Origin of the sequence: Weizmannia sp. FSL W8-0676 (assembly GCF_038593015.1) — a bacterium.
Classification (GTDB): domain Bacteria; phylum Bacillota; class Bacilli; order Bacillales; family Bacillaceae_C; genus Weizmannia; species Weizmannia coagulans.
The window spans coordinates 980,412-1,036,124 of record NZ_CP151954.1; the positions used below are offsets into that span (position 1 = coordinate 980,412).

60 protein-coding genes, 1 tRNA gene, 4 pseudogenes and 1 riboswitch (1 of these 66 cut by a window edge) are annotated in these 55,713 nt (G+C 46.3%); of the genes and pseudogenes, 39 read left to right on the forward strand and 26 right to left on the reverse strand.

The genetic code is table 11. The features are described from left to right. The 4 genes in view from NST20_RS04610 to NST20_RS04625 are tightly spaced (at most 36 nt apart) and all read left to right on the forward strand, a layout consistent with a single transcriptional unit that may run on beyond the window. Window positions 1–161, forward strand: the final stretch of a protein-coding gene (locus tag NST20_RS04610; protein WP_237349093.1) for a hypothetical protein. 223 nt of this gene lie to the left of the window's left edge; 161 of the gene's 384 nt are visible here — the last part of the coding sequence; the start codon falls outside the window, past its left edge; it ends in the stop codon at window positions 159–161. A 22-nt stretch (window positions 162–183) separates the two neighbouring features. Then, window positions 184–819, forward strand: a complete 636-nt coding sequence (locus NST20_RS04615; RefSeq protein ID WP_342400165.1) for a GTP pyrophosphokinase family protein — start codon at window positions 184–186, stop codon at window positions 817–819. A gap of 36 nt (window positions 820–855) precedes the next feature. Further along, entirely contained in the window at window positions 856–1,650 is a 795-nt protein-coding gene (locus NST20_RS04620; RefSeq protein WP_133536515.1) for an NAD kinase, read from the forward strand. 8 nt (window positions 1,651–1,658) lie between these two features. Then, entirely contained in the window at window positions 1,659–2,531 is an 873-nt protein-coding gene (locus NST20_RS04625; RefSeq protein WP_342400166.1) for an RluA family pseudouridine synthase, read from the forward strand. Window positions 2,532–2,569: 38 nt separating this feature from the next. Here the strand turns inward: NST20_RS04625 and prpE are convergent, their stop codons facing one another. Beyond that, window positions 2,570–3,307 (reverse strand): bis(5'-nucleosyl)-tetraphosphatase PrpE, encoded by a 738-nt coding sequence (prpE, locus tag NST20_RS04630; protein WP_061565385.1) that lies wholly within the window; start codon window positions 3,305–3,307, stop codon window positions 2,570–2,572. 387 nt (window positions 3,308–3,694) lie between these two features. Here prpE and fabI point away from each other — a divergent pair, with 387 nt between their 5' ends. After that, window positions 3,695–4,474, forward strand: a complete 780-nt coding sequence (fabI, locus tag NST20_RS04635) for an enoyl-ACP reductase FabI (protein ID WP_342400167.1) — start codon at window positions 3,695–3,697, stop codon at window positions 4,472–4,474. 81 nt (window positions 4,475–4,555) lie between these two features. Here the strand turns inward: fabI and NST20_RS04640 are convergent, their stop codons facing one another. Further along, the gene (locus tag NST20_RS04640) at window positions 4,556–5,254 is read right to left on the reverse strand and encodes a hypothetical protein (RefSeq protein ID WP_342400168.1); all 699 of its coding nucleotides are present in this window, start codon (window positions 5,252–5,254) and stop codon (window positions 4,556–4,558) included. A 267-nt stretch (window positions 5,255–5,521) separates the two neighbouring features. Here NST20_RS04640 and NST20_RS04645 point away from each other — a divergent pair, with 267 nt between their 5' ends. Beyond that, window positions 5,522–6,235, forward strand: a complete 714-nt coding sequence (locus NST20_RS04645; RefSeq protein WP_019721844.1) for a CotO family spore coat protein — start codon at window positions 5,522–5,524, stop codon at window positions 6,233–6,235. A gap of 48 nt (window positions 6,236–6,283) precedes the next feature. On the opposite strand, the gene NST20_RS04650 is transcribed toward NST20_RS04645, so the two are convergent. Further along, the gene (locus NST20_RS04650) at window positions 6,284–6,724 is read right to left on the reverse strand and encodes a CotY/CotZ family spore coat protein (protein ID WP_029141795.1); all 441 of its coding nucleotides are present in this window, start codon (window positions 6,722–6,724) and stop codon (window positions 6,284–6,286) included. 158 nt (window positions 6,725–6,882) lie between these two features. On the opposite strand from NST20_RS04650, the gene NST20_RS04655 reads away from it, so the two are divergent. The 6 genes from NST20_RS04655 (at window position 6,883) to NST20_RS04680 (ending at window position 10,485) form a co-directional block, all read left to right on the forward strand. Further along, window positions 6,883–7,239, forward strand: coding sequence for a DUF1360 domain-containing protein (locus tag NST20_RS04655; RefSeq protein ID WP_013858807.1), 357 nt, complete (start codon window positions 6,883–6,885; stop codon window positions 7,237–7,239). A gap of 326 nt (window positions 7,240–7,565) precedes the next feature. Further along, window positions 7,566–8,030, forward strand: a complete 465-nt coding sequence (locus NST20_RS04660) for a sporulation protein (protein WP_013858809.1) — start codon at window positions 7,566–7,568, stop codon at window positions 8,028–8,030. 16 nt (window positions 8,031–8,046) lie between these two features. Beyond that, window positions 8,047–8,523 (forward strand): stage V sporulation protein AC, encoded by a 477-nt coding sequence (gene spoVAC / locus NST20_RS04665; RefSeq protein ID WP_071451811.1) that lies wholly within the window; start codon window positions 8,047–8,049, stop codon window positions 8,521–8,523. Then, the gene (gene spoVAD, locus NST20_RS04670; RefSeq protein WP_342400169.1) at window positions 8,523–9,533 is read left to right on the forward strand and encodes a stage V sporulation protein AD; all 1,011 of its coding nucleotides are present in this window, start codon (window positions 8,523–8,525) and stop codon (window positions 9,531–9,533) included. The genes spoVAC and spoVAD overlap by 1 nt, the downstream gene beginning before the upstream one ends. A 388-nt stretch (window positions 9,534–9,921) precedes the next feature. Next, entirely contained in the window at window positions 9,922–10,278 is a 357-nt protein-coding gene (spoVAE, locus tag NST20_RS04675; RefSeq protein ID WP_014095703.1) for a stage V sporulation protein AE, read from the forward strand. Window positions 10,279–10,362: 84 nt separating this feature from the next. Next, entirely contained in the window at window positions 10,363–10,485 is a 123-nt protein-coding gene (locus NST20_RS04680; RefSeq protein ID WP_342400170.1) for a YjcZ family sporulation protein, read from the forward strand. A gap of 1,309 nt (window positions 10,486–11,794) precedes the next feature. On the opposite strand, the gene NST20_RS04685 is transcribed toward NST20_RS04680, so the two are convergent. Continuing rightward, a complete protein-coding gene (locus NST20_RS04685; protein WP_342400171.1) occupies window positions 11,795–12,970 on the reverse strand; it encodes an IS256 family transposase in 1,176 nt (391 codons plus the stop codon). Between the two features lie 305 nt (window positions 12,971–13,275). Between NST20_RS04685 and NST20_RS04690 the strand changes: the two genes are divergently transcribed. Then, the gene (locus tag NST20_RS04690) at window positions 13,276–13,533 is read left to right on the forward strand and encodes a stage VI sporulation protein F (protein WP_014095701.1); all 258 of its coding nucleotides are present in this window, start codon (window positions 13,276–13,278) and stop codon (window positions 13,531–13,533) included. Between the two features lie 101 nt (window positions 13,534–13,634). Then, window positions 13,635–13,889: a hypothetical protein gene (locus tag NST20_RS04695; protein WP_061575858.1), complete on the forward strand. Its 255-nt coding sequence runs from the start codon at window positions 13,635–13,637 to the stop codon at window positions 13,887–13,889. 224 nt (window positions 13,890–14,113) lie between these two features. Here the strand turns inward: NST20_RS04695 and NST20_RS04700 are convergent, their stop codons facing one another. From NST20_RS04700 to NST20_RS04710, 3 genes are all read right to left on the reverse strand, one after another. Next, window positions 14,114–14,542: a GNAT family N-acetyltransferase gene (locus tag NST20_RS04700; RefSeq protein WP_342400172.1), complete on the reverse strand. Its 429-nt coding sequence runs from the start codon at window positions 14,540–14,542 to the stop codon at window positions 14,114–14,116. A 5-nt stretch (window positions 14,543–14,547) separates the two neighbouring features. Beyond that, window positions 14,548–15,060 (reverse strand): 2'-5' RNA ligase family protein, encoded by a 513-nt coding sequence (locus NST20_RS04705; protein ID WP_342400173.1) that lies wholly within the window; start codon window positions 15,058–15,060, stop codon window positions 14,548–14,550. Between the two features lie 67 nt (window positions 15,061–15,127). Next, the gene (locus NST20_RS04710; protein WP_342400174.1) at window positions 15,128–15,859 is read right to left on the reverse strand and encodes an alpha/beta hydrolase-fold protein; all 732 of its coding nucleotides are present in this window, start codon (window positions 15,857–15,859) and stop codon (window positions 15,128–15,130) included. A 329-nt stretch (window positions 15,860–16,188) separates the two neighbouring features. Between NST20_RS04710 and NST20_RS04715 the strand changes: the two genes are divergently transcribed. Continuing rightward, a complete protein-coding gene (locus tag NST20_RS04715; RefSeq protein WP_342400175.1) occupies window positions 16,189–16,350 on the forward strand; it encodes a hypothetical protein in 162 nt (53 codons plus the stop codon). A gap of 15 nt (window positions 16,351–16,365) precedes the next feature. After that, window positions 16,366–16,524, forward strand: coding sequence for a hypothetical protein (locus NST20_RS04720; RefSeq protein WP_013858822.1), 159 nt, complete (start codon window positions 16,366–16,368; stop codon window positions 16,522–16,524). Between the two features lie 435 nt (window positions 16,525–16,959). Here the strand turns inward: NST20_RS04720 and NST20_RS04725 are convergent, their stop codons facing one another. Both NST20_RS04725 and NST20_RS04730 read right to left on the reverse strand, forming a co-directional pair. After that, the gene (locus NST20_RS04725; protein ID WP_013858824.1) at window positions 16,960–17,115 is read right to left on the reverse strand and encodes a hypothetical protein; all 156 of its coding nucleotides are present in this window, start codon (window positions 17,113–17,115) and stop codon (window positions 16,960–16,962) included. Next, window positions 17,112–17,255: a hypothetical protein gene (locus NST20_RS04730; RefSeq protein ID WP_342400176.1), complete on the reverse strand. Its 144-nt coding sequence runs from the start codon at window positions 17,253–17,255 to the stop codon at window positions 17,112–17,114. The genes NST20_RS04725 and NST20_RS04730 overlap by 4 nt, the downstream gene beginning before the upstream one ends. Window positions 17,256–17,842: 587 nt before the next feature. Between NST20_RS04730 and NST20_RS04735 the strand changes: the two genes are divergently transcribed. The 5 genes and pseudogenes from NST20_RS04735 to NST20_RS04755 all read left to right on the forward strand — a co-directional run bounded on the left by NST20_RS04735 (window position 17,843) and on the right by NST20_RS04755 (window position 22,842). Further along, window positions 17,843–18,718, forward strand: coding sequence for an ROK family protein (locus NST20_RS04735; protein WP_013858826.1), 876 nt, complete (start codon window positions 17,843–17,845; stop codon window positions 18,716–18,718). A gap of 321 nt (window positions 18,719–19,039) precedes the next feature. After that, a complete protein-coding gene (locus NST20_RS04740) occupies window positions 19,040–19,375 on the forward strand; it encodes a hypothetical protein (RefSeq protein WP_014095689.1) in 336 nt (111 codons plus the stop codon). A gap of 220 nt (window positions 19,376–19,595) precedes the next feature. After that, a pseudogene (locus tag NST20_RS04745) lies at window positions 19,596–20,358 on the forward strand (SDR family oxidoreductase). A 341-nt stretch (window positions 20,359–20,699) separates the two neighbouring features. Continuing rightward, a complete protein-coding gene (locus NST20_RS04750) occupies window positions 20,700–21,599 on the forward strand; it encodes an ABC transporter ATP-binding protein (protein ID WP_342400177.1) in 900 nt (299 codons plus the stop codon). Beyond that, a complete protein-coding gene (locus NST20_RS04755; protein ID WP_118498023.1) occupies window positions 21,592–22,842 on the forward strand; it encodes an ABC transporter permease in 1,251 nt (416 codons plus the stop codon). The genes NST20_RS04750 and NST20_RS04755 overlap by 8 nt, the downstream gene beginning before the upstream one ends. Window positions 22,843–23,269: 427 nt before the next feature. On the opposite strand, the gene NST20_RS04760 is transcribed toward NST20_RS04755, so the two are convergent. Beyond that, window positions 23,270–23,455 (reverse strand): hypothetical protein, encoded by a 186-nt coding sequence (locus NST20_RS04760; RefSeq protein ID WP_013858831.1) that lies wholly within the window; start codon window positions 23,453–23,455, stop codon window positions 23,270–23,272. Window positions 23,456–23,701: 246 nt separating this feature from the next. On the opposite strand from NST20_RS04760, the gene NST20_RS04765 reads away from it, so the two are divergent. From NST20_RS04765 to NST20_RS04775, 3 genes are all read left to right on the forward strand, one after another. Further along, window positions 23,702–25,042, forward strand: a complete 1,341-nt coding sequence (locus NST20_RS04765) for a C1 family peptidase (protein ID WP_342400178.1) — start codon at window positions 23,702–23,704, stop codon at window positions 25,040–25,042. A 181-nt stretch (window positions 25,043–25,223) separates the two neighbouring features. After that, on the forward strand, window positions 25,224–27,035 hold the full coding sequence (locus NST20_RS04770) for a M3 family oligoendopeptidase (RefSeq protein WP_029141784.1): 1,812 nt from the start codon (window positions 25,224–25,226) through the stop codon (window positions 27,033–27,035). Window positions 27,036–27,362: 327 nt separating this feature from the next. Continuing rightward, window positions 27,363–27,605: a YkuS family protein gene (locus NST20_RS04775; protein ID WP_014095682.1), complete on the forward strand. Its 243-nt coding sequence runs from the start codon at window positions 27,363–27,365 to the stop codon at window positions 27,603–27,605. A gap of 259 nt (window positions 27,606–27,864) precedes the next feature. Here the strand turns inward: NST20_RS04775 and NST20_RS04780 are convergent, their stop codons facing one another. Genes NST20_RS04780 through NST20_RS04790 form a run of 3 tightly spaced genes read right to left on the reverse strand, consistent with a single transcriptional unit; the run spans window position 27,865 to window position 29,489 of the window. Continuing rightward, complete coding sequence (locus tag NST20_RS04780; protein WP_340702460.1) at window positions 27,865–28,404, reverse strand: chromate transporter; 540 nt, start codon at window positions 28,402–28,404, stop codon at window positions 27,865–27,867. Beyond that, window positions 28,401–29,000, reverse strand: coding sequence for a chromate transporter (locus NST20_RS04785; RefSeq protein WP_035190290.1), 600 nt, complete (start codon window positions 28,998–29,000; stop codon window positions 28,401–28,403). Before NST20_RS04785 ends, NST20_RS04780 begins: the two co-directional genes overlap by 4 nt. A gap of 12 nt (window positions 29,001–29,012) precedes the next feature. Further along, window positions 29,013–29,489, reverse strand: a complete 477-nt coding sequence (locus tag NST20_RS04790) for an Lrp/AsnC family transcriptional regulator (RefSeq protein ID WP_342400179.1) — start codon at window positions 29,487–29,489, stop codon at window positions 29,013–29,015. A 138-nt stretch (window positions 29,490–29,627) separates the two neighbouring features. Here NST20_RS04790 and NST20_RS04795 point away from each other — a divergent pair. After that, a pseudogene (locus NST20_RS04795) lies at window positions 29,628–29,777 on the forward strand (amidase family protein); the annotation flags it as partial. A gap of 111 nt (window positions 29,778–29,888) precedes the next feature. Here the strand turns inward: NST20_RS04795 and NST20_RS04800 are convergent. The 3 genes and pseudogenes from NST20_RS04800 to NST20_RS04810 form a co-directional block, all read right to left on the reverse strand. Further along, window positions 29,889–30,257, reverse strand: a pseudogene (locus tag NST20_RS04800) (phage integrase SAM-like domain-containing protein); the annotation flags it as partial. 138 nt (window positions 30,258–30,395) lie between these two features. Continuing rightward, window positions 30,396–30,468, reverse strand: a tRNA-Val gene (locus NST20_RS04805). Between the two features lie 120 nt (window positions 30,469–30,588). Continuing rightward, window positions 30,589–31,470, reverse strand: a complete 882-nt coding sequence (locus NST20_RS04810) for a PocR ligand-binding domain-containing protein (protein ID WP_342400180.1) — start codon at window positions 31,468–31,470, stop codon at window positions 30,589–30,591. A 316-nt stretch (window positions 31,471–31,786) separates the two neighbouring features. Here NST20_RS04810 and NST20_RS04815 point away from each other — a divergent pair, with 316 nt between their 5' ends. Then, window positions 31,787–33,010, forward strand: coding sequence for an acetate kinase (locus NST20_RS04815; RefSeq protein WP_342400181.1), 1,224 nt, complete (start codon window positions 31,787–31,789; stop codon window positions 33,008–33,010). 86 nt (window positions 33,011–33,096) lie between these two features. On the opposite strand, the gene NST20_RS04820 is transcribed toward NST20_RS04815, so the two are convergent. Continuing rightward, window positions 33,097–34,197, reverse strand: coding sequence for a 5-methyltetrahydropteroyltriglutamate--homocysteine S-methyltransferase (locus NST20_RS04820; RefSeq protein WP_342400182.1), 1,101 nt, complete (start codon window positions 34,195–34,197; stop codon window positions 33,097–33,099). Between the two features lie 72 nt (window positions 34,198–34,269). Here NST20_RS04820 and NST20_RS04825 point away from each other — a divergent pair. The 3 genes and pseudogenes from NST20_RS04825 to NST20_RS04835 all read left to right on the forward strand — a co-directional run. Then, window positions 34,270–34,491, forward strand: a pseudogene (locus tag NST20_RS04825) (IS1380 family transposase); the annotation flags it as partial. Between the two features lie 174 nt (window positions 34,492–34,665). Further along, window positions 34,666–34,812 carry a hypothetical protein gene (locus NST20_RS04830; protein ID WP_340702466.1) on the forward strand — a complete coding sequence of 49 codons (147 nt, stop codon included), beginning with the start codon at window positions 34,666–34,668 and terminating at the stop codon, window positions 34,810–34,812. Next, entirely contained in the window at window positions 34,809–35,654 is an 846-nt protein-coding gene (locus NST20_RS04835; RefSeq protein WP_342400183.1) for an NAD(P)-dependent oxidoreductase, read from the forward strand. The genes NST20_RS04830 and NST20_RS04835 overlap by 4 nt, the downstream gene beginning before the upstream one ends. A gap of 310 nt (window positions 35,655–35,964) precedes the next feature. Here NST20_RS04835 and NST20_RS04840 read toward each other — a convergent pair whose 3' ends face one another. After that, complete coding sequence (locus NST20_RS04840; RefSeq protein WP_342400184.1) at window positions 35,965–36,168, reverse strand: hypothetical protein; 204 nt, start codon at window positions 36,166–36,168, stop codon at window positions 35,965–35,967. A gap of 150 nt (window positions 36,169–36,318) precedes the next feature. Between NST20_RS04840 and NST20_RS04845 the strand changes: the two genes are divergently transcribed. Beyond that, a complete protein-coding gene (locus tag NST20_RS04845; RefSeq protein ID WP_328196943.1) occupies window positions 36,319–37,722 on the forward strand; it encodes an MFS transporter in 1,404 nt (467 codons plus the stop codon). A 533-nt stretch (window positions 37,723–38,255) separates the two neighbouring features. On the opposite strand, the gene NST20_RS04850 is transcribed toward NST20_RS04845, so the two are convergent. Next, window positions 38,256–39,017, reverse strand: a complete 762-nt coding sequence (locus tag NST20_RS04850) for a fumarylacetoacetate hydrolase (RefSeq protein WP_342400185.1) — start codon at window positions 39,015–39,017, stop codon at window positions 38,256–38,258. A 217-nt stretch (window positions 39,018–39,234) separates the two neighbouring features. Continuing rightward, window positions 39,235–39,669, reverse strand: coding sequence for an Rrf2 family transcriptional regulator (locus NST20_RS04855; protein ID WP_019721881.1), 435 nt, complete (start codon window positions 39,667–39,669; stop codon window positions 39,235–39,237). Window positions 39,670–39,843: 174 nt separating this feature from the next. Here NST20_RS04855 and hmpA point away from each other — a divergent pair, with 174 nt between their 5' ends. After that, on the forward strand, window positions 39,844–41,055 hold the full coding sequence (gene hmpA / locus NST20_RS04860; protein WP_237349111.1) for an NO-inducible flavohemoprotein: 1,212 nt from the start codon (window positions 39,844–39,846) through the stop codon (window positions 41,053–41,055). A gap of 296 nt (window positions 41,056–41,351) precedes the next feature. On the opposite strand, the gene NST20_RS04865 is transcribed toward hmpA, so the two are convergent. The 3 genes from NST20_RS04865 to NST20_RS04875 form a co-directional block, all read right to left on the reverse strand. Beyond that, window positions 41,352–42,104 (reverse strand): sulfite exporter TauE/SafE family protein, encoded by a 753-nt coding sequence (locus NST20_RS04865; RefSeq protein WP_013858876.1) that lies wholly within the window; start codon window positions 42,102–42,104, stop codon window positions 41,352–41,354. Window positions 42,105–42,406: 302 nt separating this feature from the next. Next, window positions 42,407–42,853, reverse strand: coding sequence for a DNA starvation/stationary phase protection protein (locus NST20_RS04870; RefSeq protein ID WP_013858877.1), 447 nt, complete (start codon window positions 42,851–42,853; stop codon window positions 42,407–42,409). A gap of 321 nt (window positions 42,854–43,174) precedes the next feature. Further along, window positions 43,175–44,161 carry a Gfo/Idh/MocA family oxidoreductase gene (locus tag NST20_RS04875; RefSeq protein ID WP_342400186.1) on the reverse strand — a complete coding sequence of 329 codons (987 nt, stop codon included), beginning with the start codon at window positions 44,159–44,161 and terminating at the stop codon, window positions 43,175–43,177. 262 nt (window positions 44,162–44,423) lie between these two features. Here NST20_RS04875 and NST20_RS04880 point away from each other — a divergent pair, with 262 nt between their 5' ends. From NST20_RS04880 to NST20_RS04895, 4 genes are all read left to right on the forward strand, one after another. Next, the gene (locus tag NST20_RS04880; RefSeq protein WP_342400187.1) at window positions 44,424–45,500 is read left to right on the forward strand and encodes an ATP-binding protein; all 1,077 of its coding nucleotides are present in this window, start codon (window positions 44,424–44,426) and stop codon (window positions 45,498–45,500) included. 217 nt (window positions 45,501–45,717) lie between these two features. Beyond that, window positions 45,718–47,286, forward strand: coding sequence for a peptide chain release factor 3 (locus NST20_RS04885; RefSeq protein WP_342400188.1), 1,569 nt, complete (start codon window positions 45,718–45,720; stop codon window positions 47,284–47,286). 119 nt (window positions 47,287–47,405) lie between these two features. Further along, entirely contained in the window at window positions 47,406–47,876 is a 471-nt protein-coding gene (locus NST20_RS04890) for a hypothetical protein (RefSeq protein WP_118498788.1), read from the forward strand. 46 nt (window positions 47,877–47,922) lie between these two features. After that, a riboswitch (yybP-ykoY riboswitch) is annotated at window positions 47,923–48,067 on the forward strand. A 132-nt stretch (window positions 48,068–48,199) separates the two neighbouring features. After that, window positions 48,200–49,003: a TerC family protein gene (locus NST20_RS04895; RefSeq protein ID WP_342400189.1), complete on the forward strand. Its 804-nt coding sequence runs from the start codon at window positions 48,200–48,202 to the stop codon at window positions 49,001–49,003. 44 nt (window positions 49,004–49,047) lie between these two features. On the opposite strand, the gene NST20_RS04900 is transcribed toward NST20_RS04895, so the two are convergent. Then, complete coding sequence (locus tag NST20_RS04900) at window positions 49,048–49,248, reverse strand: alpha/beta-type small acid-soluble spore protein (protein WP_017552476.1); 201 nt, start codon at window positions 49,246–49,248, stop codon at window positions 49,048–49,050. A 211-nt stretch (window positions 49,249–49,459) separates the two neighbouring features. On the opposite strand from NST20_RS04900, the gene NST20_RS04905 reads away from it, so the two are divergent. The 3 genes from NST20_RS04905 to NST20_RS04915 all read left to right on the forward strand — a co-directional run bounded on the left by NST20_RS04905 (window position 49,460) and on the right by NST20_RS04915 (window position 51,919). Next, on the forward strand, window positions 49,460–49,621 hold the full coding sequence (locus NST20_RS04905) for a hypothetical protein (RefSeq protein WP_342400190.1): 162 nt from the start codon (window positions 49,460–49,462) through the stop codon (window positions 49,619–49,621). A 371-nt stretch (window positions 49,622–49,992) separates the two neighbouring features. Further along, window positions 49,993–51,507, forward strand: coding sequence for a PAS domain S-box protein (locus NST20_RS04910; protein WP_342400191.1), 1,515 nt, complete (start codon window positions 49,993–49,995; stop codon window positions 51,505–51,507). Next, entirely contained in the window at window positions 51,449–51,919 is a 471-nt protein-coding gene (locus tag NST20_RS04915; RefSeq protein WP_342400192.1) for a methylated-DNA--[protein]-cysteine S-methyltransferase, read from the forward strand. The genes NST20_RS04910 and NST20_RS04915 overlap by 59 nt, the downstream gene beginning before the upstream one ends. A gap of 37 nt (window positions 51,920–51,956) precedes the next feature. On the opposite strand, the gene NST20_RS04920 is transcribed toward NST20_RS04915, so the two are convergent. Then, window positions 51,957–52,379 (reverse strand): YkvA family protein, encoded by a 423-nt coding sequence (locus NST20_RS04920; protein ID WP_026104704.1) that lies wholly within the window; start codon window positions 52,377–52,379, stop codon window positions 51,957–51,959. 358 nt (window positions 52,380–52,737) lie between these two features. Between NST20_RS04920 and NST20_RS04925 the strand changes: the two genes are divergently transcribed. Then, window positions 52,738–53,028 carry an aspartyl-phosphate phosphatase Spo0E family protein gene (locus NST20_RS04925; RefSeq protein WP_342400193.1) on the forward strand — a complete coding sequence of 97 codons (291 nt, stop codon included), beginning with the start codon at window positions 52,738–52,740 and terminating at the stop codon, window positions 53,026–53,028. 287 nt (window positions 53,029–53,315) lie between these two features. Here NST20_RS04925 and NST20_RS04930 read toward each other — a convergent pair whose 3' ends face one another. Next, on the reverse strand, window positions 53,316–55,472 hold the full coding sequence (locus tag NST20_RS04930; RefSeq protein ID WP_017552482.1) for an ATP-dependent Clp protease ATP-binding subunit: 2,157 nt from the start codon (window positions 55,470–55,472) through the stop codon (window positions 53,316–53,318). Window positions 55,473–55,713: the final 241 nt, after the last annotated feature.

The window sequence follows — 55,713 nt, forward strand, 5'->3', positions numbered from 1 at the left end:
CATTTGAACATAAAAAAGTGGTTGCTGTTTCAAAAGATGGAAAATTGGAGCTTACAGGGCTTGATGAGGAACTTCATTTTTTGCTCGATAATATCCGGGGCAACAGCAATTACGGAAAAAAGATGCTGGATAAGGTAGAGGCCGTTTTTGCATTGGAATGAGATCCGAAGAGGTGATCAGGCAGTGGATTGGGAGGAATTTTTAACCCCGTATAAACAGGCTGTTGATGAATTAAAAGTAAAGTTAAAGGGGATGCGCACCCAATTTGAAAAAGAGCATACCCATTGCCCGATTGAGTTTGTAACAGGGCGTGTAAAGCCGGTAGCAAGCATTATAGAAAAAGCAAACATAAAAGGCATCCCGCTTAGCCGGCTGGAGACGGAAATGCAGGATATCGCCGGGCTCAGAATGATGTGCCAGTTTGTGGATGATATTAAACTGGTTGTCGGGCTTCTCAGGCGCCGAAACGATTTCCGGATTGTCGAAGAAAAAGACTATATTTCGAATAAAAAACCGAGCGGCTACCGGTCTTATCATGTCATTATTGAATATCCGGTGCAGACGATCCGCGGGGAAAAGAAAATTCTTGCGGAGATCCAGATCCGGACGCTGGCGATGAATTTTTGGGCAACGATTGAACATTCTTTAAACTATAAGTATAAAGGCAGGTTTCCCGAAGAAATTAATATACGGTTGAAGCGGGCTGCCGAAGCCGCTTTCCGCCTTGATGAAGAAATGTCCGAGATCCGTGAAGAAATTCAGGAAGCCCAAATGTATTTTTCAAAAAACAAAGAGCGCGCGGAACAAAAAAAGCCATGAAACCGGTGGCAAAAAAAGAAGGGGAGGGGAAGCAGCTTGAAATTTGCCATCACTTCTAAAGGGGATACGGAATCCAATATATGGATGCATAAAATCCGTTCTTATTTGCAGGATTTCGGGCTTGTTTACGATGAAGCACAACCGGATATCGTGATCTCGGTCGGCGGGGACGGCACGCTTTTGTATGCTTTTCACCGCTACAGTTCCCGGCTTGACCGGACGGCTTTTGTCGGGGTGCATACCGGCCATCTCGGCTTTTATGCCGACTGGATGCCGGATGAAATTGAGGAGCTGGTCGATGCGATCGCCCATAAAACTTACACTACGGTGGACTACCCGCTTCTTGAAGCGATGATTGCGTATGAGCACGGCGGCCACGAAACGCGTTACCTTGCGTTAAATGAGTCAACGGTCAAATGCGTGGACGGCACCTTTGTCATCGATGTTGAGATCAATGGCCGGCATTTTGAGCGTTTCCGCGGCGACGGATTATGCCTTGCCACACCAAGTGGCAGTACGGCTTATAATAAGGCGCTCGGCGGGGCTATTGTCCACCCTTCCCTGCAATCGATCCAGCTCACCGAGATGGCATCCATTAACAATAAAGTGTTCCGGACAATCGGCTCGCCGCTTATTTTGCCGGGGCACCATACTTGTGTGTTGCGCCCGGTCCGGCAGAAAGATTTTTTGGTAACAGTTGACCATTTAACGCTGCTCCATAAGGAAGTCCGGTCCATCCAGTACCGTGTGGCAAAAGAAAAGATCCGGTTTGCCCGTTTCAGGCCTTTTCCTTTCTGGAAGAGGGTGCATGATTCTTTTATTTCGGATTAGGTGAAAACATGTTGACATTATCGTGGACAATTACAGAAGCTGAGGCACATCAGGAACTGAAAGAATTTTTAAAAGCGCGCCATATCTCGAAACGGGCGCTTGCGGATATTAAATTCCGCGGCGGGCTGATCCTTGTGAACGGCCGCGAAGTAACGGTCCGTTATCGATTGCAGCCGAATGATACGGCCGCAATTGTTTTTCCAAAAGAAACCCCGAGCCCCAATCTTACGCCCGAAAATATTCCGTTTGGCCTTATTTATGAAGATGAAAGCGTGCTTGTTGCGGATAAGCCGGCGTTTATGAATACGATCCCTTCCCGCGAGCACCCGTCCGCAAGCCTTGCAAATGCAGTGCTCGGCCATTACCGGAAAAAAGGGACCGAATCCGCAATCCATGTTGTGACCCGGCTTGACCGGAACACATCCGGGCTTGTCCTGGTTGCAAAAAACCGTTATATCCACCATTTATGCAGCCTGATGCAGCAGAAACATGAAATTTTCCGGACGTATGAGGCGCTCGCGGAAGGGGTTTTTACTGAAAAAAGCGGCACGATTGAAGCCCCGATCGGGAGAAAAGAGACGAGCATTATAGAACGCGAAGTCCGGGATGGCGGCCAGTTTGCGCGCACCCGTTATGAAGTTGTCCGGCAATTTCCGGCATATGCATATGTGCGTCTCCGGCTTGACACCGGCAGGACGCACCAGATCCGTGTCCATCTTTCTTATATTGGCCACCCGCTTCTCGGTGACGGACTGTACGGCGGAAACACGAGCCGCTTCACCCGTCAGGCGCTCCATTGCAGTGAGCTTTCATTTCAGCACCCGGTTTCAGGGAAAGAAATGCATTTTCTTTCTAAACCGCCCTTTTTGGATCTTCTTTAATATGATCCGGTAATTTTTGCCTTATAGACGATTAAAATTCAGGCGAACGTCCTGAATTTTTCTCCCACATATGGCATCAAAGAAGGGACGGAGACGGTTTCAATTTCCGGATACCGGAGTGCCGTCAGTTTGCCGCCGAATACGCAGCCGGTATCAATATTGACCGTGTGGCCGCTAAATCGCGGTTCTTTCACCGGCGTATGCCCGTACACAATCCAGCCTTCCCCCTCGTCATTTTTCGCCCAGTCGCGGCGCACTGGTGTCCCGTCCGGATTGGTTTCCCCGGTAATATCACCGTAAAGCACAAAAGTCTGCACCGGTTTGTTCATCTTACCAATATCCTTGCGCCGGATGCCGGCATGGGCGATGACAAGCTTGCCGCCGTCCAGAACAAGATAAAGCGGGGACTTCTCATACAATTCCATAAATTGTTTGCTATGCCGTTCCCGCTCTTTTACGGGGAGCGCCTCCAGTTCCGCCACCGTTGTTTCAAGGCCGTGCTTCTGCTGGACATTTCTCCCCAAAAAATAACGGTACAGCTTGTTGCAGTGGTTGCCGGGGACGTACAGGCCAAGCTTCTTTTTCCACAATCGATAGACAGTATCGGCCACTTCCAAAGATGCCGGCCCACGGTCTGTCAGATCGCCGACAAAACCAAGCAGCCGGCCCGCCGGATGAACGGGAATGCCGTTTTCCCATTGATAGTCCATTTTTTCCGTGAGCTTCCTGAATTCCGCCATGCAGCCGTGTATATCCCCAATGATATCGATTTTCACGACATTCGCTCCTTGTATAATAAGTTTAAATCCAAAGTGGATGTCAATTTCCGGTTCATTCTGCTTATTGACAAGTGAGTATAAGATTTTATATTCCGGGCGAGCCCGGAATACAAGTTCGGGCTTGGACGCTTTGCGATGTTCCCGGATAATGTTCTTAGGATCGTTAGGGTCAATGCTTAGCGCTCCTTCCATCTCTATCTTATGTTGTCCGGCGCGCCTGAACAAATGCCGGCAGCTGAAAAAAGTTTGATTTTCCCCGGAGCCCCGGCACGTTCATCGCGAAACAAATCAAACGCAAGTGCTTTTCAAACCCGAAAAGTTCATGTAGAATTGGTATCAGGTACTAAAAATCGCATATAAATTGTGAATAAAGGAGTTAACACGATGCATTTATCTTTGGAAAATAAAACATTTGTTGTGATGGGAGTTGCAAATAAGCGCAGTATTGCCTGGGGAATTGCCCAATCGCTTGATGCAGCAGGCGCAAGGATTATTTTTACCTATGCGCTCGACCGGAATGAAAAAAGCATCCGCGAACTTGCTGAAACGCTGAACCGAAAGGACTATCTGATCCTTCAATGTGACGTGGAAAGCGACGAGCAAATCCAGTCATGCTTTCAAACGATCAAAAATGAAGCCGGCACGATTAACGGCATTGCCCACTGTGTTGCGTTTGCCCGCAGGGAAGAATTAAAAGGCGACTACACAAACGTGACGCGTGAAGGATTTTTACTGGCCCATAATATCAGTTCCTATTCGCTGTCGGCCGTTGCCAAAGCGGTGAAAGAACTGGAACTCATGCCAAACGGGGGCAGCATTGTCACCCTTACCTACCTCGGCGGTGAACGCGTCATGGAAAATTACAATGTGATGGGCGTTGCGAAAGCTTCCCTCGATGCAAGCGTCCGCTATTTGGCATATGACCTCGGGAAGCTCAACATCCGCGTCAACTCGATCTCGGCCGGCCCGATCCGCACACTGTCGGCAAAAGGGGTCAGCGACTTCAACAGCATTTTGAAAGTGATGGAAGAAAGGGCGCCGCTTCACCGTGGTGTTGATACGAGTGAAGTCGGTGATACCGCGCTGTTTCTCTTTAGTGACCTGTCGCGCGCTGTTACAGGCGAAAACATTCATGTGGATGCCGGCTATCATATTATGGGCTAACGTGGGATGCAAACAGCTTGTCCGGCGCGCAGATGAAAAAAAGCCAGGAAGTGAAACCTTCCCGGCTTTTTTGGCATGGCATCAGTCTCTGTAATCTTTTTTATGGCCTTTTTTCTTGTCATCATGAAAGTGGTCGTTATCTTCAATTTCTGCAGCAGAGAAGGTGTAGCTGACGACATTTTGAGGCGTCAATGTAATGGTTCCAAGCAGTGTAGGTGCAGCCCCTGGAATCGTTGTATCTGGAGCAAAAGTACCGAGTTCAATGGTTAAGAAGTATTCATTTTTCCCTTTGGACGGATCGGTATCCACGGCGTGAACCGTAGTTGTCACGTTTTCAAAAAGCAGGGTAACAAGCCCGCCGGCTGCAAGAATGGCAATGCCAGAAACCGCGCTTTCATCCGTTTTTTGAGAGATGAGTGTTGTACCGGAAGAATTTCTTCTCCAGATTCTGAAGGTTGCCGGAATGGTTAACGGAATGACGATCCCTGTTCCTGCTCCTGTAACGGCCGCAATTAAGGCTGCAAGTGTTACACCGAGCGGCAGGTCTGCCGGCGACCATTCGACAGTTGCGAGCAATGAAACGCGGTCATCATAATCATCTACTTTTACATCTACTTCCGCAATGGCGTTTGCCATGTTAAAGACGCCTGTCACAGGTACAGGTACGGACGGCGACTGATCCACATCGAATTCCGAAAGAAGACCCCGTTCTTCCTCGTCTTGCCGTTTGTGGCGGCGATGATCATCATAGCAGCTGCCGTTTGAGTCATAATAAGACATTTAAATGCCTCCCTTCGTTTTGTTCATATATTCTACTCATCCGCATATTTTTGGAATAGACGGATGGTAGCTTATAAAAGCACATTTTTTTGCTTTATCAATTTGTGCCAATATGCTGTGAAAACCTCTGTTCCGTTCCTTGTCCCCAAAACATACGATAAGGCAGAAATATCAAATGATTGGGAGATTCCAAGCCCCTAGGCACATTTCTTATTTCCGCGCATAGTTATAAAGCGAGCCAGAAATCAGAGGAGGGATTTTGGAAACATGGAGGAGAGCCAGTACAGCAGCCAAAAACCGCTTCTTTATATTATCCAGCCGAAAAATGTTCCGCTCGCGATCAAAATGCAGAAAGTGTACAGAAATGTGGTTAGCGAAAAACCTGAACATGCCGTCCATGGGACGATCGCGGAACCAATGCCTGCCGGCGGCGATACAGGGCATGCCGAAGAGAAAAACAATACAGCGGCACAGGAGGAAAAAGCAGAACAGGGACAGCCCATACCAAATAAAACGTCAGAACAGGAAAAAACAGAAGGAGCTGCGGAACGCGGGGGAGCCGTAATTGTTCCGGCCATGGCAAAGGCGGCAAATAGTTTGGAACACGATGGAGCGTCGAATGCCGCGGAACAGCAACAGGCGGCAAATGCTGCGGAACCCGCCGGAGCGGTGGAAGCGGAAACGGCTTTTGAAACGGACGGCGCTGGCACAACCGGCACTTTGCCGGAACAAGAAACCGTCCAACCGCCATCGAGGAAACGGTTTAAAGAAATGACAGTCCATGAAAAAATTGACTATTTAATCCATAAGCCGCGGTTTCTGCCGGAAATCCCCGTCATGATCCAAACGAACAGCACCGCCTATCGTGCCGTGATCCTTGAACGGATGGAAGACCAATTGTCCGTCATGTCTTTTTCTTCCATGGAAACGGCCTGGATCAATCTGGATGAGATCACGGACATTAAATTGCTGGTCCAGTAAAGCCCCGGAAAAAAAGTCGATAAGCGGCAACTTATCGACTTTCATACATTACAAATTGACAAATGTATCTTCGAGACATTGAATGGCAATGAAGTCGGTTAAATCAAGCGTGATGCACGTATCGGTTACTTCAAAATGGACCCTTGAATGGCCGTCGTGATGTTCGCAGACACATTTTAAAACCCGTACAACAGCACAGCATCCTTCCACATTTTCGACTCTTAAAAATTTCGATTTTTCGCAGAAGTCGTCGCAGCTGTCAAAGTGGTGATTTTTGTAAAATGGTTCAAAAGCACAACCGTCTTTTGTATATAGAATGAATGGACGTGTGTTGACATGTGAATGTTTTTCCCTGTTGGCACCGAGCACTGGATTCAAGCAGTTGGTCGGGCAGCTGCTGTCTTCCACCGCAGCATCCTGCAAATCGTTGATGAATTGTACGACATCACAAACGCAAGTACGGGAATATTCATGGGATTTACTGCTCATTCATTTTTCAACTCCTTCAATGGTTTAGTTTCAGTACACTATAGAATATTGTCTCAGTGCTTTTTTTGTTACGAATGTCCCCGCGTTTTTGCAAAAATAGGCAAACAACTTGCATGGGGCATTTTGCATCCGGATCCTTCCGGGGAAGGAGGCAGGAAATGGTTTCCTATTGGCTTGATTTCGTCCTGCTTGCACTGGCCAGTTTCAGGCTGACGCGCTTATTGGTTTACGATAAAATTACGGCCTTTTTACGAAAACCGTTCCATAAAGAAATAACGGAAATAGCGCCTGATGGCACAGTAGAGGAATTTATTGAAATTAAAGGAACAGGGATCAGAAAATGGATTGGCGAATTATTAAGTTGCCACTGGTGCACCGGCGTCTGGTCCGCCGCCATCCTGTACGGGGGTTGGGTGCTTTTTCCGCAAATCGGGTTGCCTGTTGTCATGATCCTTGCAATCGCCGGCCTGGCAAGCTTCCTCGAGACCGTCCTTTCGCGGATCATGGACGAATGAAGTGAACAACCATAAAAATACCGCATACGATAAAAAAGGAAGCGCGAATCTTGAGGAAAGGATGGTAAGATTATGGGCAAACCACGCATCAAAATTCCGGTCACCCCTTCATCCGTCCCGGCGTATAAAAACGACCAGAAAAAAGTCAAAAAAGGCGGATGCGGCTGCGGTGGCAAAAAAACGCGATAAAGCTAAGGCGGAAGGCAGGATTGCACTTCCGCTTTTGTTTTCCCCATTTTCCAGGATGCGGCAAGAATTTCTAATTATAAAATCTGCGCTTGCGCGAAAAATAGAGAGGTAAAAGTTGAAAGCGCAGAGGGATGAGTATGAAAAAAATCATGTATGTTTTAGCTTCAGTATGTTTGCTCTCCGGCTGCGGTTTTAACGGGCCGGAACACAAGGACAGCAAAATGGCGCTTGTGAAAAAAACACAACCGTCGCCGGTGAGACTCACTAACACCGGGAATAAGGCCGTTTCAGGGCAATTGAAAAAAGATGTCCTCGGCTTTGACAGCATTTACGATGTGGCCATCATTGAAGGGCCGAAAGAAACATTGGTTGCCTACAAAGTCAGGCATCTGCACCGTTTTAAAATGAAGAAAATCGAAAAACAGCTCAACGCCTTTTTAAAGAAACGCTACCCCGGGCGCAAATTTATCACTTCCAGCGACTATAAAATTTTCCTGGAAACCGTCCGCCTCAAGGAAGATATGGACAAGCACAGAATTTCAGTCGGCAAGGCAAAAAAACGTTTTAAAGACATCATCAAGCTGAAACAGGAATTAACATAGGAAAAGGGCTGAGACAATGGCAAACAAAAATCAAAACAAAACACCCGAACAAAAAGCGTATGATCAGTTCGAAAAAAAGCATGAGATGAAAAGGCCGGTGTTAAAAAACTGCATCCGTGCATTTTGGGTAGGCGGCTGTTTTTGTCTGGTTGGGCAGGCCCTTACTTACTTCTATATATACATGTTTAATTTCACCGAAAAAACGGCCGGCAACCCGACAACCGCCACAATGGTGTTTTTATCCATGCTGTTGACCGGCTTTGGCATTTATGACCATATCGGGCAGTACGCCGGTGCAGGGAGCGCGGTGCCGGTAACGGGCTTTGGCAATTCCGTCGTTTCCGCTGCGATTGAACACCGGACGGAAGGCTATGTGCTTGGCGTCGGCGGGAATATCTTCAAACTGGCCGGCACCGTCATTGTATTTGGTGTGTTTTCCGCGTTTGTTGTCGTCCTGATTCGGACCGTGGTCATGATGTGGGGGGGATCGTAATGCCCGCAAAATCGCAAACATGGACTTTCACGAACCGTCCGGCCATTCTTTCAACCGGTGTTGTCGGGGGCCCGTTTGAAAAAAAGGGGCGGATAGCAGGCGATTTCGACCGGTTTTTTGAAGATTTGTGGATCGGCGAGGATTCGTATGAAAAAGCCCAGCGCAAACTGATCGAGGAAGCAGTTAGCATTGCCCTGAAAAAGCGAAACCTTAAGGAAACCGATATTCAGTTTTTTCTCGCTGGTGATTTGATTAACCAAATCACGCCGACAAGTTTTGCGGCAAGGACAAATGCGATTCCTTACGTGGGCCTTTTTAGCGCCTGTGCCACTTCGATGGAAAGCCTGGCGCTTGCCGCTTTCATCATTAATCACGGCGGGGCGGAAAAAGTGCTGGCAGGGGCTTCGAGCCACAATGCAACAACAGAGAAGCAATTCCGCTATCCGACCGAATACGGCGGGCAGAAACCGCCGACTGCACAATGGACAGTGACAGGGGCGGGATTCGCGGTGGTCGGTACGGAAGAAAACGGGCCGGCGCCGCGGATTACATCGGCCACGATCGGAAAAGTACTGGACCTTGGCATTTCCGATCCGTTTAATATGGGCGCTGCAATGGCGCCGGCAGCGGTCGATACGATTGAACAGCATCTCCGGGAAACCGGCCGTGATCCATCTTACTATGACTTGATTGTGACCGGCGATTTGGCGAAAATCGGGCGTTCCATCGCGCTCGATCTTTTCAAACAGAAGAATCTTGATATTCGCAGCGAACAGTTCCAGGATTGCGGCCTGATGGTATATGACAAGTCCCAGCCCGTCCAGGCCGGGGCAAGCGGTGCCGGATGTTCAGCGATTGTCCTGTATGGCCATTTGCTAAACGAAATGAAAAAAGGCCGATACCAAAAAATTTTGCTCGTCGCAACCGGCGCACTATTGTCGCCTTTGTCTTATCAGCAGGGCGAAACCATCCCGTGCATCGCGCACGCCTGCGCCATCGAGTATTTGTAAGAAAGGGTATTGCCTAGGTTGCGTTGCGGCATGGATTGAGCCTGCGCCATCGATATTTGCTTAGGTTGCGGCACGGATACGGATAATTTGAGGTGCGCGATCGAGTATTAGGTTGCGGCACGAGTTGTTTGAGGCTACGCCATCAAATATTTGAAGAAAGGGTCATATGGTTGGGTTGCAGCACGGATTGTTTCGGCCTGCGCGATCGAGTATTTGCTTAGGTTGCGGGACGGATTGTTTGAGCCTCGCGATCGGATATTTGTAAGAAAGGGTCTTATGCCTAGGTACCGCGGATTGTGTGAGCCTGCGATCGAGTATTCGCTTAGGTTGCAGCACGGATTGTGTGAGCCTGAGCGATCGAGTATTTGTAAGAAAGGAAGGATGCGTAATGCTTGCAATGTTTTTCTGGGCCTTTGTGATTGGTGGGCTGATTTGTGTGATTGGCCAGTTGCTGTTTGATGTCGCAAAATTATCGCCGGGGCATACGATGAGTGTCCTCGTCACGGCCGGCGCGATTTTATCGGGCCTCGGCCTTTATGAACCGCTTGTAAATTTTGCCGGTGCCGGAGCGACCATTCCGATTACAAGTTTTGGCAATTCGCTTGCAACCGGCGCCATGCAGGAAGTGCAAAGGCACGGCATTGTCGGGGTATTGACCGGCATGTTTGAAGTCACATCTTCCGGCATTTCGGCTGCGATTATTTTCGGATTTATCGGCTCGCTCCTCTTTAAGCCAAGAGGATAATCATGCCGTCCCTGACACACGCCTATACCGAATGCCTGCACCTTACATATTGTATAGTGTAATACAAGAAGTGAGGTGAAAAACATGTTTGGATACGGTTATGGCGGCGGCTGCGGTTACGGCGGTGGTTACGGCTACGGCAGCACGTTTGTATTGATCGTTGTTTTGTTCATTCTGTTAATTATTGTCGGTGCAAGCTTCTGCTGACAAGTTGCGGGGAGGATTCCCCGCTTTTTTTATAGCCGGAGAGGGGAAATTTTTGGAGGGGAACGGGCACAAAATGCGAGGCCGGGAATCGGTGAACTGTTCTTCATAGGGCGATGACCGAGCCGCCTCTAATTGGACAAAAGCCCCGGTATCCGAGCGTGTTTTGTTTAATTGGAAGATCCAATTAGACAAAAGGCCCTCGTCCGGCGTAAGGTTTGTCTAATTAGGGGGTCTAACAATACAAAAGCCCTGGTACCTGAACGTGTTTTGTCCTTTTGGTAGCTTCAAAAAGACATTTCGGGCCCGGATGCATCGTGTTTTGTCCTTTTGACGGCTTCAAAAAGACATTTCGAGCCTGGATACAGCGTGTTTTGTCCTTTTGACGGCTTCAAAAGGACATTTCGAGCCCGGATGAAACGTGTTTTGTCCTTTTGGCAGGTTCAAAAAGACATTTTGGACCCGGAAGCAGCGTGTTTTGTCCTTTTGACGGTTACAAAAGGACATTTCGGGCCCGGAAGCAGCGTGTTTTGTCCTTTTGGCAGGTTCAAAAAGACATTTCGAGCCCGGATGCAACATGTTTTGTCCTTTTGACGGCTTCAAAAGGACATTTCGGATCCAGACGTAACGTTTTTTGTCCTTTTGACGGCTTCAAAAAGACATTTCGAGCTCGGATGAAACGTGTTTTGTCCTTTTGGCAGGTTCAAAAGGACATTTCGGATCCAGACGTAACGTGTTTTGTCCTTTTGACGGCTTCAAAAGGACATTTCGAGCCCGGATGCATCGTGTTTTGTCCTTTTGGCAGGTTCAAAAAGGCATTTCGGGTCCAAATACAGCTTGTTTTTCCTTTTGGCAGCTTCAATGAAAGACAAACCCCAGGCCTGGCAAAGCCGAATTGTCCTTCATCGGAGTAATGAAAGACAAAACACTGGCCTGGCAAAGTCAAATTGTCTTTCATCGAGGTGATGAAAGACAAAACACCGGGCGGATAACGCCGAAATGTCCTTCATCGAGGTGATGAAGGACAAAACTCAGGTCGGGAAATGCAGAAATGTCCTTCATCAGGGTAATGAAGGACAAAACCCAGGCCGAAAAACGCCAAACTGTCCTTCACCAGGTTGATGAAAGAAGTCAAGTCCAGGTTATTGTGTAAATTTATGGGCAAATGTTTTCAACCACCCCTTCATTTTTTCGGCTTAACTTCCATGGGTTTTTTTCTTCATCTCCGGGAAGGGATGTCAAATGCCTTTCAATTTGACATCCCTTCCCGGAGATGAAATCATCCATGATGGAAGTTAAGCTGAAAATGCTGCTAACTATTCTTTCCCATAAGTGACTTCCTCTTCGAGTATTCTGTATCTTGATACTGCATTAAAACGGCACCAACCAAACGAAAAGCAGATTGGGTATTAGGAAAAATGCGAATGACCCTTTCCCTTCTACGAACCTCTTGGTTAAGCCGCTCGAGGGAATTAGTACTCCGTATGTGCATACGGATATTCTCAGGAAAGTTCATGTATTGGATAGTATCTTCAAAACCTTCATCTAAAATGGCCAGGGCTTTTTCAAATCTTGCTTCTGTACCAAATTTGTTTATTAATTCATCTTTAAACTTGCGTATGTCCTCAATCGTAACGGCCTCAAACACGCGCTTAATCATCACCCGGATTTCTGCAGTATCTTTTTTGGGCAGTTTTTCAATGATATTGCGTTTAAAATGAACATTGCACCTTTGCCAAGCAGTGCCAATGAATTCCCGTTGTATTGCTTTCTGAAGGCCCATGTGAGCATCGGAAATAACGAGTTTTGGTGATTGGAGTCCACGTGATTTAAGTTGTTTAAAAAATGAACTCCAACTCTCCAAACTTTCTGCATGGTCAACGCTTAAACCCAGTATTTCACGTGTATTCTTCTCTGTAATGGCAGTCGCAATATAAACAGCCTTTGATACGACCTTATGGTGCTCCCGTACTTTTATATACATGGCGTCCACAAACACATAAGGGTAGTAGGTTGTATTCAACGGTCTCTCGGCCCAAGCATTCACAATGGGATCCAGTTTTTGCTTAAGGGAAGAGACAAACGACTTGGATACATTCTTACCGCAAAGCTGTTCTACGACATTTGTGACCTTACGGGTAGAGACGCCATTGATGACCATCTCCAACATTGAAAGGACGAAAGCTTGGTCACATCTGGCATACTTTTCAAATAAGGTAGTTGAGAATTCGCCATTACGTGTCCGGGGAACTTTTAATGTAACATTGCCGATGCTCATCAACAGCTCGCGTTCATAGTAACCGTTCCGGTAATCCCGGCGTTCAACAGCGCGTTCATAAGGGCTCGTTTTTAAATAGTCATCCCTTTCCTTTTCCATAAACTCGTTTAACACGAGGACAACCGCAGATTTAATTACCGCGTCAAGATCGGAAGTCATGATGGCTTCTTTTAAAACATCCAAATTTAGGTTAAACTGTAAGTGAGTCATTTTATCTCCTCTTTTCATTGTTTATTGTTGTTGAAAACAGTGTTGCCAAGAGTTGATAAAATGACTCCTTCTTTTTACACAATTATACGGACTTAATCGATGAAAGACAAAACAAGTGCCATGAAACATCAAACTGTCCTTCATCAAAGCACTGGCTGTAAATCAAGCTTGTGCACCGGGAAAATGCACTTTTTTGCAATGAAAAATTCCGGCTAACACGTTTTCAATTGAAAATCCACTTTTGTACTGTCAATCCGGCTTCTTTTTTCATACGATAAAACAGCTTGAAGAGAGGAGCGACGAAGGTGGATCATCAGTTTTTCAAGAATATCGAAAAGAAGACAGGCGTTAATATGAATGACATTTTCCAGCTTGCAAATTCCTTGCAGAACGCGAACTTTAAAGATGAAAATACCGTCCGCGGCATCATCCAGCGCGTCTCGCAAATTGCAAACAAACGGGTACCGAAAGAGCTGGAAGACAAAATTGTTGAATCGATTGTTAAAGACGGGAAAAAACTGGATTTTAACACGATCAACAAAATGATGAACAACGGAAAGTAATCAAAGCGGGCTTGCAAATCAGATGCAAGTCCGCATTTTTCTGTTTAAAATGAAAGAAGAAAGGGAAAAGAATATAGAAACAATTTAGAGGGGTGACTGCCATGAGTTTGATCGCTCCAATTCCCGATTATCAGGCAAGCCAGTACCGGCTTTATGACGGAATGTCCCTGCGCCGGCTTGAAGTGGAAAAAGCAGGTGCCGTTTCGAGGGCTTATCCTGTTAAGCGGCAAAACGGCGTCACGGGTGGAACAGAATACCATTTTAAAGCAAATGAACAACCGGCAAGAAAACCGCCAAAAAGCCGGATCATCGCAAACATTACCGGCCTGGGGCAATATATTGATCTTTCGGTTTGAAACTTTTCCCGCTGGAGTGCGAATTTTTACTCCGGAAAAGCAGCAAGATTGAAAAAGCGATTATAAAATAAACAAAATATTGCCGCTTGGTTGCCTGCTGAAAAATTGCATCATCATGCAAATTGGTTTATATCACCTAAATATTGAAAAAAAGCGGCGAGACACAACTTCTCGCCGCTTTTTCACGGATTTGGGGCTTTTTCTCCAGCTCGGGGTTCTGGATGTTATTTGATCGGTTTCTCCATTGTTTTATGCGGAATGCCGGCATCGAGAAATTCACCGGAAACAACACGGTATCCGAGTTTTTCGTAAAAAGGAATCGCGTGTGTCTGTGCGTTTAATTTGCATTTTTGCACGCCTTGTTCTGCGGCATAATGTTCAATTGCCAGCATCAGTTCCCGGCCGGCCCCTTTGCCGCGCACGGACGGAAGGATGCAGATGCGCTCCACTTTCCCGTACCCATCCACCATTCGAAAACGCCCGGCGCCTGAGGGTTTCCCTTCATTATCGTACAGCAGAAAATGCGTGCACTCTTGTTCCAATGCGTCAATTTCTTCTTCAACCGGGACGTGCTGCTCTTCTACAAATACTTTTTTTCGAATTTGAAAAGCCGTCTCCAGTTGTTCTTCATTTTCTACAATTATTACGTCCACATTTGTTAATCCTTTCCGAGATGATAGGTCTCATAAACGGTCCAAACCCCGTTTTCAAGCTGATATAAAAGATGGAACCGGTTTACCTTTTCCTCGTGGTCAATGCCAACCATTTCCAGCTGACGGAACACATCGGCGTGTTCCTCTTTAGACAACTCCTGTCCGATGGTAATATGCGGCACAAACGGGTACGGAGGCGGCCCGCCCGGCAGACGGTCCCTGAAATCCGCGAAAAGCCCTTCCAATTCCGGCGTTGGTTCAACTTTAAAATAAATCGTATTGCTGACAGGTTCAAAAGATTTCACTTTTGTTACTTTCAACAAAAACGGGTTGTATTTTTGGGAAATTTCCTTCAGTTGCCCGCGAAAAACTTCCGCCTCTTCTTCGGATGCCTCGAACGCTGCTTTTAGCGTAATATGCGGCGGAATCAGCGCGTATTTCGGATCATAGCGTTTCCGATAGGAGTTGACAAGGTCCTGCAGTTTTTTTGACGGAAAGACAACAAGCGCATATTTCATAAAATGGCCTCCTCTTTCTGGATATTAAGCCGTTATGATACAATTTTATCAGAAAAATGGCCGAAAATTAATCTTTTTTAAACAGGTACTTGAGGGCACGCGGCAAATCTTTTTGCCAGTACTTCCAGGAGTGGACGCCGTCAAATTCGTCATAAAATCCGGGGACCCTTTTTTCTTCCAGGATTTGATGCAGGGTTCGGTTCGGCGTGATAAAATTCTGGATCTTGCCGTCGGTCGTTTTTACTTCCGTCTCCTCTTTTCCGACAATATGGTAAATGTCCATCAGCTTTGGATCCGTACATTGTTTAGCAGCTTCCATCACTTTTTCATTCACGAGCGGCGACATTAATGCGGCTTTTCCAAATGTATGGGGGTACTTGAATGCCGCCATGAGCGAGACGGTTGCCGCCAGTGAGTCTCCTGCCAGCGCCCGGCCCGATGCCATTTGTGCAGTCGGAAACTCACGGTCAAGGAAAGGGGCAAGTTCATGCGCCAAGAACCGGATATAAGCGGCATGTTGCTCGCCGTCAGGATGGTATTTCCGGCGCCTGTCTGGGATATCCGCATAAGGGATCCCGACAATAATCAAGTTTTCAATTTCGCCTTTTGCAAGCAGTTCATCCGCGGCACGTGCAATCCGGCCGAGCTGGAAGAAGTCTTTTCCGTCCTGGCATATGCATACGGCATATTGATAAAGCGGGGAAAAACGCGCCGGCAAGTATACCCAGAGATTGAGCGTTTCCCCGAGCTCCCTGCTTTCAAACGGGATATCTTTAATCGTGCCTCTTTCAATTTCCATACGATGAAAACCTCCTTCTTAAGATGGGGATGCCCCGCCGTCCCGGAAAAAATTTACACAACCCGCTGCCTGTAAATTCAGTTTACCAGCCCATACGAAAAACATCCAGAATCCGGCAACGCGGCCGCACCGGATGCAGGAAAACGGTTAATTTTGGGCAAGCGCAGGGGCACAATTCCAAGTTTGAATGCCGGAAAAAAGTGCGCAGTACCCGGCTGCATGTTGGGGATGACCCTGCCGAAGCCGGGAACGCAAAAAATGGAAACGACAATCCGGCGCGCATGTTTTTCCGGAAGCGGACGCATATTAAAAGAAAGGAGGCGATCCGTGTGAAATGGAATGAACAAGCTGCACCAAACAACCACCAGGCTTCCGCTGATTTGCTTGCGGAACAAAGCGATGAAACAGAATTTCAATACGAAGAACTTTCAGACGGCGGCGAGCGGAATAAAGTGATACAAGAACAGAAAAAACGCCGTACGCACTTATAATAGAGGTGGGGTTCCATGAAAATCAAAATCGGGCAAGTATATAAAGAAAAGCAGCATGAAACACTTGCCATGGTGGTCGCAGTCCAAAACGAAAGCATCATGCTCGGCACTGGCAATCTCGTATCGCCAAAAACGATTGAAGACCGCTATGTCCTTGTCCGGGATGCCGAATAACGGTGCCCCGGACTATTTTTTTGCAGCAACCTTAAAAATAAAGCATGCAATTGCATATCCGGCCAACAGATCAAATGAGAATATCAGAATCGGGATAAAGATCGCGCCAGCGCCTTCGTCCGGGAGATAGTAGGCAAACAACCGGGATATCAGTTGGTTGATCAAATACGCCAATACGAGAGTCAGGCAAAATTTCACCACCGCTTTAATGGTTCTCACGCCCTTCGTTTCATTTTGATTGTAGCCAAAATAAAAAGACCGGCAAAAGCCGGTCTTTAAGGGGGTATTGCTAGACAACAAAAAGGGGGGGTTGTCTAGTTGGTATAGGGTTTTGTAACTTGTCCTTGCTACAGGTATAATAGTACGGGTTTTTTCCTAAAAGATCATGAAAGAAAAATAAGTTTTTGATGAGAATTGTCGATTTTTGTTGAAATCCTACTCCTTGTCTTGAGGGGCAGCATCGTTGCTGTCCCCGGCCTGTGCCTTGTATTTTTCCACGATCTGCGCGATTTCTCCTTTATCCCCTTTTGCGTTGATCATTTCAAACCATTCGTTTAACCCTTCAGAAGTTCTTTTACCATCGTTTTTCATGGCTTTCCTTCTTTCCTCTTTTCCAAATATTTTTTGATTTCGGGCCTGCAAAACATGGCTGCGATGGCAGGCGGCACTACAAACATAAAAAATACAAAGTATAACGTGTTCATCACATGGAGATAAAACCAGGTTTCCATATCGTCACCCCCGGGTTTGCTTCTATGTATATTTTTTCGCCCGGCCTCTTTCTTATACCGTATAAATTGGTTTTAACCTGTAAATCATATAAGGAAAAAGAAGGGAGACACCGCAAATGTTCAAGCGCCTGTTAGATTTGTTCAAACTGGACACAGCAGGGGATTGGGAAGATTGGGATCTGGACGATGAAAATTTGGAAGACGGCTGGGATGAAGAGGACGACGAGGAGATATAAAGCAGGTTTACGGGCCGGGGCATCTGATTGCGCCGGCTTTATTGCGAAAAAAAACCGGCACAATGCCGGTTGGTAAGGGGAGTTTTTTCTAGACATTAAGGGGGGGTATCTAGAAACTTAAGGGTTTGTTGCTTTTTCCTTGCTACAGCTACAATATAACCCTCTTACACTAAAAAGCCATGAAGAAAAAATGAGAAAAAAATGAGAAACAAATTTGTCACAATTTATGCGGGTTCCGATCATAAACACTTAACCCAATTGAAGAAAACGGTATACTAGAATGAGAGATATTTACCTTTCCGTTATGAACGGAGAGGCTCATTAAACCAATTCTATTGAGGGGGAATCACCATGCTTTTTGGCGGAGTGGAAGCAGGCGGTACAAAATTTGTTTGCGCAACGGGAGATGAAACCGGGAAAATTCAGGAAAGAGTTGAGCTCCCGACGCGCGATCCGGAAGAAACGGTGAAAGATGTAATCGGATTTTTTTCAAAGTTTGAGACAAAAGCAATCGGCATTGCCTCATTTGGGCCGATTGACGTCAATCCGGAAAGCGATACATATGGATACATTACAACAACACCGAAAACGGCCTGGCAAAATTATCCCATTAAACAAACGATAGAGAAAGCATTGGGCGTTCCGGCCGGCTTTACGACAGATGTGAACGGGGCTGCACTCGGGGAGTCGGTGCTTGGCGCGGCGAAAGGGCTGGACAGCTGCCTGTACATTACAGTTGGTACCGGCATCGGGGCTGGAGCCGTTGTAAAAGGCAATCTTCTTGAAGGATGGTCGCACCCGGAAATGGGGCATATATTGGTGCGCCGCCATCCGGATGACCATTATGAAGGGGCATGCCCTTACCATCATGACTGCCTCGAAGGACTCGCAGCCGGTCCGGCAATCGAAGCGCGGTGGGGGCAGAAAGGAAAAGAGCTCTCAGACCGCCCGGAAGTCTGGGAAATGGAAGCAGATTATCTGGCACAGGCGCTCATGCAATACGTTTTAATTGTGTCGCCGAAAAAAATCATCATGGGCGGCGGGGTAATGCACCAACAGCAATTGTTCCCGCTGATCTACAAAAGGCTGGATGAGCTGATCAACGGTTATATCAAGCTGCCTGAACCGCTGTCCGAATATATTACGTCCCCGGGCCTTGGCAACGACGCCGGCATTACAGGGGCGATTTTGCTCGGAAAACAGGCATATGAAACAGGTAAATTATAAAACAAAATTTAGCTGAGTGCTGGCTGCTTCTCCGATTTTTCGATTTAAATCGGCATAAATCGAGGGAGTGGCTGGCGTTTTTTTATGTATATTTTCTTCATAAAGACGATGAAGTTTTATTTGGAGCCTGCATAAAGACTGAATCAAAAACTTTTGCCAGGTCCCTGTTCTATTCGTGCCGCGCTACCAAAAAATAGATGTGAAAACCTTAACAAGACGGTAATTGGGGTAGCTGAAGCCTGAAGTTTCTCGACCGGAAAGAATGAATAAGTTATAATAAATATGATTCTGAATTTTCGTCTAAAAACAGGGGGAGTCTTTTTGATAAAGAAACGGAAATATGTGTTAACTTTTGTTTTACTGCTATTGCTGGCTGCAGGGATCTATGCCTTTGCTTTCCGGCAATCTGCAAAGTTTTTTGGTTTTCCTATTCCTGTAAGCGCAAAGCTTGTAAAGGATAAACAGTCCGTAGAAATGTATAAATGGTGGGAAGCAAGTGAAGTGAACGGGCTCCCCTATGTTTATCGGAAGGAAATCCAGTGGTGCGGATGGAAGCAAATTGACCGGGAAGGTGCTATGACTATCTATGAAAAAAAGGGGAAAAAAGTGTCTGTCATTTCATTCGATAATACTTTTTCTGTCGCAGAAGAAGACTAATCGAAGCTACCTTCTAGTCTTTCTGCAAGGCAAGAGAAGCACCTTGGTTCTTACCCGATATTACCCGACGTTTGGGGCAATTTTTCAATTTTGACTTCTATTTAACTTTTACAACTGAGGTTCGTCTTTAAAAAGTTTGGAAGATGAATAGCGATAGGATATAATATTTGTGAGCGCCTTCACGAATAAATGGAAGCGCATTCATAAAGGAGCGGGAATGATGGCAAAACTGGATGGAAAAGCTGCGGTTGTAACAGGTGCTGCCTCCGGTATGGGCAAGGCGATTGCAGCTCTTTACGCAAAAGAAGGAGCAAAGGTGGTGGCATCCGACCTCAATTTGGAAGGTGTGCAGCAGACGGTTGCTGAAATAGAAGCTGCAGGCGGCACGGCTCTGGCAGTCCAAGCCAATGTGGCGAGCGAAGAAGATGTGCAACATTTGATGGATACCGCTGTGAAAGAGTATGGAACGCTCGATATTCTTGTCAACAATGCGGGGATCATGAATAAATATGGTGCCGGCGGGGGATCTGACAGACGCCCTGTGGGAAAGGGTGTTTGCTGTCAACACAACCGGGCCGATGCGTACGATCCGCAAATCACTCCCGATCTTTATTGAAAAAGGAAACGGCGTCATTATCAATGTCGCTTCTGTCGGCGGGCTGAACGGGTCGCAGGCCGGCGCCGCTTATACGGCATCCAAACACGCGGTGATCGGGTTGACGAAAAATGTCGGATTTCAATACACACTGAAAGGGATCCGCTGCAATGCGATTGCGCCAGGCGGGGTGGAAACGAATATCGGCACAACCATGAGCGAGCCAAATGCTTTCGGGCTTGAGCGGGCAATGTCCGGGTCGGCAATCAACCCGAGAAACGGAAAACCGGAAGAAATTGCGACTGTCGCCCTGTTCCTTGCTTCAGACGATGCTTCCTTCGTAAATGGTGCTGTGATTACGGCAGATGCTGGGTGGACGGCTTATTAATTTCAAAAAAAGCGGCGGGAAAATATAGAAAAACCCGCTGCTTTTTTTGAAAACACTGTTTGTCAAATGTACAAAGCCAGCTATATAAAAATGAACTTCAGTTTGCATCAAGCCCGGGCACCAATTTGCATGACGATGACTTTTTGTAGCAGGCAACAGAGCAATAATTTTTTCTTTATATAACTGAAAATTTATAAAAACTCATCCATCAAATGGGTAGTAACAAGTCATTGAAAAAAGCTACTTTTTTTAAAATGTATGGATCATCAGGGGAAAATTCCTGCAGTTTTTTGAAACCTTTCCGGCTGGTTTGCGTAAGTACGAACAGAGGAGGGGGAATCATGTCCTTGATACTGGAACATGTGACGAAAAAATTTGGAGCGTTTACCGCGGTAAACGATTTGTCGTTAATAATCCCGGAAAAGGAGCTGTTCGGTTTCTTAGGGGCAAACGGAGCCGGAAAAACGACGACTTTCCGGATGATCCTTGGTTTATTAAAGCCAAATGAAGGAAACATCACCTGGAACGGGCGCAAAATGGATTACACATTGAGCCCGGAAATCGGGTATTTGCCGGAAGAACGCGGGCTGTATCCAAAATTAAAAGTAAAAGACCAGCTTGTTTATCTTGCACGGCTGCGCGGGATGGGCAAGCAGGATGCGGTAAAAGAACTAAAATACTGGCTTGGCCGTTTTCATGTCGAAGAATATTTGGATAAACGGGTGGAAGAACTGTCAAAAGGAAACCAGCAGAAGATCCAGTTTATCGCTGCTGTTCTACATAAGCCGAAGCTGCTGATTTTAGATGAGCCTTTCAGCGGTCTTGACCCGGTCAATGTGGAAACGTTAAAAACAGCGGTCGCAGAACTGCGGGATCAGGGCGCGACCATTGTGTTTTCAAGCCACCGGATGGAACATGTTGAAGAACTTTGCGAGCATTTGTGCATTATGCATCATGGCAGCCCGGTTGTGCATGGTGAACTGAGAGAGGTCAAACGTGCATTTGGGAAACAAAATGTCGTGATCCATGCTGATTTTGATCTGGCATTTTTACGTGCCTTCCCGGGTGTCATACGATTTAAGAAAACGGCGCTCGGGGCAGAGCTGCAAATTGACCGGATGGAAGCGGCGCAAAAAATTTTGGATGAAATCAACGGAAAAGGTTTCATCCGTAAATTTGCGCTTGAAGAACCGTCTCTTAATGATATTTTTATAGAAAAGGTGGGGGCTTCCTATGAATAGGTTCGGCATTTTAATCGGCCATGCCTACATGTCAAAACTAAAAACAAAATCCTTCGTGATCACGACGGCCATTTTGCTCGTTGCTGTCCTTCTGATGGGAAACATTAACCGGATGATCGATATGTTTGCCGGCAGCGAGCAGAAAAAGGTTGCGGTTCTGGATGAGACAAACACGCTGTACGGGCCGCTTAAGCAGCAATTAAAAACCGTTGATAAAGATATCCGGCTTGTGCAGGCCGAAAAAAGCGAAAGTGCGTTGCGGAAAGAAGTATTAAAGGAAAAATATGAAGGGTATGTTGTTTTATCGCTTGATGCAGCAGGTATGCCGAAAGCAGTCTATAAAGCCCCAAATCTTGCCGATACCGGGACTACGGACAGTTTGGAGCAGGCACTGCAGGCTGTAAAAAGCAATATGGCGGCAGGAAAACTGAAGCTTTCGCCTGCAGAGCTTTCACTTTTAAACAGTCCCGCATCTTTTAAGAGCGTAAATCTGGAGCGGGCTGCAAAATCCGAAGCAGAACTGGCGCAGGCGAGGGGGCTTGTCTATATTTTGCTGTTTGCGATTTATTTTGCGGTCATTTTTTACGCCAGTGCGGTCGGGATGGAAGTGGCGACTGAAAAAGCTTCACGCGTGATGGAAATCTTAATTTCGAGCGTGCCGCCTGTGCAGCAGATGTTTGCGAAAATCATCAGCGGCGCCCTGCTCGGTTTGACACAGATGGCGGTGCTCCTTGCCGCCGCTTACGCCACTATCAAACAAAATATCAATCACTTGACGGGCGGCTTTTTTTCTGTGTTTGGATTTTCGGATATAAAGGTTTCAACGATTGTGTATGCCGTGGTGTTTTTCCTGCTCGGGTATTTGCTGTATGCCACGTTAGCAGCTTTTCTCGGCTCGCTTGTCAGCCGGATTGAAGATGCCCAGCAGATGATGATGCCGATGACGTTTCTTGTGATGATCGGTTTTTTCCTTGCGATGGCAGGGCTTGGAAACCCTTCTGCCGGCTATATTACCGTTCTTTCGTACATTCCGTTTTTTACGCCGATGCTGATGTTTTTGCGGGTCGGCATGCTCGACTTGCCAGTATGGGCAGGGCTTTCGGGCGTGGCGGTTATGGTTGTCACGATTGTTTTCATGGCGATAGCAGGTGCGCGCATCTACCGCGGCGGCGTGCTGCTTTACGGCAAAAGCAATTCGTTGAAAACCATTCTGAAGGCGCTGCAAATGTCAAAAGAAGCCTAATCCTGCCAGTTTGAATTCTCCCCTCGTTGGGTAAACTGAATGTAACAGAAAGTCCGTCAGAGGGGAGCATTTTATTTTGAAATCAAAAAGAGTCGTCTTTGGTACCATAGTGCTTTTTCTTGTCGTCATGGTGCTTGCCGGTTACTTTATTTGGTTCAGCAAATAAAGCTGCATTACATAGATTTACGATGAAGGTCCGGGGGCTGCCCCGGATATTTTATGCCCTGGTGGCAAAGCTCGCGCAAGGCGGATTGTCTGGAAAATGTTTATAAACATATTTTGCTTGATACGCACCGGTACGGACAGGCGCTTCTGCTTGCACAAGGCCCAGTCCGGATGTTTCGCGGCATCGGCTGCCGGCTGAAATATCCTTCCAACTGAATAAAAGCGGATTTTCCATTTGCAGGAAATCCGCTTTATTGAAACGTTAGATACTCTTTTTCATCCCGCATCTCCGGCATTCACGCAGGAACACGCCATGTTTGACCGATGACTTAAAGTGGCTGTAACCGCAATTGTCACAGCGCCCTGGGTGGACGTCGGGCATCTCTTTATAATCATAAACAATGCTTGTATCATAACCTTTTGTTTCATAATCTTTTTCTTCACTCATCTGCCATCACCCCGTTTGAGTCTTTCTCGTAAAACAGCATACCATAATTTAAAAAAATGTGTGAAAGGAACAGACGAAAAAGCCTTCCTCACCGAACAGCGGGACGAACAAGTGGAAAAGTGAAAAGGAAATATCGCCCAATTGTGTCCCGTTTCAGAATTGCAGGCTTTTCAAAAATGCAAAATTGTCTTATCTGATTGAAAAAGGTGTATAATAAAAAAGAACTTAATGGAAAGGAAGATTTAAATGGCAAAAGACATTACACGGGAAATGGCGGAGCGGTTTTCCCGACAAATCCGCGAACTGCCGCAAAACAAAGTGATTCAAAATGCAATGATGAAAAACGGGATAAAGGCCGCGGCAATCAACAATGATGCTGTTGTTTCTATGAATCACGTATTCTCCCACGAAATTGAAACGGGGAAAGTATCAAACCAGAAACAAAGCGGGCGCTGCTGGATGTTTGCCGCCTTAAACACGTTTACGCATAAGTTGAATGCCAAATTCAGATTGAAAGACTTTGAGCTTTCACAAAACTATACGTTTTTCTGGGACAAATTTGAAAAAGCCAATTACTTCCTGGAAACAATGATTGAAACCGCAGACGAACCTCTGGAAGGACGGCTCATTTCCTGGCTACTTGAAACCCCGCAGCAGGACGGCGGACAGTGGGATATGCTCGTCGCGCTCATTAAAAAATACGGCGTTGTGCCAAAACAGGTTATGCCGGAAACCTTTAACAGCAGCAACTCGCGCGAACTCAATTCGCTTTTAAATGCCAAGCTCCGCGAAGATGCGGTGAAACTAAGAAAAATGCACGCAGCAGGACAGCCGGAAGAAGAATTGCGGCAGGCGAAAGAAGGCATGCTTGCAGAAGTTTACAAATTGCTGGCCTTTGCACTCGGTGAGCCGCCGAAGACCTTTGATTTTGAATTCCGCGATACCGACAAACTGTTCCATCGCGAGCAAAATATCACCCCGCAGGCATTTTTTGAGAAATACGTCGGGTTTGACCTCGACAATTACATTAGCATTATCAATGCGCCGACAAGCGACAAACCGTACGGCAAAACGTATACGGTGCAGTATTTGGGCAATGTGGTTGGCGGCAAACCGGTCAAATATTTAAATGTCGATATCGAAACCTTTAAATCGCTGGCCGTAAAACAGCTGAAGGATAACCGCAGCGTCTGGTTCGGCTGTGATGTTGCAGCATCATCAGACCGGAATGAAGGCATCATGGATACCGGCCTTTTTGATTTGGAAAAAGCTTTCGGATTCTCGTTCGGAATGACCAAAGCAGAACGCCTCGATTATAAAGACAGTGTGATGACGCATGCAATGGTACTGACCGGTGTCAACCTCGTTGACGGCAAACCGGACAGATGGAAAGTGGAAAACAGCTGGGGTGAAAAAGTGGGCAAAGACGGTTATTTTGTCATGAGTGACGCCTGGATGGATGAATATACGTACCAAATCGTCATTGACAAAAAATATTTGCCGGAGGAATTGCAAAAAGTATGGGAACAAGATCCGATCGCCCTGAAACCTTGGGATCCGATGGGGTCTCTTGCCTGGATGCATTAAACAAAAGGCGCGGTTGATATAGCCGCGCCTTTTAAGTATGCAAATGCCCACTTGGCGTTTTAAAAATGCAAAACATTCCCCCAAAAAAAGATCCGGCCCTGAAATTTTTTACCGTGATTGTAAATATATTGGTATTTTGTGCGGTTCCATGTAAAATGGAAGAAAGAAAGGAGTTGCAAATATGAAATATAAGAATACTTGGGATCTGGATGCCGTTATTCCGGGCGGCACAAAATCGCCGGAATTGCAGGAAAAACTGCGCGGGCTGAAAGAAGAAATCGGGCAATACAAAAGCCGACTCGACGGATGGGCATTTTCGAAAGACCCGTCTCCGGAGCCGTTTAAAGCCATCCTGAAAAAACAGGAAGAGATCGAAAAAGGGCTCAGCCAGTCTGCGACATTTGTGCAAATGTGGCATGATGCCTATATGGATGATGACTATGCAAATGTCGTGATGGGCCAAATCATGGATTTGTACAGCGAGATGCAAAAGCTCGGGACCACTTTTCAGAAAAAACTGGTGGCCATTTCGGACGAAGACTGGAAAAAGTTTTTACAGGACAAGGAATTGAGCGAAGTCTCCTTTGCCCTCAATGAAACGCGCGATGAAGGAAAACGGCTCTTGTCGGAAGAAGAGGAAAAGCTGATTGCCGATCTCAACCAGGACGGGCTGGCCGGCTGGAGCAGATTGTATGACACAGCTGTTTCCGTTATGACAATCCCGTTTACGGACAAAGAAGGCAAGACGGTATCCTTATCCGTCGGCCAGGCGATGAACCGGATGTATGCCGACCCGGATCCGGAAGTGCGCAAACAGCTGTTCGAAAACTGGGAAGCGGCATGGGAAAAATATGCGCCGGTTTTTGCCGATACGCTCAACCACCTGGACGGGTACCGGATTACGCTGCAAAAAGCCCATGGCAGGAAGTCTTTTCTCGAAGAGCCGCTTGAATACAACCGGATGTCTGAAGACACGCTTCATGCGATGTGGAAAGCCGTTTCTGAAAACAAGCAGCCGTTTGTCGACTTTCTCAACCAAAAAGCAAAAATTTTCGGGATGGAAAAACTCGGCTGGCAGGATGTTGATGCGCCGGTTGCACTCGGCGATATGAAACCGGCCCGATTTACATATGATGAAGCGTGCGATTTTGTCATCCAACATTTTGCTTCTTTCGGGCCGAAACTGTCTGCATTTGCGAAACACGCCCTTGAAAACCGCTGGGTAGAGGCGGAAGACCGGCCGAATAAACGCCCGGGCGGCTATTGTACCAGTCTGCCGGAGTTTGAAGAGTCGCGGATTTTTATGACATTTACCGGCTCCACAAATGATGCAAGCACGTTGGCGCACGAACTTGGCCACGCCTTCCACAGCCATGTCATGCGCGATTTGCCGCGTTTGAACCGCGAATACGCGATGAACGTGGCCGAAACGGCGAGCACCTTTGCAGAAACGATCATCGGCAATGCGACTGTCGCCAATGCAAAGTCAAAGGAAGAAAAAGTTTCTTTATTAAATGCAAAGCTTGAAAATGCAACGGCTATGTTTTTAAACATCCATGCCCGCTTCCTGTTTGAAAAAAGTTTTTACGAAGAGCGTTCAAAAGGCATTGTGTCCGAACAAAGGCTCAATGAACTGATGGAAAAGGCACAAAAAGAAGCGTATGCCGGCAGCTTGTCCGGCTACCACCCGCATTTCTGGTGCAGCAAGCTCCACTTCTTTATTGACGATGTGCCGTTCTACAACTTTCCGTACACATTCGGTTATTTATTCAGCCTTGGCATTTACACCGAATTTTTGAAGAATCCAGATGGCTTTGAAGACAAATATATTGCCCTTTTGCGCGATACCGGCCGGATGAAGGTGGAAGATCTTGCCAAAAAACATCTTGGCGTTGATCTGACAAAACCGGACTTCTGGGCAGCCGGCATTAACCTTATGGCAGAAGATGCCCGCGAATTTATCCGGCTTTCGGACGAATTGCTCGGCAAGTAAAGGCGCACGCCAAAAAAGCCGCACAGTTGGCAAAACTGTGCGGCTTTTCAATACGGGGCATGATGAATGTATTCAAAAATGCGGAGAGGATTTTTAAATATACAAATGAAAAGCGGAAGAACACAAAAATATTTTTGCTGCCGCCGCACGGGAATTGACGTGTGCCAAAAAGATATCGGCTATTTCAGTAAAACCGGGAGACATGATACAGAAATCAACCGGATTCTCAGCACCATTAAAAAATAAAAAGCATCCGTCTGCGGCCGGGAAAAAACATGTTTTTTCTAAAATCAGATGGGTACGATAAAAAAGAGCGAGGTGTTAACCATGGCTGTAATAATCGGTGTAGAAGAGGCTTTGACAAATGTCCAGGAAGCGCTGCGCGATAAAGGATATGAAGTGAAAACCATTAAGAACGAACAAGATGTACAAGGTTGTGACTGCTGTGTTGTAACTGGCAGCGAGATGAACGCAATGGGGATCAATGACACGATGACAAAGGCGCCTGTCATTGATGCAAAAGGCATGTCTGCTGAAGATATTGTAAAAGAAGTGGCGAGCAGAATGTAAAAAGCGCCCATTTCCCGGCACTTTTTATTTTTTATTGTTTTGCGATCCGCCCGTCACATTGTTGACTGCATTTGAAGTTGCATCCACAGCGTTCATCGCCACATCTTCTGTCGTTTCCAGACCTTTATGGACAGCATGAAAAGCTGTGAATGCTAAACGGCCGGGAAAAGTGAACATAGTAAAAAACCTGGATGCCTGATGAAGCAGGCATCCAGGTTTTTTAAAGAAAAATGTGTGGGAACTTTCTCCTTCTATCCCGTTACACTATATGTTGAAGCACAATGCCGCCATAGATGAATGCCGCGCAAATAACAAGGGCAGGGTGAACTTTCCGGATATTCATGGCCCAGAAAGCGACGGCGGCGATGCCAAGTGACTGCCAGATGCCGATTTGGCTGAAAGAACTTTTCGCCATCTGCCACGTCAGCACCACCATCATAATGGTGATGACCGGCTGCACAAGCAGGGACATCCCTTTCACAACAAGAGACTGGCGGTATTTGTGCAATACTTTCAGCAACACAATCAACGCCACGGCAGACGGCAATATCGTTCCGGCAAGAGCCGCTAACAGCCCTGTCCACCCGCCGGCCCCGTAGCCGACGAATGCGGCAATTTTGGTTGCGATCGGGCCCGGGAGCGCATTGCCGAGTGCCAGCATATTGGAAAATTCGCTGTCATTCAGCCATCCGTAATGCGTAACAATTTCATGGTACATCAACGGAATGGAGGACGGCCCCCCGCCGTAGCCGAGGATATTTGCAATAAAAAAACCAAGCATTAACTGGAACCAGATCATCCCGCTTCATCCCTTTTCTTCTTTTTTTCATTTTTCCCCCATTTTGCAACGAGACGAAAGTGGATGCTTCCGTACGCAAGAAAAATCAGAATGACAATAGCCGGGTGGAGATGGATCGTCTCAAGCAGGAGAAAGGAAATAACAAACATGGCGATTCCGAAAACCTTTCCAAGCCCCTTGACCGTTTTTTCCCCAAAGTCGTAAGCCATCTGGCCAAGCATGACGGCAACAACCGGCATGACCCCTGCAATCATTCCGGCCACAATCTTGGAATGGCTTAGTACCGATACAAGCGACAGCAACGCAATCATGGCGATGCTGCTCGGAAGAATATGGAGTAAAATGGCGAACACGGCGCCGGTTGTCTTTTTCAACTTGTACCCGAGGTAAGCGGCCATTTTTGTCGCAATCGGGCCCGGCAGCGCGTTTGCAATTGCCAATGTTTCCCCGAATTCGTCGTCATCCAGCCATTTGTACCTTGTCACTGCCTCATACCGGAAAAGTGGCATGACAGACGGGCCGCCGCCATAGCCGAGAATGCCGGTCCTAAGCATTGCCATGGCAAGCTGGGCATAAGTATTTTGCTGTTTTTCCACAATGCAACCCCCTTACAGTTTCATTCCAATCCGGCTTTTATAACGTTTGAGTAAAATCTGGCAATCGACACTCATAATGCCGGGCAGCGGATATAACCGCTCTTTAAGAAACAGTTCCATTTCCTCGTTGTCTTTAAATAAACCGTGCATGTGAAGTTTGCTGGGGCCTGACATATGATAAAGGCTTGAAACCGCCGGATCTTTGGCCAATGTTTCGGCCACTTCCTGTAAATGTTTCGGCTCTACTTCAACATTAAAAAAAGCGGACTGGTGAAGGCCGATTTTTTCAGGGTTCACGACAGCGGTAAAACATTCAATTACACCATCTTCAACCAGGGAATGGACGCGTGATTGAACAGCCACACGGGAAAGTTTGATTTCCTTTGCCAAATCTGTAAACGATATTCTGCCATTTCCGTTTAAAAGCTGGATAATTTGGCGGTCAATTTCATCCAGCTGAACGGCGGCACCATCATATTGCCTGGGCATAGACCCCTCTCCTTTATTTCAAAATGTAAGAAAATCCTTATCTATAAGTATCTATATGTATTAATATACTGAAACTGCGAACGAAATACAATCCATTTTACAAAATGAATAACAAAATGAAAAAAGCCGTTTTGAAAGGGAGAAAATGTTCACTAAGGCACTCCGGCCAATCCTGTTCTGAAAGATCGTATTCCCGGAGGATCATCCAGCGGTTCCGCAGCCGCTGCAGCAGCCGGGTGCACAGATTTTGCAATTGGGACAGACCCAGTACATAGTCGCGGAAGTCTGTGAATCTCCTTTTATTCGGAACGTCAAACGCTTCATTTCTTCCGGTGTTAAGATTGTGATTTTTTCCTGCGGCTCCGGTACGTTAGTAACGCCGTGGGTCGGGTTGGTGTCGAGTAAACCTTCGCTGACAAGGCAGCGGGAGAACACTCGAAGCGTTTTCAACCGTGTGTTTATCGAGCTAGGCGAAAGCCCTGCTGTTTGTTGTGCTTCCGTCTTGAACCGGTGGCCTTCGTATTTAATGACTTCCGTTTGCATGTAACGGATATAGTCGCGTATGGTATTACGGGTGATATCGGTAATGTTACGAGGAATACCGCGTTTGTCCAAAAAAACAGCAAAATATTGGTAATTCTCGCGGTATTGTTTTAACGTGCCAGGCGCGCGGCCTTCCGCAGTTTTAATCGTGTAGAAAATTTCGAACAGGTTATCGAGGTTTGTTGCCATCTTGCGATCATCTGTTTTGCGGTTATTTTTACGCATCAAAAACACGCCTCCTAAATGAAGCGTGTAACATACCGGGTGACGGCAACCGTAACCATTCGGACAAGTCACCGACTATGTCAGCGGTCATGAAAAAAGCGCCAAACCGTTGATACGTACGGATTGACGCTAGCAGGATGATTCCGACTGGTCTCGAACCAGCGACCTCCACCCTGTCAAGGTGGCGCTCTCCCAGCTGAGCTACGGAATCGTATTCATCTCTGTCGGACAATATTTAGTATATAAGGAACGGGTTGTGTTGTCAATCAGTTTTTTTAAAAAAAGAATAGAAATCCTGCCTGAAAAAAGGGGGGCTCCTTCATGCTTATTGTCATCCTTTCTTACGGGACATCGCCCTGTAGCTGGTCGGGGTGGTTTGGTAATACCTTTTGAACACTTTGCTGAAATAACTGATCTCCCGAAAGCCCAGGCTGTGCGCAATATAAGAAACCGGCAAGTCATCGTTGGCAAGCATGTCTTTCGCTAGATTCATTTTTTGGCGGTTGACAAAAGAAACAAATGTTTCGCCGGTTTCCTTTTTGAAAAGTTTGCTGAAATAGTACGGGCTTAAATACACATGGCCGGCGACTTCTTCCAAAGTGACAGGCTGGTGAATGTGTTTCTGGATATATTTCAGGGCTTGCTTTATTTCTTTCTTGGACCGGGCATGTTTTTTGGCTTGGGCCGCTGGTTCTTTCGCCGGTTTTGCTTCTTCTTCATTTAAAATGGATGGCAAATAGTATGCTGACAAAGTACTTAACACTTCGGCAGAAGCAGATAACTTTTCTAAAGAAAAAACCGGAAGTTTGCTGTAGGCGGCCGCAAAATCATGGCGGGAAGACAGATCAAGCGGTTTTTGCTGCAAAAACTCTTTCACTTGATTTTCATCATCTTCCAGGCGTACCTGCCCGCTAATGATAAAACCATAAAGCGTGTTTTCCTGGCTTTTTACCGGAACCGCAAAATCCGCGAGGCCCGCATGGCACCTGTAAATACACGGCTGCCCGTTTTTCATTGTTTCAAAGCCGCCGCATTTCGCGCATGTTTGGCAGTGTTTCCGGAGATGCGGAACTTGCCGCATGATTTGGCAGACAGGCGGGAATTGATCATCATCCGAAATTTCTTTTCCGTCAATATCCACATAAACCGCTGTGAGGCCGGTCGCAGAAGAAAACATTTCCATTACTTTTTCGATCTGTTGTTTGTTTGCCATTTCACAAAACCCCCGTTTTCAAAAAAGCAATCATTTAAGCGGTTGCAAAATTTTGTTCAAAGCTGAACAAAAAAATACAAATGAATCATTTGCCATGCAAAAAGGCGGGAAAGCGCAAACATTGGTTTCTAGCCTCATTATAAATGAAAGCGCAACAAAAAAATATCATTTTCCGTATTTTCAACAGAATTTGATGCCGGAATAGGCAAATTTGTGACAAAGGGTTTCTTTATACTTGTATTATAAGGAAATGCATATAGTTATTTGTGAAATAAATCACATGAATGATAAGTTTGTTATTTCGGAGGGATATAATATGAAAAAAATAATGGCCATTAATGCAGGCAGTTCTTCATTAAAATTTAAAGTTTTCAATATGCCGGATGAAAGTATTTTAATTGAAGGGGTGTTTGAACGAATCGGATTCGACGCGCCTGAGGTTTCATATAAAATCAACGGTTTCCGCCAAAAAGAAAAACCGCCGATCCACGACCACCGTGACGCTGCGGATTATTTGATTGAAATTCTTTTAGAAAACCGTATTGTCGATGATTTAAATGAAATTTCAGCTGTCGGACATCGGATCACACATGGCGGTTCTGACTTTTCGGATTCTGCCGTACTCGACCGTACAGTGATTCAAAAAATTGAAAATTTATGTGAATTGGCGCCTTTGCATAATCCGGCTGGGTTGCTCGGAATCAGGGCTTTTATGAAAAGGCTTCCTAAAGCTTGTGCCGTAGCCGTGTTCGATACCTCTTTCCATCAAACGCTTGCACCTGAAACGTATTTGTATCCGGTACCTTTGAAATTATACAATCAATATCATATCCGGAAATACGGCTTCCATGGAACCAATCATCAGTATGTTGCCAATGAAGCAGCCCTGCTTCTTGAAAAACCATTGAAAGACTTGAAAATCATTTCCTGCCATTTAGGAAACGGTTCCAGTATTTGTGCAATTCAAGGCGGAAAATCTGTCAATACTTCAATGGGCTTTACCCCGCTGGCCGGATTGATGATGGGAACGCGTTCCGGCACGGTTGATCCTTCCATCCTTCCATTTATCATGAAAAAAACAGGGCAGACCATTGATGAAGTGATGGATATGTTCAATAAAGAGTCTGGCTTGCTCGGTATTTCCGGGATTTCGAATGATTTCCGTGACGTGGAGCTGGCTGCAAAAGCCGACAATGAACAAGCGGAATTGGCAATCAAAATGTTTGTGAATCGTGTGACAGAATGTGTTGGCGGTTATGTTGCATTGATGGGCGGTGTGGATGCCATTGTGTTCACGGCAGGGATCGGGGAACATTCTGCCTCCGTCCGGCAAGCGGTTGTTTCCAATTTAGCCTATCTTGGGGCAAAATTAGATTTCAGGTCAAACGAAGAAAACGGGCCGTATATTCATACCCCTGATTCAAAAGTGTCTTTACTGGTCATTCCGGCAAACGAAGAATTGATGATTGCACGGGATACTTGGCGCTTAAGTGAAGAGCAAGCCGCGCGTTTGTCCGAAAAACAAACAGTGAGGGTCTGAAAAAGCGGCAATTTAAAAAAGGACGATGCGGTAAAACGATCGGCGCATCGTCCTTTTTTGCTGGAAAACAGAACGCAACTTGCCAGCTATTCCCAAACTTCTCCGGCAATCTTTACCACGTGCGCTAGTTTTGCCCATTGTTCTTCCTCAGTAAGCAGATTGCCTTCTTCAGTGGAGGCAAAACCGCATTGCGGGCTGAGACAAAGCTGTTCAAGCGGGACATACTTGGAGGCTTCGTCGATTCTGCGCTTCACATCGTCCGCATTTTCAAGCTCGCCGAATTTGGAAGTGACAAGGCCGAGCACAATTTGCAGGTCTTTCCTTTGTACATGGCGTAAAGGTTCGAATCCGCCGGCGCGGTCGCTGTCATATTCTAGGAAAAAGCCGTCGATATTGAGGCCGTTAAATAGCGTTTCGGCGACCGGTTCATAGCCGCCGGAAGCAATCCATGTCGAACGAAAATTGCCCCGGCAAATGTGCATCGTAACTGTCAAATCTTCGGGTCGTCCGCTGACAGCTTCATTTATGGTGCGTGCATAAAGTTTTTCCAGATGGTCCGGATTTAGCCCGCGGGCTTTCAGCTGTTCTTTCTGTTCATCGGAGCAAAGGTATGCCCATGCTGTATCATCGAGCTGCAAATAGCGGCAGCCGGCATCGTAAAAAGCAGCAATCGCTTTTTTATAAGCTTTTCCGAGATCGTGGAAAAACAAATCTTCATCCGCCCGGTAACGCCCGTATGCAATCTTGCCGCGGAAATGCAGCATGCTCGGGCTTGGAATGGTCATTTTGGGCAAATGGTCCCCGGCAATGCTATGTAAAAATTTATAATCGTCAATCATCGGATGGTCGGAAAAATCCAGATCCCCGATGATCCGGATGGAATGCGATTTCGTCTGCTTTTCTTTAAACTGGATGCCGCCCCCGGATTCGTATCCTTCCACACCAGTAAGATTTTCGAGAAAATCAAAATGCCAGTAAGCCCGGCGGAATTCCCCGTCCGTTACCGACTGCAGGCCGATTTCTTTCTGCTTTGCCACAATCCTTTTGATTTCCTCATTTTCTATTTCACGCAGCGCTTCTTTTGTGATTTCGCCTGATTCTTGCCGGCGGCGGGCCTGTTTCAACTTTTCCGGCCTGAGCAGACTCCCGACATGATCGGCGCGGAATGGCGGTATTGCTTTTGCCAATTGTATCCTCCCCTTTCTTGTAAATATTTAGAATGATAGCAAAAAAAGGAAGAAAAGTAAACTGCTTTTTGTCTGATTAAATTACTGGCGTACAATTTATTCGAGATCTTTAAAAAGGACCATTGCCCGGCTGCGTTCAAGTCCTATACCATCAGGCGGTTTCGGAGAGAGTTTATTTATTCGGCCGGCGTGCTGACGTCTCACAGCCGGAGGGTCTCATTGAACATTTGTGAGACATATGCCCACAAATGGGCATTCCGGAAAATGATTCAAAGTGTGCGCATGATTGATTGAGAGACAGGAACTGAATACTGGAAATTAAAAAGCCCGCAAAGGTGGGGAGGGGGAAAGTATACCTTCAACCACCTGAAATTATAGATTTGGATTCCATATTTTACATTTACTTCCACGTGTGTGGATTTTAGCTATCAAATCGCTGCACTTTCGTAATTTGGGTTTATTTTATATATGAGGAAAGTTGTTGTCTATGAGATGAGGGCGGATGAGTTCCCCTTATTTCAAAAATTCGCGAGAAAATTTGATTTGGACATCAAGTATATTGATGATGTGTTAACCCCTGAAACGGCAATGGAAGCAAAAGGCGCTGAAGCGTGACGATCCTTGGGAATTATCCGGTCGGCTCCGGGACTTTCAAGGCTTTAAGGGATGTCGGCGTGAAGTATATCGGCCTGAGGACTGCAGGATATAATCATATCGATCAGGAAGCCGCAAAAGCATATGGCATCCGTTTTTCGAATGTGGCGTATTCGCCTTATTGCGTGGCCGATTTTGCAACGATGCTGATTTTGATGTGTGTGCGGAAAGCAAAACAGATCTTAAGCCGTGTCGAGGCACAGGATTTTTCTGTGGAAGGGATTCAGGGCAGGGAAATGCGCAACTTAACGATCGGGATTATTGGCGCCGGCAGAATCGGCAGCATTGTTGCAAAAAATTTGTCCGGTTTTGGCTGCAACCTCATTGCACACGATACTGTTGAAAGGGATGAATTGCGCGGCATCCTGAAATATGTATCGTTGGATGAACTGCTGGAGGAAAGCGATGTGATTACCATCCACACACCCTTGTTTGAAAGTACATACCATATGATTAACCAGGATCGTATTGCAAAAATAAAGGACGGCGTATGCATCATCAATTGTTCCCATGGTGCTGAAGTGGATACGTATGCGCTCATCGCCGGGATTGAGGCGGGGAAAGCCGGCGCTGCCGGGATTGATGTGCTGGAGGATGAGGAAGGAATTTTTCATTATGACCGCCGCACGGATATTTTGGCCCACCGCCAGCTGGCCGTTCTGAGATCTTTTCCCAATGTGATCGTCACGCCGCACACTGCGTTTTACCCCAACCAGGCGGTTAGCGATATGGTGGAGATGGCGCTTACATCGCTTGTATCCTTTATGGAGACGGGGAAGAGCAGGTGGGAGATAAAAGTATGAAGAACATAAGCAGCTTTTTTATAATTGTGAGACAAAAATAGAAGTATTTAAGCACATATTGAATGACCATTTTACAGCATTGTTGTTGGCCTGATCCGTTGAAATAATGGGGGTAAGCTGATTTTTTGCGTTAATTTTTCAATTATGGTAAACTAATTAATAAATCGTTCAAAAAAGCTGTTGAGCGCTGTCCGGTTATTCATCCGTGATGTGTCCCGTCTTTAACGGCATTATAACCCGCTTTCACTATTTAAGGTATAAAGAAGATAGGTGGGGAAACCAGCTGCCCGTAAAAATCTTTAGAGGCGCCTTAAGCCTCCATTTCCCGTCCGTCACAGTCCATTTTAAGCCCTTTTTCACTTTGCTTACTGCACACTTGCCCGCTATCTTCGAGTTGTTTATCAATTTCTTGCACTTCATATGCCTGCCATCTATTCGGTGGTTTTTGTGGAAATATTAGCAGAAATGCCGAAGTATCGACGAGTGGTTTTTGAATTTCAATGATGATTCCCATTGCATTCGTCTGCGGGTTTTTGAAAAAGAAAACCAAAACAAATGCCGGAAGATGAAAAAATCTTTTATCAATGCAAGTATCAAAAAAACGAATCTTTATAGAAGGGAAGACAGATGCCGAAAACTATCATATAAGGAGTAGATTTGAAAAATGGTATTTAACAAGAAAAAAATTAACATCGTTAATATTCGACAAACGAAAAAAAGTGTGTTTGCTACGGGAGTAGGAAACGCGATGGAATGGTTTGATTTTGGCTTGTATTCTTATCTAGCGGTCATTATCAGCCGGAACTTTTTTAGTGCTGTGGAGAATGACGAGCTGAAATTAATCTTTACATTTGCCACATTTGCGATTGCCTTTTTAATGCGCCCTTTAGGCGGGATTATATTCGGCAGAATCGGAGATAAATATGGAAGAAAAGTCGTTTTAACCATCACGATTATTTTGATGGCCTTTTCCACACTCCTAATCGGTTTATTACCTACGTATGATCAAATTGGAATATGGGCCCCGGTGTTCTTATTAGTAGCCAGAATTGTTCAGGGCTTTTCAACTGGCGGCGAATATGCCGGCGCCATGGTCTATATTGCAGAATCTTCCCCGGACAATAAGCGTAATGTGCTTGGAAGCGGACTGGAAATCGGTACGCTTGCCGGCTATATATTAGCTTCACTCCTTGCCAGTACGCTCTTCATCACGCTAACTGACCAGCAGATGGTCACATGGGGCTGGCGAATTCCATTTTTGCTTGGCTTGCCTTTAGGGCTGGTTGGGTTTTACTTGAGAGCCCATTTAGAGGAAACACCCATTTTTGAAAATAAACTTTCCGAGGAAGGTATCCAGGAGGAAAGCTTCCTTTCGATTTTAAAAAACCATAAAAAGGACATTCTGGTATGTTTCGTATCTGTCGCATTCTTTAATGTTACAAACTATATGTTATTATCCTACTTGCCATCGTATTTAGATGAGGTTATTGGTTTATCCGGTACAGCAGGGACGGTATTGATTACGCTGATTATGGTGATTATGGTCCCGCTCGCTTTATTGTTTGGGAAGCTCAGCGACAAAATTGGAAACAAGACGGTTTTAATCATGGGCTTGGGCGGGTTAACATTATTATCTGTCCCTGCATTTTACTTCATCAATATGAAGTCAATTATATTCATCTTTTTCGGCATTCTCATTTTGGGTATCCTGCTTTCAACTTATGAAGGTACGATGCCTGGTACTTTGCCAACAATGTTCTACACGGATATTCGGTACAGAACACTGGCTGTGACGTTTAATGTTTCTGTATCATTATTTGGCGGCACTACCCCGCTCATCTCAACATGGCTGGTCCACCAAACCGGCAATGCCTTGGCGCCTGCTTTCTATCTGACAATCTTTAGCTTTATCGGCTTTTTCGTCATACTATTCTTATTCCGCAGTACTTCCGGAAAATCTCTAAAGGGTTCGTACCCAACGGTGGCGACGAAGACGGAGTATAAAGAAGCTGTAGAAAATCCAAGGCATTCATTGTGGTGGCTGATGGAAAAAACAAGAAGAAAATAAGCGCCTGTACAATTAAACGGCTGTAGGGAATTTGCATTACTTTATTTGCCGGAGATGGCAGGGCATGCCGGCTTTTTCCGGGTCTCGGCTCAGCCTTTAAACAGAAAAAGCGCCAAATCTTTTGGCGCTTTTTCTGTTGGCCAAGGCCCTTAATATTTGGCTGGAAGCGTTAAAAAACTGCAGAAAAGATTTTCTGCAGTTTTTTTTACAATCAGGATGACATTGCCATGCCGCCGTTAATATGGATGCACTGCCCATTGTACCGTCCGGAAGGAATATAATTTTGTAAAACCATGGATCAACTGGCCGGTTATATGATCCCTTTCTCTTTTTGAAAACCCATTTTGCCTGTCTGGTGCGGCATGGACTGGGAACCCCGGCCGATTTTGAAAGCCATCCATTTTAAGTGCCGGGGGAAATCTGCAAACGCGGTTAATTTTAAACACGTGCCTGTATGTCCGCAAAAAAACATCTTCTGTTGGCATTGCCGGAGATGTTTTTTGCCGTTCATTATCTGTGCGGGTGCTTCATTCCTATTCTGTGACCGCCAACTTCACCGTGCCAATTCCTTCAAATTTTCCGCTGTATGTTCCGGCTTCCAGCGGCTTCGGCAGGACAAATGTGCCGGATGAGACAAACATGCCCGGTTCAAGCGCTGCCTGGTGTTCGCCCAGTTTTTTCAGCAGCCATTTTACGGCATGAAGCGGATGCCCCATGACAGCTGAAGATTTGCCTTCATCGAGCACTTTACCGTTAAGGAGCAATTGGCCATGGATATCATCAATATCGCGATATGTATAATCTTTGGCTTCCCCAAAAGCCACTTTTCCGCCGACAGCCCCGTCTGCGCAAACTTGTTCTTTTGGCATTTTAGGGAACCAGTCCTTGAATCGGGAATCAGGAATTTCCAATCCCGGCGCAACTTGTGTCTTTTGGATGATTTCTGCTTCAGACGCGTCTGCCGTAAGCCGCTTCTTTACAAGAAAAACCAATTCCAATTCGATCAATGGATGAAGCGTATCTTTGCTCAGGGATATATGGTTTGCCACTTGTTGATCTGTCAACTCGCCGTACAATGGTTCGCGTGCATCGAATAATGCCTGTGTTTCAGGGCTTGTCATGCTGATCTTATAACCTTTTAACGTTTCATGGTTTTCTTTTTTTGCTGCAGTAAAAGCATGCTGCATCCGATAAGCCTCATCTAAATCAATGCCTGCCGGAAAAATGTCCTTATTCAGCGCTTTTCTATTTTTGTAAGCATCATACAAAGTATTTAAAAAAGCTTCCTTTAACATCGCCAAACCACCTTCACCAAAATTTTTATATTTATATAATTTATCTATCATTTTAACACTTTTTGGGAGCGATAGACAAAATTTTTTTGGAATGGGCATTTTTCGGAATAAAAGAGAAATAAAGAGGGAGAGGGGGGACTTAAGCATAGTGGGGAAGGAAACGTTAAAAATTCCGGTTTAACCAGGGCCGGGCATTTCAAAAGTGCGGCCCTGGTTGTTAGTGTGCAAGCAGCTGCCGGTAGGACAGGGGGTCTTTTACTAAATCTTCCAGTGTATATTTGTCGAGCACGCGGAGATAAGCGTTGAGGGCTTCGTTTAAAACATGCTTTAATCCGCAAACAGGGGAGATGATACAGGCAGAGGCTCCATCTTCCATACATTCCACTAGTTTAAAATCATCTTCTGTTATGCGGATCAGTTTTCCAACATTAATTTCGCGGGGATGTTTGTTCAGGCATATGCCGCCTCCCCTTCCGCGTACTGTTTTCACCAGCCCGAGCTGGCTTAACTCGTATGTGATTTTCATTAAATGATTTTTTGAGATGTTGTAGGCATCCGCGATTTCTTTGATGCTGGCTAATTTTCCTTCTTCCAATGAAGCGAGATAGATTAATTCACGCAAAGCATAATCAGAGTAATGGGTTAAACGCATTGATATCACCTGCCAACCCCATTATACCTGTTCCCGCCGAAAATGGGGTTCATTTTTTCCTTTTCGGAAAATGTGACAACTTTATTAAAGATGTATTTAAAATAATGCTTTAAAAACAAAGGAGCACTATCTTAAAGATATATTTTAAATATTACTATTTGGAGAGTGGAAATCATGTTATCGCGGAAAACCATTGAGATCGTAAAATCAACTGTGCCCATATTAAAAACACAAGGGACGGACATTACTACATACTTTTATAAAACCATGTTTGCAGCACATCCCGAGCTGCTGAATATTTTTAATCAAACGAATCAATCACGAGGAAGGCAGCAAACAGCGCTCGCCAATGCCGTACTTGCGGCGGCTTCTTATATTGACCATTTGGAAACCATCTTGCCGGTTGTGGAACAAATTTCACAAAAACACCGTGGCCTGGGCGTTAAACCGGAGCATTATCCGATTGTCGGGGAATTTTTACTAAAAGCCATTAAAGAAGTATTAGGAGATGTGGCCACGGAAGAGGTTTTACAGGCTTGGGCTGAAGCATACGGGGCCATTGCTGATGTTTTCATTCAAGTCGAGAAAAAAATGTATCAGGAAGCTGAAACCCAAAGAGGGGGATGGGACGGTTTTAAACCGTTTACAGTTGTAAAAAAGGTAAAAGAGAGCAATGTTATTACTTCATTTTATTTAAAACCTACGGACGGGGGCCCGGTGCCATCCTATCTTCCGGGGCAGTACCTTACACTAAGAGTGAAAATTCCAGGCGAAACATATCTGTTTAACCGCCAGTACAGCCTTTCATGCGGGCCGGGGCATGAGTATTTCCGGATTTCGGTGAAACGGGAAGCAGATCATGAACCGAACGGGAAGGTGTCAACGTATTTACATGATCAAGTCAAAGTGGGGGACGAGCTGGAGATCAGCGTACCGGCCGGCGTCTTCACACTTGCCGATGAACCAGCACCGGTTGCCCTGATCAGCGGCGGGGTCGGCCTGACGCCGCTGATGAGCATGCTGGAAGCTTTAGCGGATGCCGGCTCTAAACGCGAAATCCATTTTATTCATGCTGCCCGCAATGAAGATTTCCATGCTTTTAAAGCGGAAGCAAAACACCATATTGAAAAGCTTGAAAACGGGCATTATTATTTCGGGTACGGGCATCCCCTTTATGAAAACAGCGGCTGCGATTTCACAGGCCATCTTTCCAAAGCATTTTTGGAAAAGGTGGTAACTGCGCAAACGGTTTGTTATATTTGCGGTCCGGTCCCATTTTTGAAAAATACGGTACAAATTTTAACTGAGCTTGGCGTTGCCAAAGAAAATATCCGCTATGAATTTTTTGGGCCGGCAATCGAACTGGCTCCGGCTGCAGCCGTTTAAACGAGCGGGGGGAAGAGTGAAAGGCTCATTTTTTCATGCCGGGACATCGTTTTCGGCCAGAACCAGCAACTTTTTGGACGGGACAGCGGATTTTCAAGAGAGGATAAATCCTCGCGTTTTTAAAGCGGGAAAAAGGGGCTGTCCCATTTTGGCTCGTGCGCTGATGATCGATGAAATTCATGAAACGCTTGCGGGAATAGTGGCTGAATTTCACCATCATAAACACCAAACTGGATCATCCTTTCAAAATGAAGGGGCTCCCATCAATCGTTTAACGGTTTTTGGGAGCCCCTTTTTCAAAAAATCAGCAGCAAGCTTGCGACAATTGGAACGGCAATCATCGAAGACTTGAGCAGCGGTACGGGGGCGCGGTTTGTAAATTTGGCGCCGATGTATGCGCCGGACATTGTGCCGATGACGACTTCCACGAGCAGCCCGAGATCCAGTGTCCCTTGCTGGAAGCTGGCGAGTCCGCCGCCTATTGCAATCGGGATAATGACCATCATGGTTGTGCCGGCAGCCTGGCGGACAGATAAGCCGAGAAGGATCATTAAGCCAAGCTGGATAAATGGCGTCGAGCCGATCCCGAACATCCCTGAGAGCGCCCCGGTTACGATGCCGAGCAAAAGCGAGCGGGCCACAAAACGGGGCCCGGACGGAATGCTTTTTGCCTGGATGGATTGCTTTTGCAGCAAAAACATTCTGAGCCAGAGCAGAAAGGCTGAGAACATGAGCATGCCGGCGGTGAGCCATTTTAGTTCGCCGCTTGCAATATGCGCGGAGACATGGGATCCGGCCCAGGCTCCGGCAGCGCCTATGATGCCGGTTGTAATGCCTGCTTTAATGGAGACATTGCCTTCTCGGTAATGGCTTACCGCCCCGGAAAATGAAGAAAAGATCATGGCTGTTAAAGCAGTCGCAAGCGCGGTATGGATCGAAACGCCGAATAAAATTGTCAGCAGGGAAATGATAAAGCCCGCACCGCCTGCGCCGATAAATCCTAAAATAAGTCCGGTTAAAAACATTGTAATCAAAATGGAAACATGCATGGAAAAGCCTTCTTTCGCGCTGTACTGCTTCCATTTTATCCGGAACTGCAGGCCTTGTCACGCTGCCGGTTTTTAAGAGGGCGCGATCCAGCGTTTGCGTCCGCGGGATGTGCGGTGAGCCATAAAATATGATCACTCTTTTGCCTGTAAAGCCGCCATCATGCAATGGGTGCCGGGGCTTGATGTATTGAATCAGGACAATGAAAAAGCCGGCATTTTAAGGGCCGGATCAAAAAGCGGCGCCCATTTTGCAGCATGAAAAAAACGGCTCCATTCTTGAAGAACAGGGCCGTTTTGGGGGGTTATTGCGTAACCGGTACAGCGAGCAGCGCGCTCAGCATCCAGATGGTTTTTTCAACGTTTTCCACGAGCGTTGTCGCCATGTCAGCCGTGCCATAATCCTGATTGTCTTCGGCAAGTGCGATCAATTTTTTCAGTTCGACGGCGATCTGTTTGTAGTCTTTTACAAGAGATTCCACCATTTGTTCAGCGGTTAAGCCGGATTTTGCTTCTTCAATGGTTGCAAGTTCAAGGAATTCTTTGAAAGAAGCAGCCGGTTTTCCGCCGATCGCAAGGATGCGTTCTGCAAAATCATCGACCACCGTAGCAGCTTCGTTGTACAGTTCTTCAAATTTTACGTGCAGCGTGAAAAACAGCGGGCCTTTTACATACCAGTGGTAGTGGTGCAGTTTTGTATACAGGACGCTCCAGTTTGCAACTTGCACGTTTAACGCTGTTTCAATATACATTTTCATTCCTCCCCGGTTTTGGTCTTGCTATACTTTTATTATAATATATATCATTTAAAAGTCAATATTAAACAATAATAATTATAAACAAGTTGCGAATGGTGGTAACTTTCCCGGCTTTATCTGGTTTAATAACGATAGCACCAGGCGGCATTCCCCCCGGCCGTCCCGGTTTTCTCCGGTTTTAAAAACGCAAAGGCAAGGACAAGGAGATTCGCTTCTTGCCACTGCCGTCTGTTTTCAAAATTTCGCGCGGCCTGTTGCCCGGTTTTTGCGCTTAAGCTCACGGTACGATCCGGAATCTTTTTTTTCGGCCCGGTTTTAGTTTCTGTCGGTTTTAAAGATAATCCCGTTTTGCTTCCGCGATTTTTCGATAACCGAAAGGACTTCATAACTGGACTGGCGCAAGGTTTCATACGTTTTCCTGTCATTTTGCGCGATGATATCGGCGAAATCATTGATTTCATACATCATATTTTGCGCTTCCTGCTCCCGCGAGAAGAGGACCGGCTTCTTTGTCCGCACATCGGCAAATTTCATCTTTTCCAATTCTGAGATGCCTTCAATGATAATGCTGCCTTTTTCGCCGTGGATTTCGCTCGGAATATAAGAATGGGAAATTTTCGAGCAGATAACGGTAATGTTAAACCCTTCGTATTCGAGGACAAGGGTGCCTGCCCCATCAATGCCGTTCCGCAAAAGGACCGGGAAGTACCGGCTGTCTTTCGGTGTGCCAAATAACCAGACCGCAAGCGAAAGCGGGTAGACGCCAAGATCCATTAATGCCCCGCCGGAGAAGTTCCGCGAGAACACGTTCGGCTCTTCGCCGGCAAGAAATTTGTCGTAGCGGGAAGAGTATTGCACATATTGGAAAATTCCGCTTCTGATCTGGCCAAGATCTTTTAATTTTTCTTTTAAAAGGGCGGTATTCGGATAATGGATATTCCGGATGGCCTCAAATAAAAATACACCATTTAGATCGGCAACACGAAAAGCTTCCTTAAATTCTTCCGTATTTGAAAAAATCGGTTTTTCGCAAATGACGTGTTTTTTGTTTTTCAGAAAAACGAGCACTTGTTCAAAATGGAGCGCATTTGGCGACGCGATATAAACAGCATCAATGTTCTCGTTTTTTGCCATTTCTTCAAGATCCGTAAACATATTCGGTGCGCCATGTTTTTCCGCCATTTGTTCAGCGCTTTCTTTTTTGCGCGAGTAAACGGCTTCAAGGGTTAATTTTCCGGATAATTTTGCTGCTTCAATAAAAGCAGAGGTAATCCAGCTTGTTCCAACAGTTGCAAAACGCATAGCATCGCTTCCTTTTCTCATTTTATCTTGATATGTTCATTGTATCACATGTCGAAACGGTTGATAAACAGTGAGGATTCGACATAAAATTTTATAAATAAATGGATATTTTTGTTGAAAAAGATATATAGTTGATATAGTTGAAATATATATACATAATCACAGGAATGCCCGGTCTTCTTCAGACATATATTGAGCATGAAAGTTCATTTCAAAAAAGCTTGAAAAACGGATTGATAGAAAGATAGGCAGGTGCAAAAATATGGGTGTCGGAAAAATACATTATGAATTTATGGATCTCCCGCTCCGCTTTCATCTTTTTTCTGCTGTTGTCGGAATGGACGGTATTTTAAAAAGCATTTCCTCTGATATGCAGACTGTAACGGGTTTTGATGCCGGCGATTGGGTGGGAAGGCCTTTTTCTGCTTTGATGCACCACGATGACCGCAACAAATGGGCAGGCATTCTAAATGGAGAGGAAGAAGAAATGGGCCTTTTCATGTACAGGATGAAATCGAAAAACGGTGATTACAAATGGGTGGAGTCCACTTATGTGGTCTTTAAAGATCTAAAATATGGCGAAAAGCCCCATATCCATTTGCTGACGAAAGACATGACGGTTGTCAAGGAATTATACGATTATCTTGTATCATCTGAACAGTTGTCCATGGTCGGGCAGCTTGCCGCGGGCATTGCGCATGAAATCCGGAATCCGCTCACCGCGATTAAAGGATTTTTGCAGCTGATGCAGGCCGGCGTAATTGATACAGGACATTATCTTGATATTATGCAAAATGAAATTGAACGGATTGAAATGATTTCAAGCGAGCTGCTTTTTCTCGGCAGGCCGAAAGCATCGGATATGAAAGTTTGCTGCCTGCAAACATTGCTTGATGAAGTGCTTGTTTTAATGGAGACGCAATCGTACGGAAAAAACATCCAAATTGAAACGGTTTTTCCGTCGCAGCCTATTTTTATTTGCTGTGATGATTCGAAAATGAAGCAGGTATTTGTGAATTTAATCAAAAATGGCCTGGAGGCAATGGAAGAGGGGGGAACGCTGACCGTTGAACTTTCAGTGGCCGGGGAACGTGCAGCCGTTGCGATCCGTGATGAGGGAATCGGGATCCCGCCGGAAAAATTGGAAAAAATCGGCCAGCCTTTTTATACGACAAAAGAGCGCGGCAACGGGCTTGGTTTAATGGTTTGTTACCAGATTGTAAGAGAGCATAACGGGGACATTTCCATAGAGAGCAAACCCGGGGAAGGCACTGTTTTCACCGTGGTTCTGCCCTGGGTGGGGCCGGACGGGGAACAGGAGGCATCTGGCAGTTTTTGATGCGCACCTCAAAGCATCCGGCAATCTGTGAAGCCAAGAAGAACCCGGCCTTTCCGGCAGATTTCTTCCATTGAGAATAAGGAAAAACTGTTGTATGCTTATGTACAGTCTCCAATGGCCGGATGATTTGTGCACTGTTTATTAGGAAGGTGAGGGCCGATGTAAAAAAAACGATGCAAAAACAAGCCTACTCTACATGATTGAAAGGAACTGACATATGGCAGGATTTAAAGATGAAGTGTTATCAAGAAGGACTTTTGCGATTATTTCCCACCCGGACGCCGGGAAAACAACATTGACGGAGAAGCTGCTTCTGTTTGGCGGGGCCATCCGCGCCGCCGGGACGGTCAAAGGCAAAAAAACCGGGAAATTTGCGACTTCCGACTGGATGGAAATCGAGAAGCAGCGGGGCATTTCCGTTACTTCTTCCGTTATGCAGTTTGAATATGCGGGAAAAAGGATCAATATTTTGGATACGCCCGGCCACCAGGATTTCAGTGAAGACACATACCGGACACTGATGGCCGTCGACAGCGCCGTCATGATCATTGATGCTGCTAAAGGGATTGAGGCACAGACGATTAAACTGTTTAAAGTGTGCCGGATGCGGGGGATTCCGATTTTTACGTTTATCAATAAACTGGACCGCCAAGGGAGGCCGCCGCTTGAGCTGCTGGCTGAACTGGAGGAAATCCTCGGCATTGAATCGTATCCGATGAACTGGCCGATTGGCATGGGAAAAGAATTTCTCGGCATTTATGACCGTTATCACCGCCGCATCGAGCAGTTCCGCGTGGAAGAAGGGGACCGGTTTCTCGCGTTAAATGAAGCGGGCGAAGTGGAAGGGGATGCCCCGATCAAGGAAAACGCGCTGTATGGCCAGGCGCTGGAAGAAATCATGCTGCTCGATGAAGCGGGCAATGAATTTTCGGAGAGTCGGATCGCAAACGGCACGCTGACGCCGGTCTTTTTCGGCAGTGCCCTGACAAATTTCGGCGTGCAGACATTTCTGGAAACGTATCTTCAATTTGCGCCGCCACCGCAAGGAAGAAAGACGGAAGAAGGGGTGGTGGATCCGTTAAGCGAACAGTTTTCGGGTTTTGTGTTCAAAATCCAGGCGAATATGAATCCTGCCCACCGCGACCGGATTGCGTTTATCCGCATTTGTTCGGGAAAATTTGAACGCGGCATGTCCGTCACGCTTGCGAGGACCGGAAAACAAATGAAACTGTCCCAGTCAACTCAGTTTCTTGCGGATGACAGGAGCACGGTTGAAGAAGCAGTCAGCGGCGATATTCTCGGCCTGTATGATACCGGCACATACCAGATTGGCGACACGATCTACTCCGGTAAGCAGCCGGTCCAATTTGAAAAGCTGCCGCAATTTACACCGGAACTGTTTGTAAAAGTGTCGGCGAAAAACGTCATGAAACAAAAAAGTTTCCATAAAGGGATCAACCAGCTCGTTCAGGAAGGCGCGATCCAGCTTTACCGCACATGGCATACGGAAGACTATATTTTAGGGGCGGTCGGGCAGCTGCAGTTTGAAGTGTTTGAACACCGCATGAAAAATGAGTATAACTCCGATGTCGTGATAGAATCGATCGGTTCCAAAATTCCGCGCTGGATTGAGGGGGATACGGTGGACGAATCCCTGTCGAGTTCGCGCAGCCTGCTTGTAAAAGACCGTTTCGGGAAACCGTTGTTTTTGTTTGAAAATGATTTTGCATTGCGCTGGTTCACGGACAAGCATCCCGGCATTAAACTGTATAATCCGATGGAATAAAAAAACACTGTGCGGCTTTGCCGTACAGTGTTTTTTGCATTTTTCCGGGGCATGATAAGAACACATGAAAACGGGAGAATATGGCGACTTGCCAACTTCAGTTTTAAAGGGGCATGCGCATGAAAAAATTAGCACCGCTTGAGGCGATTGTTTGGAACATTGCCTTGCCGGGTTTTGCCCAGCTTTTGGCGGGCCGTTATGTGAAGGGCATCGCGTTTATTTTTATGGAGTTTCTGATTAATGTGAACAGCCGTTTTAACGAAGCGATCATGCTCAGTTTTCTCGGAAAAACAATGGAAGCCGGAAACATCATCGATTACGGATGGCTGATGTTTTATCCTTGTCTATACTTTTTTGCCATGTGGGATGCGTATAAAATGGCCTGCGGCAATCTTAAGCCGTATAGTTATCTGCCTTTTGTGTTTGCTGCTTACTTTGTGACGATCGGATTAATGCTCTCCCCTGTGGTTATCGTCCGGGAAAAAATGCCCGGGCCCGTGTTTTTCCCGATGCTTTGCACCATCCCCGGACTTTTGGCCGGCGGGCTGCTCCGAAAAATTTTAACGCGAAAATTGCATGAAAACAGTTGACGGAAATGGATGTATCCCATATAATCAAAATAACAGAATACTTTTGACAATTGTCAAAGGGGAGTAGCGTTAAGTGTGCATGGCACACTTAAAACAAAGTCGTCATTACATGATCCGTTTCGGCGGTCATCGGCTTTGTTGGCACCGTCCGGATGTCCAGCAAGACCTTTGCCTGTACAGGTAAAGGTCTTGCTTTTTGTCTTTACAGGAAATTGTCAAAAGTGGCACTTTACTTATCACGCCGGACGCGCCTGGGCCGGAATGCCGCTTTTTGATCTGTAAGGGCAATGGTCCCGGGTGCCGGCAAAGGAGGACTTTGTGGAATGGATTTTACAATGCTGCTTGAATATGCATGGGTGTTATGCGTATTGGTCGGACTGGAAGGGATTTTAGCTGCAGATAATGCAGTCGTGATGGCGGTAATGGTCAAGCACCTGCCGCACGCCCAGCAGAAAAAAGCGCTCTTTTACGGGCTTCTGGGCGCGTTTGTATTCCGGTTTACTGCCCTGTTTCTCATTTCGTTTCTTGCAAACATATGGCAGATTCAGGCTGTCGGGGCCGCTTACTTGTTTTTTATTATGATCCACCATTTTGTAAAAAAGCACCGGGAAAATGGTCCGAAACTTGCCGAATCCGCATCGAAGCCGGTTTCTTTCTGGATGACCGTTTTTAAAGTGGAACTCGCCGACATTGCGTTTGCCATTGATTCTATGCTTGCAGCTGTGGCCATGGCTGTGACGCTGCCCCCGGCCGGTTCGTTTCAAATCGGGGGCATTAACGGAGGGCAGTTCATCGTGATGTTTTTAGGTGGGGTGATTGGGCTCGTGCTAATTCGATTTGCTGCTAACCGGTTTGTCCGCCTGCTGGAAAAATATCCGGGCCTTGAAGATGCCGCTTTTCTAATTGTCGGCTGGGTCGGGGTAAAATTGTTCGTTTTTACGCTTTCGCATCCGGGCGTCGGGCTGATTGATGAACATTTCCCGGAGTCCGCTTTGTGGAAACTGATCTTCTGGGCAGTGATGCTTGCGATCGCAGCGGGCGGCTATTTTTTCTCCGTCCGCAAAAAAAATAGCAACAAGGAGGCGCATTCCGGTGGGAAATCGGGTAAAAAGCAGCAACAGATGTAAAAAAACCGGCAAAGCAGGCGAATCCCGCTTTGCCGGTTTTTCTTTTATTCCGGGTTTTGCCCGGAAAGGCGGGATTGGGCCTCTCGCACGAGTCGTTTTGTCATTTCTCCGCCTACCGATCCGTTTGCCCGTGATACGGTATCCGATCCGAGCTGCACGCCAAATTCCTGGGCAATTTCATACTTTACTTGGTCCATGTATGCCTCAATGCCCGGTACCAACAATTTATTGCTGTTTCTCGCCATCATCATTCTCCTTTTTTTAAAAAGTTGGCTCCTCTTTCTGCCGCTCGTATTGCGGCCTTTATGAATAGTATCGGCCTCCGGGAAAGAATTATGTTTGGAAACAGTTGTATTTGCATGCACCCTGAGCCGGTTTTGACAGATATTGCGGCCATAAGGGCGGTGGTGCACGGGCATGCTAATGATGCAGGCAACCTGAAATGGAGGGGACGGCATGGCGAAACGAAAAGCGGAATTTGATACAGCCGCGAAAAATAACAAAACCCCGAAAGAAAATCTGGCCGAAACAGAATTCTCCGCAGAATTTGCCCGCGGGGAAGAAGCGGTGAAAGGGGCAAACCGCAATTCAAAAAAAGGCAGGAAAGGGCGTTCATGAACCGCAGAAAACAAAATGTCCGGGAAGAAGCGGGGCTGGAATTCGGGGACATCAATGCCGGGAAGATATATGAAATCATGGCTCAAAGAGGAGCCGGAAAAAAAAGAAAAAATGCAAAAAAAAATAAAGAATGAGGATGGCGGCCGCCATCCTTTTTTGCGGAAATGGCAGGGGGAATTCCCCCGTTTGATCACGAATTACCACCATATCATCCATCTTGCAATTTCATTTGACATATCTTCTCAAAAAGAATATGTTCTTAAATAGCAGCCGGAAACCTTTATGCAGCAGACCTTTTCTGGGCATTTGCTGAAAACTGAAATGATGATGAATCCAGGGGCATGCTTCTTATGAAGAAGGGGAGAACAAATTTGGGAACAGATCGGTTTATGAGCCAAAAGAAAAGGGGACTTGTGTTAAGAGATCATGAACAGCTTTACAGGACCCTTTTTTTGGAAGCAATGGATGCGATTGTATTTTGGGATCAAAACGGCCGGATCCTGTTGGCAAACGAAGCCGCTTTAAAAATTTTCGAGTGCACGATGGAGGAGTTTATCGGGAAAAAGCTGAGCGATTTTGTTTATGTCGAAAACGGCGGGAATTGCCGGGAGTTCGACAGGCTGAACCACATCCCGGCAGCCCGCGAAGAACTGCTCTTTAAAATGCCGAACGGGCAGCTGAAGCATCTCGAGTTTACATCCCGGTATATCAGCGCAGAAAATTACCATGTGACCATTTTCCGCAATGTCAGCAGCCGTTACAAGATGGAACAGACGCTGCGGGACAGCGAGGAACGGTTCCGGAAAGTGTTCGAAGGATCGATCGACGGGATGGTCTTATGGAACTGGGATTTGAAAATTGTCGATATTAACCCTGCAGCCGCGAACGATTTCGACTGCAGCCGGGAAGATGCGATCGGGAAGAAAATCCAAAATTTATTGCTTACCAATGACGAAAAAGTGCAAAAAGATTTTCTCCGCCATCTTTTTCAGTTGAAAGAGAACGGGACGGCAGATTATTTGTTTAATGTTTCAAAAGCCAATGAAACGAAATATTATGAGATCACGTCAAAAGGGAACCTGACATCGAATATGAATTTAACGGTCATCCGGGATATTACCGAAAGAAGGGCGATGCAGGAGCAGCTCCGCAAATCGGATACCCTGAATATTGTCGGGGAGCTCGCGGCCGGCATTGCCCACGAAATCCGCAATCCGATGACAGCTTTGAAAGGTTTTATCCAGCTGCTGCAAAACAGCATGAAAGAGGAAGAGCATTCATTATATTTTAACGTGATTACATCGGAACTGGCGCGGATTGAAACAATTATTACCGACTTTCTGGTGCTGGCAAAGCCGCAGGCAATTCAGTTCCAAAATCATGATATCCGGAAAATCATGTGCGATACGATTGGTTTGCTGAATGCGCAAGCGCTGATGCACAATATCCAGATTTCCTGCCGCTTTGACGATGGGCTTCCGGATGTTTATTGCGAAGGCAACCAGCTTAAGCAGGTCTTTATCAATATCATTAAAAATGCAATAGAAGTCATGCCGGACGGAGGAAAAATAGATATCAAGATTTGTTACGAAAAGGAAAGAGGGCTGGTCCATACAAGCATTCGCGATGAAGGGGAAGGCATCCCGGACGATAAAATTGAAAAGCTGGGCGAGCCGTTCTATACGACAAAAGAAAGAGGAACCGGACTTGGTTTGATGATCAGTTATAAAATCATAAAGGAGCATAAAGGCTTCATTCAAGTCCAAAGCAAAGTACGGGAAGGCACAACTTTTCATATCTTTCTTCCCGTGCAGCAGGAAGCAGGTGATGAAAATGGCTTTTATTTGGCTGGAAAGCCCAATCGGACCTTTAACAGTAAGGGCTGATGAAAAAGGCATTACGGCCGTTTCTTTCAGCAAAACAGATGAAGAGGGTATGCCGGAACCCCGCCACCCGCTGCTTTTGCGCGCAGCCAGTGAACTGGAAGCGTATTTTGCAAAGAAAAGAACCCGTTTTGATGTGCCGGTTTCTGTCTCCGGCACTCCCTTTCAAATGGCGGTTTGGGAAGCGCTGAAAAAAATTCCGTATGGGGAAACGTGCTCGTATAAAGACATCGCTGAGGCTGTCGGGAACCCGAAAGCCGTGCGGGCCGTCGGGCAGGCGAACCGGAAAAACCCTGTTCCGATCCTGATCCCCTGCCACCGCGTGATCGGAAAAGACAAGTCGTTAACAGGCTATGCCGGGAGCCGGATCGATCAAAAGGCATTCCTGCTCCATCTTGAAGGGACGATGATCTAAAAGGGGCAAAGTTTTGAAATCCCGCGCGGACCAAGGTTCAACTTTTATCTCTTTTGTTTTTCCATTGTAAAAATTTTTCCAAATCCGGGGTCACTTGCGTCAGGAGAAAAGCAAGCACGGCGGTGTCGTCAACAAGGCCCGCGCCGGCAAGAAAATCAGGGATGATGTCAATGGGAGATACGAAATAAATAAGGCCGATTACAATCATGAGAATCGTCCGGTACGGAACGGTGCGGTATTCGCCTTTTGCCCATGCCCTGACAAGCTGGAAAAGGACGCGGATTTTACTCCACATATTGGCAAGCGTGATTTTGTTGGAGAGTGCTTTTTTCTCCGCGCGGTTAACCAGATCGCCGGTTTTTTCCCGGTCGTTTAAATACTGTTTTGCTTTTGAACGAAATAACCATCCGGCTGCTTTGGCCAACAGAAAATTTTTTGCCATCTGCTTCACTTCTTTCATGTCTTTTTCTCTTTTATTTTTCCACTGCGTGACCAAAAAAAAACATGGAGCGGTGAAAAACGGGTGGTTTTTTCGGGAGATGTGAAAATTGTTGGCGAAAATTTTGTCTAATATTGCGATTGTATTTACATTTCTGTCAAGACCTGCGATACTACTTTAGTAATGGTAAAATAAGCAGGGTGGGGGCAGGACTTTTGCGCCTTTCCGGCTTGCAGAGAACTTTTGCCACGATGCCATCATGCGGAAAACCGGCAGAATAGTCCGCCATTTTCCATGTGTAACACCTCACATTTTTTGAAGCATAATCGGGGGATAACAATCATTCAATAGAAAAAGAGAACTAAAGGAGAATTTGAAAGTGGACACGCACATGTTAGATGAGAACAAGTATCTTTACAGAATTCAGAAAAAACGTCAGGAAATGATGGAGCTTGGGAAAAAACTGGGCCTGACGCATGAGAAAACGGTCCGGTGCAGCCAGCAGCTGGATTCGCTCATGAATGAGTATGAAGCCTATCGAAAGCAGCACAACGCCCGGTCATCCGAAATGGTGATTATCCGGGAAATGTCATTCATATTGTATGAAAAAGTGCAGCGGCTCAATCTGGCTGAAGCGAGAAAAACGTATAAAGCCATGCAGCTTGTTTAACAAACAGGGGAACTGCTTCCAACCTTTGTATCTTGGTTTTTCTCCTTTGAGTGCGGATGAATCCCTGATCAATATTCCGGATGAATATGTTTCCCGCCCGCCTTTTTGTTTGGACTGGTTTTGGCCGGGTAATAAAACCCGGCTTTCTTCTGATTGATTTACAACAGCCGGGTTTGGACTGCGTTCGATCTTTTTACAAACATAAAAAACCTGGCAGATGGCCCGTGCTGTCCATCTGCCGGAATGCAAAAACCGGCATGGGCTATGTCCGCATGCCGGTTTTTGCTTTATTTTTCCGCGATGGCAATGTCACCTTCGCGGACTTCCGCTTTTAAGTTTTTGCTTTCCGGATGGTCGAGGATAAAGTCGGCAATCCGGTCTTCAATTTTTTCCTGGATAACGCGGCGGATCGGGCGGGCCCCAAATGCCGGGTCATAACCGAGTTCGGCGATTTTTTCTTTCGCTTCTGCTGTCACGTCAAGCGTAATCGCTTGTTCGTTCAGCGTTTCATTCAGTTCGCCGAGCATCAGGTCAACAATTTTAACCAAATGTTCTTTTTCAAGTGGTTTAAATTCGATAATGCTGTCGAAACGGTTCAGAAACTCCGGTTTGAAGAAGTCGCCGAGTGAATCGAGAATATTCGATTCTTTGATCGCTTCACTTTTAGCGAACCCGACTGTTTTATGCTTAAATTGGGTGCCGGCGTTGCTCGTCATAATGATGACGGTATCTTTGAAGCTGACCGTCCGCCCTTGGGCATCGGTTAAGCGCCCGTCATCGAGAATTTGCAGAAACATATTCAAAACATCCGGGTGCGCTTTTTCAATTTCGTCGAGCAAAATAATGCTGTACGGGTTGCGGCGCACTTTTTCCGTCAGTTGGCCGGCATCTTCATAACCGACATAGCCGGCAGGTGCCCCGATCAGTTTCGAGACGCTGTGTTTTTCCATATATTCGCTCATGTCAAGCCGGATCATCGCATCTTTCGTGCCGAACAGTTCTTCCGCGAGCCGTTTTGTCAGTTCCGTTTTTCCGACGCCGGTCGGGCCGACGAACAGGAACGAACCGATCGGGCGGCTTTTCGCTTTCAGGCCGGCACGCGAACGGCGGATTGCTTTCGCCACTTTCCGGACCGCTTCATCCTGGCCGATCACTTTTTTAGCGAGGTTTTCTTCCAGATGCTGCAGTTTTTTCGCTTCATCCGCTTCGAGTTTGCCGACCGGAATACCCGTTTTCTTTTCGACGATTTCCTGAATTTGCGTGACATCGACAACCGGTTTGGCTTCGGTTTGTCCGGAAGCAGCCAGCTCGTTCAGTTTTTGTTCTTCTTTTTTCAGTTCGGCTGCCTTTTCATAGTTTTCCGTTGCAAGCGCAGCTTGTTTTTCCTGCGCAATTTCAGCAAGCCGTTTTTGAATATCTTCTTTGCTCGGAACCGCAATCGTCAGGTTCAATTTCGAACCGGCTTCATCCATCAGGTCGATCGCCTTATCCGGCAGGAAGCGGTCTTGGATGTAGCGGTGCGACAACTTCGCACAAGCTTCAATCGCTTCATCGGTATAGGAAACGTGGTGGTAGTTTTCATACCGGTCTTTTAAGCCGCGCAAAATCATGACGGTTTCTTCGGGGCTTGGTTCATTGACCTGTACCGGTTGGAAACGCCGTTCAAGTGCGGCATCTTTTTCAATTTGCCGGTATTCTTTCAAAGTGGTCGCGCCGATAACCTGGATTTCGCCGCGGGCAAGCGCCGGTTTCAAAATATTGCCTGCGTCCATCGAACCTTCTGCAGAACCTGCGCCGACAAGCAGGTGAATTTCGTCAATAAACAGAAGCACGTTTTTCCGTTGTTCCAGTTCGGCAATCAATTTTTTCATCCGTTCTTCAAATTGGCCGCGGATTCCCGTGTTTGCGACAAGCGAAGCCACATCGAGCAAGTAAACTTCTTTATGCCGCAGTTTTGCCGGAACCTGTTTTTCGGCAATTTTTAAAGCGAGCCCTTCTGCAATGGCGGTTTTCCCGACGCCCGGTTCGCCGATTAACACCGGGTTGTTTTTATTGCGCCGGTTTAAGATTTCAATGACGCGGGCGATTTCTTCATCACGGCCGATGACAGGGTCAATTTGCCCGGCCCGTGCAGCAGCGGTCAGGTTGCGGCCAAACTGGTCAAGTAGTCCGTTGCCGCCGCCTTGTGTTTGCGTTTGTACGGTTTGTTTCACGCCGTTTGGCTGGAACCCGTTGGCATTCATTTGGTTAAAGAGGTCGTTGAATCCTCCGAATCCGAAGTTTCCAAATCCGTTATTCATAAACATGCCTCCCCAGTTGTTTTCGAATTTTGCACGTTCTTTTTGGTAGCAGGACTGGCACAGATTCAATGTTTTTTGGTTTCCGTTCACATTTATATGCATCCCGATCGTCGCTTCGTTTTGATGGCATTTGTCACATAACATCAAACATTCCTCCTTTGATCGGTTTGATTTTGACTATCTTTGACTAATGAGATTGAAAAACAATCAAAGCGCTTTGATTTGCTTTGACCTTAATTGGAAATCAGTATAGCTCAAAATTTCACAAGATGCAAATCTTTTGCATGCACCCCTTTGATGCATTTTGGCCATTACAGTAGAAAGGCAAAGTCATTTGTCTTGTGCTGAAAATAGGAAACGGCATCTGCGAGTCACCTTTTGACTA

Excerpts from the sequence above, each read along its gene's own strand:
- fabI (WP_342400167.1), top strand. The coding sequence starts at position 3,695 with ATGCATTTATCTTTGGAAAATAAAACATTTGTTGTGATGGGAGTTGCA.
- NST20_RS04890 (WP_118498788.1), top strand. The coding sequence starts at position 47,406 with ATGAAAAAATTAGCACCGCTTGAGGCGATTGTTTGGAACATTGCCTTG.
- NST20_RS04900 (WP_017552476.1), bottom strand. The coding sequence starts at position 49,248 with ATGGCGAGAAACAGCAATAAATTGTTGGTACCGGGCATTGAGGCATAC.
- NST20_RS04720 (WP_013858822.1), top strand. The coding sequence starts at position 16,366 with ATGAAAATCAAAATCGGGCAAGTATATAAAGAAAAGCAGCATGAAACA.
- NST20_RS04695 (WP_061575858.1), top strand. The coding sequence starts at position 13,635 with ATGAGTTTGATCGCTCCAATTCCCGATTATCAGGCAAGCCAGTACCGG.
- NST20_RS04830 (WP_340702466.1), top strand. The coding sequence starts at position 34,666 with ATGAGGAAAGTTGTTGTCTATGAGATGAGGGCGGATGAGTTCCCCTTA.
- NST20_RS04710 (WP_342400174.1), bottom strand. The coding sequence starts at position 15,859 with ATGGAAATTGAAAGAGGCACGATTAAAGATATCCCGTTTGAAAGCAGG.
- NST20_RS04790 (WP_342400179.1), bottom strand. The coding sequence starts at position 29,489 with ATGCCCAGGCAATATGATGGTGCCGCCGTTCAGCTGGATGAAATTGAC.
- NST20_RS04875 (WP_342400186.1), bottom strand. The coding sequence starts at position 44,161 with ATGCGTTTTGCAACTGTTGGAACAAGCTGGATTACCTCTGCTTTTATT.
- NST20_RS04780 (WP_340702460.1), bottom strand. The coding sequence starts at position 28,404 with ATGATCTGGTTCCAGTTAATGCTTGGTTTTTTTATTGCAAATATCCTC.
- NST20_RS04920 (WP_026104704.1), bottom strand. The coding sequence starts at position 52,379 with ATGAAAGAAGTGAAGCAGATGGCAAAAAATTTTCTGTTGGCCAAAGCA.
- NST20_RS04625 (WP_342400166.1), top strand. The coding sequence starts at position 1,659 with ATGTTGACATTATCGTGGACAATTACAGAAGCTGAGGCACATCAGGAA.
- NST20_RS04755 (WP_118498023.1), top strand. The coding sequence starts at position 21,592 with ATGAATAGGTTCGGCATTTTAATCGGCCATGCCTACATGTCAAAACTA.
- NST20_RS04655 (WP_013858807.1), top strand. The coding sequence starts at position 6,883 with ATGGTTTCCTATTGGCTTGATTTCGTCCTGCTTGCACTGGCCAGTTTC.
- NST20_RS04730 (WP_342400176.1), bottom strand. The coding sequence starts at position 17,255 with ATGGAAACCTGGTTTTATCTCCATGTGATGAACACGTTATACTTTGTA.
- NST20_RS04735 (WP_013858826.1), top strand. The coding sequence starts at position 17,843 with ATGCTTTTTGGCGGAGTGGAAGCAGGCGGTACAAAATTTGTTTGCGCA.
- spoVAC (WP_071451811.1), top strand. The coding sequence starts at position 8,047 with ATGGCAAACAAAAATCAAAACAAAACACCCGAACAAAAAGCGTATGAT.
- NST20_RS04845 (WP_328196943.1), top strand. The coding sequence starts at position 36,319 with ATGGTATTTAACAAGAAAAAAATTAACATCGTTAATATTCGACAAACG.
- NST20_RS04855 (WP_019721881.1), bottom strand. The coding sequence starts at position 39,669 with ATGCGTTTAACCCATTACTCTGATTATGCTTTGCGTGAATTAATCTAT.
- NST20_RS04765 (WP_342400178.1), top strand. The coding sequence starts at position 23,702 with ATGGCAAAAGACATTACACGGGAAATGGCGGAGCGGTTTTCCCGACAA.
- NST20_RS04905 (WP_342400190.1), top strand. The coding sequence starts at position 49,460 with ATGGCGAAACGAAAAGCGGAATTTGATACAGCCGCGAAAAATAACAAA.
- NST20_RS04840 (WP_342400184.1), bottom strand. The coding sequence starts at position 36,168 with ATGGGAATCATCATTGAAATTCAAAAACCACTCGTCGATACTTCGGCA.
- NST20_RS04650 (WP_029141795.1), bottom strand. The coding sequence starts at position 6,724 with ATGAGCAGTAAATCCCATGAATATTCCCGTACTTGCGTTTGTGATGTC.
- NST20_RS04660 (WP_013858809.1), top strand. The coding sequence starts at position 7,566 with ATGAAAAAAATCATGTATGTTTTAGCTTCAGTATGTTTGCTCTCCGGC.
- NST20_RS04750 (WP_342400177.1), top strand. The coding sequence starts at position 20,700 with ATGTCCTTGATACTGGAACATGTGACGAAAAAATTTGGAGCGTTTACC.
- NST20_RS04725 (WP_013858824.1), bottom strand. The coding sequence starts at position 17,115 with ATGAAAAACGATGGTAAAAGAACTTCTGAAGGGTTAAACGAATGGTTT.
- NST20_RS04895 (WP_342400189.1), top strand. The coding sequence starts at position 48,200 with ATGGATTTTACAATGCTGCTTGAATATGCATGGGTGTTATGCGTATTG.
- NST20_RS04810 (WP_342400180.1), bottom strand. The coding sequence starts at position 31,470 with ATGGCAAACAAACAACAGATCGAAAAAGTAATGGAAATGTTTTCTTCT.
- NST20_RS04865 (WP_013858876.1), bottom strand. The coding sequence starts at position 42,104 with ATGCATGTTTCCATTTTGATTACAATGTTTTTAACCGGACTTATTTTA.
- NST20_RS04775 (WP_014095682.1), top strand. The coding sequence starts at position 27,363 with ATGGCTGTAATAATCGGTGTAGAAGAGGCTTTGACAAATGTCCAGGAA.
- NST20_RS04770 (WP_029141784.1), top strand. The coding sequence starts at position 25,224 with ATGAAATATAAGAATACTTGGGATCTGGATGCCGTTATTCCGGGCGGC.
- NST20_RS04640 (WP_342400168.1), bottom strand. The coding sequence starts at position 5,254 with ATGTCTTATTATGACTCAAACGGCAGCTGCTATGATGATCATCGCCGC.
- hmpA (WP_237349111.1), top strand. The coding sequence starts at position 39,844 with ATGTTATCGCGGAAAACCATTGAGATCGTAAAATCAACTGTGCCCATA.
- NST20_RS04930 (WP_017552482.1), bottom strand. The coding sequence starts at position 55,472 with ATGTTATGTGACAAATGCCATCAAAACGAAGCGACGATCGGGATGCAT.
- spoVAE (WP_014095703.1), top strand. The coding sequence starts at position 9,922 with ATGCTTGCAATGTTTTTCTGGGCCTTTGTGATTGGTGGGCTGATTTGT.
- NST20_RS04680 (WP_342400170.1), top strand. The coding sequence starts at position 10,363 with ATGTTTGGATACGGTTATGGCGGCGGCTGCGGTTACGGCGGTGGTTAC.
- NST20_RS04685 (WP_342400171.1), bottom strand. The coding sequence starts at position 12,970 with ATGACTCACTTACAGTTTAACCTAAATTTGGATGTTTTAAAAGAAGCC.
- NST20_RS04850 (WP_342400185.1), bottom strand. The coding sequence starts at position 39,017 with ATGTTAAAGGAAGCTTTTTTAAATACTTTGTATGATGCTTACAAAAAT.
- NST20_RS04885 (WP_342400188.1), top strand. The coding sequence starts at position 45,718 with ATGGCAGGATTTAAAGATGAAGTGTTATCAAGAAGGACTTTTGCGATT.
- NST20_RS04880 (WP_342400187.1), top strand. The coding sequence starts at position 44,424 with ATGGGTGTCGGAAAAATACATTATGAATTTATGGATCTCCCGCTCCGC.
- NST20_RS04870 (WP_013858877.1), bottom strand. The coding sequence starts at position 42,853 with ATGTATATTGAAACAGCGTTAAACGTGCAAGTTGCAAACTGGAGCGTC.
- NST20_RS04760 (WP_013858831.1), bottom strand. The coding sequence starts at position 23,455 with ATGAGTGAAGAAAAAGATTATGAAACAAAAGGTTATGATACAAGCATT.
- NST20_RS04815 (WP_342400181.1), top strand. The coding sequence starts at position 31,787 with ATGAAAAAAATAATGGCCATTAATGCAGGCAGTTCTTCATTAAAATTT.
- NST20_RS04915 (WP_342400192.1), top strand. The coding sequence starts at position 51,449 with ATGAAAATGGCTTTTATTTGGCTGGAAAGCCCAATCGGACCTTTAACA.
- NST20_RS04705 (WP_342400173.1), bottom strand. The coding sequence starts at position 15,060 with ATGAAATATGCGCTTGTTGTCTTTCCGTCAAAAAAACTGCAGGACCTT.
- NST20_RS04645 (WP_019721844.1), top strand. The coding sequence starts at position 5,522 with ATGGAGGAGAGCCAGTACAGCAGCCAAAAACCGCTTCTTTATATTATC.
- spoVAD (WP_342400169.1), top strand. The coding sequence starts at position 8,523 with ATGCCCGCAAAATCGCAAACATGGACTTTCACGAACCGTCCGGCCATT.